General features: G+C 50.6%; 35 protein-coding genes (1 of these 35 cut by a window edge). 15 read left to right on the top strand and 20 right to left on the bottom strand.

Annotated elements, in window-relative coordinates:
* The first annotated feature begins 246 nt into the window (after positions 1-246).
* Together D9T21_RS12760 and D9T21_RS12755 are read left to right on the top strand one after the other, a co-directional pair.
* Positions 247-1,323 (top strand): CDP-glycerol glycerophosphotransferase family protein, encoded by a 1,077-nt coding sequence (locus D9T21_RS12760; protein ID WP_241155707.1) that lies wholly within the window; start codon positions 247-249, stop codon positions 1,321-1,323.
* A gap of 22 nt (positions 1,324-1,345) precedes the next feature.
* On the top strand, positions 1,346-1,627 hold the full coding sequence (locus D9T21_RS12755) for a hypothetical protein (protein ID WP_105934558.1): 282 nt from the start codon (positions 1,346-1,348) through the stop codon (positions 1,625-1,627).
* On the opposite strand, the gene D9T21_RS12750 is transcribed toward D9T21_RS12755, so the two are convergent.
* Positions 1,624-2,355, bottom strand: coding sequence for a Rossmann-fold NAD(P)-binding domain-containing protein (locus tag D9T21_RS12750; protein WP_123325366.1), 732 nt, complete (start codon positions 2,353-2,355; stop codon positions 1,624-1,626). The two genes, D9T21_RS12755 and D9T21_RS12750, sit on opposite strands and share 4 nt — an antisense overlap.
* A gap of 212 nt (positions 2,356-2,567) precedes the next feature.
* On the opposite strand from D9T21_RS12750, the gene D9T21_RS12745 reads away from it, so the two are divergent.
* Positions 2,568-3,068 (top strand): tetratricopeptide repeat protein, encoded by a 501-nt coding sequence (locus D9T21_RS12745; RefSeq protein WP_123325365.1) that lies wholly within the window; start codon positions 2,568-2,570, stop codon positions 3,066-3,068.
* Here D9T21_RS12745 and D9T21_RS12740 read toward each other — a convergent pair.
* The 4 genes from D9T21_RS12740 to D9T21_RS12725 form a co-directional block, all read right to left on the bottom strand.
* Positions 3,065-3,556 carry a hypothetical protein gene (locus D9T21_RS12740; RefSeq protein WP_123325364.1) on the bottom strand — a complete coding sequence of 164 codons (492 nt, stop codon included), beginning with the start codon at positions 3,554-3,556 and terminating at the stop codon, positions 3,065-3,067. The two genes, D9T21_RS12745 and D9T21_RS12740, sit on opposite strands and share 4 nt — an antisense overlap.
* 119 nt (positions 3,557-3,675) lie before the next feature.
* The gene (locus tag D9T21_RS12735; RefSeq protein WP_123325363.1) at positions 3,676-4,032 is read right to left on the bottom strand and encodes an outer membrane protein assembly factor BamB family protein; all 357 of its coding nucleotides are present in this window, start codon (positions 4,030-4,032) and stop codon (positions 3,676-3,678) included.
* Between the two features lie 92 nt (positions 4,033-4,124).
* Positions 4,125-4,946, bottom strand: a complete 822-nt coding sequence (locus tag D9T21_RS12730; protein WP_123325362.1) for a tetratricopeptide repeat protein — start codon at positions 4,944-4,946, stop codon at positions 4,125-4,127.
* Between the two features lie 219 nt (positions 4,947-5,165).
* On the bottom strand, positions 5,166-6,041 hold the full coding sequence (locus D9T21_RS12725; protein ID WP_123325361.1) for a LysR family transcriptional regulator: 876 nt from the start codon (positions 6,039-6,041) through the stop codon (positions 5,166-5,168).
* A 127-nt stretch (positions 6,042-6,168) separates the two neighbouring features.
* On the opposite strand from D9T21_RS12725, the gene D9T21_RS12720 reads away from it, so the two are divergent.
* From D9T21_RS12720 to D9T21_RS22745, 4 genes are all read left to right on the top strand, one after another.
* A complete protein-coding gene (locus tag D9T21_RS12720; RefSeq protein ID WP_105934551.1) occupies positions 6,169-7,296 on the top strand; it encodes an S-(hydroxymethyl)glutathione dehydrogenase/class III alcohol dehydrogenase in 1,128 nt (375 codons plus the stop codon).
* Between the two features lie 77 nt (positions 7,297-7,373).
* On the top strand, positions 7,374-8,207 hold the full coding sequence (fghA, locus tag D9T21_RS12715) for an S-formylglutathione hydrolase (protein ID WP_105934550.1): 834 nt from the start codon (positions 7,374-7,376) through the stop codon (positions 8,205-8,207).
* A 253-nt stretch (positions 8,208-8,460) separates the two neighbouring features.
* Positions 8,461-10,368, top strand: a complete 1,908-nt coding sequence (locus D9T21_RS12710) for a methyl-accepting chemotaxis protein (RefSeq protein WP_105934549.1) — start codon at positions 8,461-8,463, stop codon at positions 10,366-10,368.
* A 138-nt stretch (positions 10,369-10,506) separates the two neighbouring features.
* Entirely contained in the window at positions 10,507-10,668 is a 162-nt protein-coding gene (locus tag D9T21_RS22745) for a hypothetical protein (protein ID WP_164464674.1), read from the top strand.
* Between the two features lie 6 nt (positions 10,669-10,674).
* Here the strand turns inward: D9T21_RS22745 and D9T21_RS12705 are convergent, their stop codons facing one another.
* Positions 10,675-11,199: an acyloxyacyl hydrolase gene (locus D9T21_RS12705; RefSeq protein WP_123325360.1), complete on the bottom strand. Its 525-nt coding sequence runs from the start codon at positions 11,197-11,199 to the stop codon at positions 10,675-10,677.
* 276 nt (positions 11,200-11,475) lie between these two features.
* Here D9T21_RS12705 and D9T21_RS12700 point away from each other — a divergent pair, with 276 nt between their 5' ends.
* Positions 11,476-12,045, top strand: a complete 570-nt coding sequence (locus tag D9T21_RS12700) for an exopolysaccharide biosynthesis protein (RefSeq protein ID WP_105933639.1) — start codon at positions 11,476-11,478, stop codon at positions 12,043-12,045.
* On the opposite strand, the gene D9T21_RS12695 is transcribed toward D9T21_RS12700, so the two are convergent.
* Both D9T21_RS12695 and D9T21_RS12690 read right to left on the bottom strand, forming a co-directional pair.
* Positions 12,042-13,928: a methyl-accepting chemotaxis protein gene (locus tag D9T21_RS12695; RefSeq protein ID WP_105933640.1), complete on the bottom strand. Its 1,887-nt coding sequence runs from the start codon at positions 13,926-13,928 to the stop codon at positions 12,042-12,044. The genes D9T21_RS12700 and D9T21_RS12695 overlap by 4 nt on opposite strands.
* A 32-nt stretch (positions 13,929-13,960) precedes the next feature.
* The gene (locus D9T21_RS12690; protein WP_105933641.1) at positions 13,961-14,923 is read right to left on the bottom strand and encodes a ketopantoate reductase family protein; all 963 of its coding nucleotides are present in this window, start codon (positions 14,921-14,923) and stop codon (positions 13,961-13,963) included.
* A gap of 244 nt (positions 14,924-15,167) precedes the next feature.
* On the opposite strand from D9T21_RS12690, the gene D9T21_RS12685 reads away from it, so the two are divergent.
* The 4 genes from D9T21_RS12685 to D9T21_RS12670 all read left to right on the top strand — a co-directional run bounded on the left by D9T21_RS12685 (position 15,168) and on the right by D9T21_RS12670 (position 21,481).
* Positions 15,168-17,195 carry a TonB-dependent receptor gene (locus D9T21_RS12685; RefSeq protein ID WP_123325359.1) on the top strand — a complete coding sequence of 676 codons (2,028 nt, stop codon included), beginning with the start codon at positions 15,168-15,170 and terminating at the stop codon, positions 17,193-17,195.
* A gap of 572 nt (positions 17,196-17,767) precedes the next feature.
* A complete protein-coding gene (locus tag D9T21_RS12680) occupies positions 17,768-19,912 on the top strand; it encodes a TonB-dependent receptor (RefSeq protein ID WP_123325358.1) in 2,145 nt (714 codons plus the stop codon).
* A 141-nt stretch (positions 19,913-20,053) separates the two neighbouring features.
* On the top strand, positions 20,054-20,545 hold the full coding sequence (locus D9T21_RS12675) for an Lrp/AsnC family transcriptional regulator (RefSeq protein ID WP_123325357.1): 492 nt from the start codon (positions 20,054-20,056) through the stop codon (positions 20,543-20,545).
* Between the two features lie 3 nt (positions 20,546-20,548).
* Positions 20,549-21,481 carry a 2-hydroxyacid dehydrogenase gene (locus D9T21_RS12670; RefSeq protein ID WP_105933645.1) on the top strand — a complete coding sequence of 311 codons (933 nt, stop codon included), beginning with the start codon at positions 20,549-20,551 and terminating at the stop codon, positions 21,479-21,481.
* A 51-nt stretch (positions 21,482-21,532) separates the two neighbouring features.
* On the opposite strand, the gene D9T21_RS12665 is transcribed toward D9T21_RS12670, so the two are convergent.
* The 7 genes from D9T21_RS12665 to D9T21_RS12635 form a co-directional block, all read right to left on the bottom strand.
* Positions 21,533-21,889: a cupin domain-containing protein gene (locus D9T21_RS12665; protein WP_105933646.1), complete on the bottom strand. Its 357-nt coding sequence runs from the start codon at positions 21,887-21,889 to the stop codon at positions 21,533-21,535.
* A gap of 168 nt (positions 21,890-22,057) precedes the next feature.
* Positions 22,058-25,186 carry an efflux RND transporter permease subunit gene (locus D9T21_RS12660; protein WP_123325356.1) on the bottom strand — a complete coding sequence of 1,043 codons (3,129 nt, stop codon included), beginning with the start codon at positions 25,184-25,186 and terminating at the stop codon, positions 22,058-22,060.
* 12 nt (positions 25,187-25,198) lie between these two features.
* Complete coding sequence (locus D9T21_RS12655; protein WP_123325355.1) at positions 25,199-26,386, bottom strand: efflux RND transporter periplasmic adaptor subunit; 1,188 nt, start codon at positions 26,384-26,386, stop codon at positions 25,199-25,201.
* A gap of 1 nt (position 26,387) precedes the next feature.
* Positions 26,388-27,608, bottom strand: coding sequence for a TolC family protein (locus D9T21_RS12650; protein ID WP_123325354.1), 1,221 nt, complete (start codon positions 27,606-27,608; stop codon positions 26,388-26,390).
* Between the two features lie 66 nt (positions 27,609-27,674).
* Positions 27,675-28,025 (bottom strand): hypothetical protein, encoded by a 351-nt coding sequence (locus D9T21_RS12645; protein WP_123325353.1) that lies wholly within the window; start codon positions 28,023-28,025, stop codon positions 27,675-27,677.
* A gap of 13 nt (positions 28,026-28,038) precedes the next feature.
* Positions 28,039-28,890, bottom strand: coding sequence for a GNAT family N-acetyltransferase (locus tag D9T21_RS12640; RefSeq protein WP_164464673.1), 852 nt, complete (start codon positions 28,888-28,890; stop codon positions 28,039-28,041).
* Between the two features lie 108 nt (positions 28,891-28,998).
* Positions 28,999-30,171 (bottom strand): M20 aminoacylase family protein, encoded by a 1,173-nt coding sequence (locus tag D9T21_RS12635; protein WP_123325351.1) that lies wholly within the window; start codon positions 30,169-30,171, stop codon positions 28,999-29,001.
* A gap of 262 nt (positions 30,172-30,433) precedes the next feature.
* Between D9T21_RS12635 and D9T21_RS12630 the strand changes: the two genes are divergently transcribed.
* The gene (locus tag D9T21_RS12630) at positions 30,434-31,900 is read left to right on the top strand and encodes an aldehyde dehydrogenase family protein (RefSeq protein WP_123325350.1); all 1,467 of its coding nucleotides are present in this window, start codon (positions 30,434-30,436) and stop codon (positions 31,898-31,900) included.
* A 24-nt stretch (positions 31,901-31,924) separates the two neighbouring features.
* Entirely contained in the window at positions 31,925-33,247 is a 1,323-nt protein-coding gene (locus tag D9T21_RS12625) for an NAD(P)/FAD-dependent oxidoreductase (protein ID WP_123325349.1), read from the top strand.
* Positions 33,248-33,320: 73 nt separating this feature from the next.
* Here the strand turns inward: D9T21_RS12625 and D9T21_RS12620 are convergent, their stop codons facing one another.
* Positions 33,321-34,832, bottom strand: coding sequence for a S10 family peptidase (locus D9T21_RS12620; RefSeq protein WP_206427265.1), 1,512 nt, complete (start codon positions 34,830-34,832; stop codon positions 33,321-33,323).
* Positions 34,833-35,092: 260 nt separating this feature from the next.
* Entirely contained in the window at positions 35,093-35,368 is a 276-nt protein-coding gene (locus D9T21_RS12615; RefSeq protein WP_123325371.1) for a metal/formaldehyde-sensitive transcriptional repressor, read from the bottom strand.
* A 76-nt stretch (positions 35,369-35,444) separates the two neighbouring features.
* Between D9T21_RS12615 and dmeF the strand changes: the two genes are divergently transcribed.
* Entirely contained in the window at positions 35,445-36,428 is a 984-nt protein-coding gene (gene dmeF / locus D9T21_RS12610) for a CDF family Co(II)/Ni(II) efflux transporter DmeF (RefSeq protein WP_123325348.1), read from the top strand.
* A gap of 48 nt (positions 36,429-36,476) precedes the next feature.
* On the opposite strand, the gene D9T21_RS12605 is transcribed toward dmeF, so the two are convergent.
* The 3 genes from D9T21_RS12605 to D9T21_RS12590 all read right to left on the bottom strand — a co-directional run.
* A complete protein-coding gene (locus D9T21_RS12605; RefSeq protein WP_123325347.1) occupies positions 36,477-39,728 on the bottom strand; it encodes a S41 family peptidase in 3,252 nt (1,083 codons plus the stop codon).
* 455 nt (positions 39,729-40,183) lie between these two features.
* Positions 40,184-41,803: an ABC transporter ATP-binding protein gene (locus tag D9T21_RS12595; RefSeq protein WP_123325345.1), complete on the bottom strand. Its 1,620-nt coding sequence runs from the start codon at positions 41,801-41,803 to the stop codon at positions 40,184-40,186.
* 1 nt (position 41,804) lies between these two features.
* Positions 41,805-42,558, bottom strand: partial view of an ABC transporter permease gene (locus tag D9T21_RS12590; RefSeq protein WP_123325344.1) — the 3' portion only. Its footprint extends 71 nt past the window's final position; 754 of the gene's 825 nt are visible here — the last part of the coding sequence; the start codon falls outside the window, past its right edge; its stop codon occupies positions 41,805-41,807.

Below are 42,558 nucleotides of genomic sequence, written 5' to 3'. Positions count from 1 at the left end.
CGAAACTTCCGGGATGACAGGTTCAAATTCCCGTCGTCCCGGAAAGTCCGAAGGGCTTATCCGGGACCTCAAAACAGTCTTACTACTCATCCACCGTCTCAATACACAGCAAAAGTGGCATTTCCTTAGCAAAGTAGCCATTACAGCGAATTGTCGTTATGATGAATGAATAATGACAAATATCTTAAATTTTCACTCATTTGTCGCAATAATTATAAATAAGTCATGCTTCTGGGGAGTCATTCGTTGGTTCGCGTTTATTTCGATACACAACATCTGTATTACCTGCCTCAATACCTGCCGGTAGCCGAAAAATTAACTAACGCGGGTGTCGAATGTATCTTCGTTCTGTATCCCGAAGAAGGTTTTGACGAGCTCAAGAGAAGCGAGCTCGACAAAGCGGGAATGGCTTATCATTTCCTGGACTCGCCCAAAAACGCTCACCTTTTTTACCAGCAAAATAAAGCCGACTGGATTTTCTTCGGTAATCCTCCGCAATTTTGCAAGAGCGAGAAAGCGAAGATTCAGGCGCGCCTGGCGCTGGTTTTACATGGCATTGGCCCTAAAGCCATTTACTACACGGCATCCGAATTCCCGTTTGATGTGCGCTTTGTGGAAGGTCAGCAACGATTACAGCGGTTGCAGGAGAAGTTTCCGGAATCCGGCTTTGTGGACACCGGCTACGCTAAGCTCGATCCTTTATTCGATGGCACCCCAGCTTCTATTTGCTTGCGTGAATTAGGCCTGTCGCCAGATAAACCCACGGTGCTTTACGCTCCCACTTTTTATCCATCAAGTATCGAAAAATTCGATGAGTCGCTGCCGCAACTGCTGGCCGACTATAATGTACTTATCAAGCCACATTATTTCAGCCTGACCAAAGAACGCTACGAAGGGCAACGCGCGCTATTTAAAAAATGGGCAACCCATGAAAATGTGCATATTGCGGGTGTGGAAGACTATAACCTGATACCGTTTATGCAAATATCCGATGTAATGTTATCAGATGCCTCCTCGGCCATTTTTGAGTATGCCGCTCTGAATAAGCCGGTTGTATGGTGTGATTTCTATCAGACCCGCTGGAGCTATCGGGGCATTTTAAAGTTTCGCTTAGAGAAACGTCTTGACCCCGACCTACAGATGTTCCACGATCTTTGCACGCGTGCCACGTTGCCTAAGCAGGTACCCGCAGCCATTGAAAGCGCGTTGAATAATCCGGAAAAGCTTGAACCCCAGCGTTTGCAAATTACCCAGGACATGGTGGGTGCCACCGACGGGCAGTGTAGCGAACGTATCAAAGACTACATTCTGGCCAACAGTTAACTAACCTAAAAGATCGTCATCAGTGCGCTACTTATTTTATATTTCGCAGAATTACTCGTTCGAAATCCTTCGCCCGTTACAGCAAGAAGCGCATCAGCGTGGTGACCAGTGCGCCTGGTTTATTGAAGGTAACGAGGTGAATATCAGTTTGTTCAAGGAAGGGGAAAACCGCCTTAAGAGCATTGCTGAGGTGGTTGACTATAAGCCTGATGCGGTGTTTGTGCCCGGCAATATTGTACCGGCATTTGTACCCGGTCTACAATGCGCAAACGCCTGGGATACTGGCAGTTTTAGTCAGCGCTAAAATCTTAGCCAGAGTAAACCTTCATTTAGCTTTTTGCCATGCATACTTGTGATAGCTGCCCCCATGTGTTCACTTGCGTAGTCAGCAAAATCACTAAATGCTTTGTCTGATTTGGCATCTATATAAACCGAACACCTTTTCTCCATGCATCCCATGTTAACAATGGTAATATCGTCAGGCTCGTATTCACTCACGAGGCGCCTTAATTCTCTCTCTTTATCCATTGAGCGCTGGCCAAATTCTGTTGAGGACACTAACCTCTCAATATCTGTATGTTTAGCGGAGTACTCAAAATTTTGCTGATCCGTTTCAGTGTACTCGGGACTAACGTGAATCAGGTAGCCAGTATTCCCATTGCTTTCTATTTCGCTAAAAGCCAGCTGATAGTTATTCTCGGTCATTTCCGGCGATGCCTGATCCCACAATCCCATCAGATAGTCGTACAGCTCACCTTCATATAAGATGCCCCCTGCGTATTCACCATCAAGGAATAACTCAAGGTCGGATAACGAATCTACTGTAACTTCTGGCTGGGATTCAGCAGCAGGCAGAGGAGCGGGCTCACCCTCTGCGCGTGGCGCAGCGGATACCGGCTCAACGACGGTTGAAGTTTGCGCTGTTTCGATTGGTGTATTTTTAGTTGACGCCAGGTCAGGTGACTCAGACTGACTTAAAAGAAAATAGGCGCAGATGGCCAGCAAAGTAATGCTTATAAGACTAATTTTCACAACAATCCCTGTATACAGCACTAAAATCAAGTACTGGGTTTATACCACTGCGCCCCTTAAAATTAAACAAAATACCTATAACAATCATAATTTTAAATTAATAACGGACAATAAACCTTAGCCATTCACAACAGATTAAGCCCTCCTAAAGCACCATTTTCATCCCTCCACCAGTCATTTAAAGTAAAGCTAACTAAGCGCCGGGAGTCACCATGAAAAACATTTCTTTAGTCATTGCAGCAATTAGTCTGTTATTCGCTATTCGCCCGGTTTTTTCACAGCACGCAGAAGGCAGCGAGAGCACCAGTGAGTTAAGTTATGAATCCTTTGTAGCCAGCACTAAACCGATTAAATGTTTGTATGGTTATGCCGCAGAAAAGGTGGGCGATCACGATGCGGCCATTGCGATTTTTGAGGATTGCATTGAACGCTTTAACAGTGTGTATTCCATGATCTGGCTGGCGCAAATATATGATACCGGTGTTGGCGTTCCCAGAGATGAGAAAAAGGCCACGGCCCTGCTTAAGCGCGGTGCCATGACTAATGATGAAGCGGGCTATTCCTCATTGGCTCAATATCATTATGGAGTTGCACTAATAGAAGGTAAGGGTACCCCTGCCGACCGTGCAGCAGGCGAAGCCTGGCTTACCAAAGCCAGCCAAGCCGGAGTCCAGGAGGCAACCGATTACCTCAACCGTCTTCCGTCCTCCTAAAAGTGATATACAACCTGTAAATTGCCATCCATGCGTTTTGCATCGGTACCGGATGCCTTGCCATACCCGGCTTCCAGCCTTAACGCCCAGCCTTCTTTGACACCAAAGAAACGGTACTCATAAGACAAGCCTAGCCCCTGGGTAGTTTTTCTGTCGGTGATGACAATATTAAAAGCAGGGCAATTGGCGGGATCTGAACCGCAGGGTAAATCGGTTTTACGTGCACCCACAGCACCAACAAAACCGCCCCACACATGATGCCCTTCGGCCCACTGCACGCCAGCTGTAAAACCGTCGTCCAGACCAAGCTTATAATTAGCGTAATACTCTATATTATTGCCCTGTTTGAGGGTAATTGTAGGCGCCAGAATGAATGGCCAGCCACCGCCGGCACTAAAAGTGTCTGCGGTGACATTGGCGCCAGGTAATGCCAGCACCAGGCCAGCAATCAGAGAGGATGTAAGCCGGTTTACTTTGCTTTTGAGCATGCGATTCCTTAACGTGTTCCTGGTTATTAAGGTCGCAGACTCTACCTATCCTATGGTCAAGAAAGGGTAAAATTAATCACCATTGCGGTACTTTTTCAGCGGGGCTTTTTCGGAACAGGCTAATCCGATCCATTGGCTGACGCCGAACCCGCTGTAGCCGCAATTACTCCGGCTGTGGCCGCAGAGGACTGCTGAGCCTGAAGCTGATCGGCAATTAACGAGGCATTCTGGTTTTCGCTGGCAATAATGCACGGGCCGTAGCCCAGACCATCCAGCTTATTTTCCCACAACACCTTGCCATCTTTGGCGGCAACGCAGAATAAATGCCCACCTGAATAGGCAAACACTTTGTCATCTTCAAATAACAGGTTAGTGACACCAGAGGTGGATTTCAGTTTGGTGGCCCAAAGCTTGTTGCCCGAAGCCTTATCGAGGCAAACCAACTGACCTTTGATACCGAGAAAGAGCTTTTCCATCGTTAATACCATACTCGCTACAGATGCTAACCAGCCTACCACTAAATAACGCAGTCAGGATCAGTCAGACATACTTACTAACAAATATTGAGTTAGCTGTCTTCTTCTGAAGTTGCTGCCAATTGCTCTACTGCCGGTTTGTAGTTTTGCGCGGCGGACTTTTGCAACCACTGCAAACTTAACTCCGCATCCACCGGCTTGCCTGCACCGGTTGAATACATCACCGAAAGTGCATACTGAGCCCGGGCATTGCCTGCTTCAGCAGCTACCGAGAAAAGCTCGGCAGCTTTATTGAGATCACGCGGCACGGCGAGGCCAGTTTCATACAGCCAGGCGAGTTCGGTCATGGCAGCATAATTGGCGGGCGATTGTTCACTGAGCTTTATCAGTTGCGTAATGGCCTGCTCGCTGTCACCGCGCATAAGTAAGCGCTTAACGCTGAGCATGGGATCATTACTGTCCGGCTCATCACTAGTGAGCGTTTTTAGCAGCCGGCCGGCATCCTCATCACCATCTAAAGCAGCAACCATTAACCAGTGTCTGGCGGTCTCTGCCGCTACCATTTGCGGGTGTTCCAGCGCCATCAAACCTACCTGATAAGCGCCGGCGCGGCTGCCTGCTTCGGCGGCCTGCAAATAATAATCGCGGGCAGCAACCAGGCTTTGTTCAACGCCTTTGCCCTGCTCATACAGGATCCCTAAATTAAACAGTGCTTCGGCCTTACCTGCGCCATCTATTTTCTGCCACATGGCATGTGCCAGTGGATAATTGGCCATCTTGTATTCAGCATAGGCCATGTAGAGCTGTACCCTGGGTTGTGCATTGAGGAAATCGTCTGACAATTCCACGTTAGCCCTGGCCTGATTTAAGCTAATCAGCCATAGTAACCCAATCACCAAAATAACTGCTCGCATAGTTCACCTGCTCAACAACACTCATGAACTAAGCCTAAGTCAATTTTAGCCGGGATGATCTCCTACTTTAGGCCTTTTTTCGCAGACAAAAAAAAAGCAGGCCAGTGGATGAGGGCCTGCTAAAAGGATTCTAATAGAGTTAAGAGACACACTATTAAAACTACGTACGCAGTTAATGTAACCTCTCCACCAACCAATTGCAAATAATAATTATTATCATTACAGTTTTTGTATACCGGCCACCAGACTATCAATTACCATGCGAATTTTAGGTGATAAATGGCGGGTAGGCGGATAAACCGCCCATATTCCCTCATGGGCAATTTGCTGGTTTGGCAGTAACTCGATGAGCTCTCCGGAGGCCAGGTATGGCCGGATATAGTAATCGGGTAACTGAATAATACCGAGATCTTTAAGCGCCGCATCAATTAGCGCTACACCGCTGTTACATCGCAAACGCGGCTTTACCCTGACATTTTCCTGCTTGCCATTGCGGCTGAACTTCCAGTTATCTGAGGTACCCAGAATACACTGATGATTGGGCAATTCAGACAACGAGTGTGGTGTACCACGCTTTTCCAGGTAAGCCGGAGAAGCCGCCAGGTGCCAGGCACGACTGGAGAGTCGCCGGGCGATATAGGAAGAGTCTTCCAGCTCACCCAGGCGAATGGCCAGATCGTATCCATCATGGATTAAATCCACCAGTTGGTTGGTGAGGTTTAACTGGATCTCTAAGTCCGGGTGTGCCGCTGAGATGTCATTCACAATGGGAGCAATAATTCGCTCGCCGTAGGTCACCGGCGCGGTCATTTTTAACTTACCGGTAGGTTTTGCCTGCAGATCGGTAACCACTTTCTCGGCCGCGGTGAGCTCTTCCAGAATAGGTTTGCAATGGCGATAAAAGGTCTCGCCGGAGTCTGTGACGGCCACCACACGGGTGGTACGGTTAAGCAACTTGGTACTTAAGCGGTTCTCCAGTTTTGCCACCTGACGCGAAACCTGCGCGGTAGAGAGCCCCAGCCGCTTTGCCGCCAGGGTAAAATTTTGCGCCTCAACCACGGCGACAAATTCGTTAATACCTTCCCAGTTCGCCATAACACTCCGATTATTACCATATAGTAAAGGTTATTTACATAAATCAGCTATTGTTACTAATTCTATCAGGTCTACAATAAATGTATTGAAATAAATCAACTTAAGAAAACCAAGAGGATCTTGAAATATGGCAGATGTCATTACCTGTAAAGCAGCGGTCGCCTGGGAAGCCGGCAAACCATTAAGCATTGAAGAAGTGCAAGTTGCGCCACCTAAAGCGGGTGAAGTGCGCATAAAAATTGTTGCCACAGGTGTTTGTCATACTGATGCGTTTACCCTGTCAGGTGACGATCCTGAAGGCGTATTCCCGGCAATTCTGGGCCACGAAGGTGGTGGTATTGTTGAATCAGTAGGTGAAGGCGTTACTTCTTTAAAAGTGGGCGATCACGTTATTCCACTGTACACCGCAGAATGCGGCAAGTGTAAGTTCTGCCTGTCTGGTAAAACTAACCTGTGTAGTGCGGTTCGCGAAACCCAGGGTAAAGGTCTGATGCCTGATGGCACCACCCGCTTTACCTGTAACGGTAAAGAAATTTTCCATTACATGGGTTGTTCTACTTTTTCGGAGTACACCGTACTGCCAGAAATTTCACTGGCTAAAGTAAACCCTACGGCGCCACTGGAAGAAGTGTGCTTACTGGGCTGTGGTGTTACAACCGGTATGGGCGCAGTCACTAAAACTGCAAAAGTTCAGGAAGGCGATACGGTAGCGATTTTCGGTCTGGGCGGTATCGGCCTGTCAGCCATCATTGGTGCCACAATGGCCAAAGCCGGTCACATTATTGGTATCGATCTGAATGAGTCTAAGTTTGAGTTGGCTAAAAAGCTGGGCGCAACTGACTGCATCAACCCGAAAGACTACGACAAGCCAATTCAGGAAGTGATCGTAGAAATGACCGACGGTGGCGTGGATTACTCGTTTGAGTGTATCGGTAACGTTAACGTTATGCGTTCAGCGCTTGAGTGCTGCCATAAAGGCTGGGGTGAGTCAGTCATCATCGGGGTAGCTGGTGCTGGTCAGGAAATCTCTACCCGTCCATTCCAGTTAGTTACCGGTCGTGTATGGCGCGGTACTGCCTTTGGTGGCGTAAAAGGCCGCTCAGAACTGCCGGGCATTGTTGAGGACTACCTGGCAGGCAAGTTTGCCCTGAATGATTTCATTACCCATACCATGGGCCTGGAAGACATTAACGAAGCTTTTGACTTAATGCACGAAGGCAAGAGTATCCGTAGCGTAATTCATTACAACGCTTAATCACTACTCCCGCCACCAGTAACATGACCCACATTAGGGTGGCGGGGTAGTTTTTTCATTGCACATCGGAAGATATCATGACAATAGAAAATATCAGTTGTAATAAAAGCTTCGGTGGCTGGCACAAGCAGTATACCCACCGCTCTGAAGTGAATCGCTGCACCATGCGTTTTGCTATTTATTTGCCACCGCAGTGCAGCAACGGTACCAAGGTACCAGTGGTTTACTGGTTATCGGGCCTCACCTGTAGCGACGAAAACTTTATGCAAAAAGCTGGCGCGCAACGCGTGGCAGCTGAGCTGGGCGTAGCCATTGTGGCACCAGACACCTCGCCACGAGGTGACGACGTTGCCGACGATGACAACTACGATCTGGGTAAAGGGGCAGGCTTTTATGTCAACGCCACCCAATCGCCCTGGACAACCCACTATCACATGTACGATTATGTGGTAAAAGAGCTGCCTGCGATCATCGAAGAGAACTTCCCGGTTTCAGATAAACGTGCCATTGCCGGTCATTCCATGGGCGGTCACGGTGCACTGAGTATCGCGCTGAAAAACCCGGGTATGTTTGCTTCGGCGTCGGCCTTCAGCCCAATTACTAATCCGGTTAACTGCCCCTGGGGCCAGAAAGCATTTACCGCTTATCTGGGCGACGATAAATCAGCCTGGGAAGCCCACGATACCGTGTGTCTGATCAATGCCAGCAAAGCGCATACGCCAATGCTGGTCGATCAGGGCCTGGACGATAACTTCCTGGCTGAGCAGCTAAAACCCGAGGCGCTGCAACATGCCGCTGAAGCCAATCAGTATCCGCTGACCCTGCGTCAGCATGAAGGCTACGACCACAGCTACTACTTTATAGCCTCGTTTATTGACGATCATCTGCGTTTTCACGCCGGTCACTTCTAAATTAGTCTGCATGAACAGTAAAAGGCTACAATCACGTGGCCTTTTTTGTCCCCGCTCGACAGTGCCAACTGTAAACATAAAGATAACAAAACCCGGTAATTTTGTTAGCGCTCCAATTCCAACTTGTACGACAACCCACAACCTAATACATTTATTACTACGCCAAAGGCCCCGCGCAGTATGAGGTGTGCCCTTTAAGGCCGCCAGGCGCGTTCACGCTCAATAACAATTATATGGTTTCCAGGTACTTACTATGCGCTTTAGCTCACTTAGTATTAAACAAAAGCTCATCTCTATTCTCATCATTGCGGTACTCGCCTCTACCCTGCTGGTAGGTACGGTTCAACAGTTTATTGCCCGCGATATGATGGAAACCAATATGGAAACGGCGCAGTTACCCAATATGGTAAAACAGGTAGCCAACCGGGTAGATAAAGAAGTGACTCTGATGAAATCAGTCGCTTTCAGCATTGCCAATAATCCGGATATTATTGCCTGGTCTGCGGCCGGTGCCGATAAGCAGGGCGAAAACCGGCTGGTAAATTATCTTGGTGAGATTGCCCGCTTTAACGATCTCACGGTAACCTCATTTGTCGACCGCAACACCCACAAATACTGGAATCAGGAAGGCTTTTTACGAGAACTTAAAAACGATCAGTACGATGGCTGGTTCTTCGCTTATAAAGACAGTGGTCAGGAAACCTCGTTAAGCTTGTACAACGAACCCGGCCAGGGCTATCGTTTATTTGCTAACTACCAGCAAACTAATGGCCGTGGCATGTCGGGAGTAGCCAAATCGGTTGATGAACTGGTTGACGTACTAAACAGCGTAAAAATCGCCGAGAGCGGCTTTATTTACATGACCGACGGTGAAGGCACAATCATCGCCCATTCCAATACCGACCTGTTAGGTAAGTCGCACTTACGCGATGTCACGTCCGGGCAAACTGCTAACCAACTACTACAACAGCAGACTTTTAACCTCGCCCGAGGGGAAGAAATGCTGTATGCCAGCACTTATGTGAAAAGTGCCGGCTGGTACGTTATCGCTCAGGTGCCCGAAAATGAGCTGTATTCGCAAATGGACAATGCCAGCCTGAGTATGATTTTCTGGTCGTTGGTGATTGCCGGTGGTTTTGCACTGCTAGGCGTATGGCTGGCCGGAACCATCAGTAAGCCAATTGAAAATCTCGCCGCCGTGTTTAAACAGCTGGGTGACGGCCACGGTGATCTGACCAAGCGAATTCCCCTGCCAGAACAGCGTGAAACCCGCCAGCTGGTTGATGGTTTTAACCGCTTCATCGCCAGTTTGCATGACATTATCTCACGGGTAACCGATACCAGTGCCAATCTGCGCCAGTCTGCTTTTGAGGTGGCCAGCCAGTCCAAAACCACACAGACCAATAGCGAAGAGCAGCGCGACCGCACTATTCAGGTAGCTACGGCGCTAACCCAGATGAGCCATACGGTTAATGATATTGCTTCGTCAGCACAAGCTGCTGCAGCCGATGCACAGGAGTGTTCCTCAACTTCAACTAACGGGCTGGATACCACTGCCCGGGCAGTCGCCAATATTAATCAGTTAGCCAGGCAGGTATCTGAAGTGACCGCCGTTATAGAGTCTCTGGATTCCCATACTGCCGATATTATTGGCATTCTCGATACAATCCGGGGCATCTCAGAACAAACCAATTTACTGGCACTGAACGCCGCCATCGAAGCGGCCAGAGCCGGCGATCATGGCCGCGGCTTCTCGGTGGTAGCCGATGAAGTACGCAGCCTGGCATCACGCGCGGCACAGTCTACCGATGAAATCCAAAGCAAAATTGATAAATTTAAACACGACTCCGACCAGGCGCTGGTGAAAATGCGTGACAGCCGCGAACAAACCGAAGAAGTAGTGAGTGCAGCACAAAATCTGGAAAGTCTGCTTACCTCCATTGCTTCCGGAATCCAGCATATTAATGATGTAAATATGCAGGTTGCCACGGCCACTGAAGAGCAGACTCAGGTGATTGAAGATATCAACCAGAACATTCAGCAAATCAGTACCAATAGCGATGATAATCTGCATGCGGCCAGACAAATGGTTGCCGTGAGTGATCAACTGGATTCGCTGGCCGCTGAGCTTAATGAACAGGTTAACCGCTTTACGCTGTAATAGAAAAACCGGGCATGAGTGCAGTTGCCCGGGTTTATACCCAATGATAAATCTGCACACCCTGACGGGCTTTACACAGTGAGCGAATGTGGCTATAAATTAGCCAACACACATTGTTAAAATAAGGATATTTTCACTATGAGTAACGCCCGCAGCCTGCGTATTTTCGCCCTTATCGGTTTAGTTTCTTTAACGGTATTTCTGGCTTACTCCACCTACCGCAACCAACAAAGCATTGAGCAGATTGAGTCTAAGGTTGTCAGCCAGAGTGAAGCTAAGGCGCGTCTGATTAGCCACTAGCCTAAGCTAAAATTCCCGCTGATAAGACAGCGCAATAAAGTCCAGGCCCGGATTAGGTTTCTTAAAGCCGGCATTAGAGTAATGGAAGTAACGCACGGCTACGTGATGCTCGTTGTTGTTTCCAAACTGCATCATCAGGCCCAGGCGATCTTCAAACTGATAGTGAGTGCTAACGTCTTTACCTGCGAAGGTGGTGTCTTCAATAAGCGAGAGACCAATCCCGGCTTCCAGAAACAGAGGAGCTTGTTTGATTGTGCCAATTTGCTTTACCAGCACCGGCGAGACCGCCAGCACAAAATCGGTATCGTGGTTATCTTCAGCCCCGTATTCCCAGAAATTAACACTCGCTTCCCAGTACAGCAGGATGTCATCGCTGATATATGACAACGGTCCGGCGTTGTAACGTGCGGCTAGCTTAATCCCTTCGACATCGCCCTCACCGCGGATATAGTCTACAGAGTAGCCAGGATTACCTGCCACACTCAGGGTTGGCAGTAATAGCAGGCAGAGGCTTAAAATTAGTCTGTTCATAAATAGAATTCTCAATCATCATAAGGCGATAACTGTATTTTAAATCCTAATTAAATGGATGATTGTTGCTTAATAAGATTAAATTCATTTCATAAAAAAGAATGATCTTTACAGACAGATCACAATCTCCAGGCACAATAAGATTTAGACAAGGGCCCTGTCTGTAATCCCCCGAAAAACCAGCAATGAGTTTTAATAATGGCAGTCTGGTCATGCCGCTATCATAAAGTTCGGATAGTGTATGATAGGTGTATTCACAGACACGGATAATCAGGCATGAGTAAAAACAAAGTCAGTGACATCATGGACGATCTGCTGGACAAAACCACTGGCGAGGTGTCGGTGGGCGATGTGGTCAACAAGTTTGAAAGCCGCGGGTTCGGGCCACTTTTGCTTCTGCCTGCTCTTATAGCCTTGCTGCCTACCGGCGCTATCCCCGGTGTACCGTCTATTTGTGGCGTAACACTGTGTATAATCTGCTTACAGATGGCAGTTGGCGACGAACATCCCTGGTTACCCGCCGTTCTGAAGAATCGCTCTCTGAGCCACGCAAAGCTGGAAAGTGCAGTAGAAAAGTCCAGACCCTACGTGGTAAAAGCCGAGAAAATACTCACTCCGCGCTTAACCGGGTTAACTCAAAGCCCGGCGTCGCGTTTTGTTGCTGTTTATTGCGCGCTGTTTGCCCTGAGCATGATCCCACTGGAAGTGGTGCCCTTTGCTGCAGCAGTGCCTGCCTTCTCCATAACCCTCACCGCGGTGGGAATGATGAGCAAAGACGGCGCGGTGTTACTGGCAGGCATACTGTGCCAGGCGGCAACAGGCATGTTACTGCTGCAGGTGCTCTAGCCGGTTTTAAAGTTGGCTACCAACAGGCGTAACTGCTCCGCCTGCTGCGACATACTGGCGGTGGAACCTGCCGCATTCTGTGTTCGCTGCTGAGCATTGGCCGATAAATCCCTGATGGCCACTACAGCACTGTTTACACCGCGTATTACCACAGCCTGCTCTTCCACACTCAGCGCTATCTGGTGATTATTGTCGGCAATCGCAGCAATAATATCCGTGACCTGAGCAAGCGAAGCGGCGGCCTCCTGAGTATGCTTAACCATTTCATCGCTGACAGAATGGGTACTTTGCATTGCCTTAACTGCAATTTCGGTAGCGCCCTGAAGCCCGTCTATAGACACCTGGATCTGGCCCAGCGATTGCTGGGTTTTAGTGGCCAGATTACGAACCTCGTCGGCTACTACCGAGAAGCCACGGCCATGTTCACCGGCACGGGCCGCCTCAATAGCCGCATTCAGCGCCAGCAGGTTGGTTTGCTCGGCAATGGAATTTATCACCTCAGCCACGCCGCCAATTTCTTCGGCCAGCCCGGCCAGTTTTTCCATCTGACCGGTAGCGTTGGCCACATCACTGGACATGGTCTGGCTGTTAGCCAGAGTTGAATTAAGCAGTGCCTGGCTATTACGGGTTTCTGCCAGTGCATTGCTGGCCTCCTTGGCCGCCCCGGCCGCGTGCTGGGTAACCTGTTCAATGGAAGCCAGCATTTCTTCGGCGGAGGTCGCCAGGCCATCAGCCTGTTCCAGCTGTGCCTCCAGATCCCGGGCAATCGACTGGTTGCCGGTATTCACAGAGCTGGCCATGGAGGAAGTTGTAGCAGACAACTCTTTCACTTCGCCCACAATCCCCCGGATATGCTCAATAAAGCGATTAAACTGTTGAGCCAGTTGCGCGATTTCACGATCGCCACTCTCATCCAGCCTCTTTGATAAATCTCCGCCGGCGTCGGCCAGCTTGCCCGCGCGATTACTGATTAAGTCCAGACTTTGGGTAATACTGCGCCCGGCCGCCAGGTTAATAAAGACCACCAGCACAATGCCAATAATAGTCAGCGTTGAAAGCATAATGATAGCGCCCCGCACGTCGGCAAAGCTCTCATCAATCCGGCTGGTCTGAACGTTGCCCAGAAGGGTTATAAACTCTGAAAAATCACTTAGCAGTGCTTTTCTTAGCTCACTCAGCCGCGCCGCATTGTCAATGTATTGTTCGCTGACTTCCTGGGCCTGAATATTGAGCTCCAAACCACGCCGAGCGGCGTTTTCAACCGGCGTGCCGGTGAGCGCAATAAGGTCTTTGCGGGTATTTTCGATGGCGGTACTGATATATTCGCGCAACTCAGGAACCAGACTACTATCGTTTATCATGCGCAGAAACAGGCGTTGGATACGATAGTTAGTGTCGGTGTTATTGGTGGCGCCAATGATGGTGCGCACTTCCCCTTCAGGCAACGACACCGGATCTTTCAGCAGCTTCTTCGCAACGTATTTTAAAAACGAATTTGACTCATTAATGGAACTGTCGGTGGCCGCCAGTAACTGCTCTTCCAGTTGCAGCATTTGCTGACGGTGGTCGTCAGCCCGGGCTATCCGATTAGCTATACCGGAAAACTCATTGGCCTCCACGTGTGTGGTCAGCGAGTCCGGGATATTTTTAAGTTCATTTACCGCGTCAGTTAGCACAGCTACGCTAACCTCACCATCAAAATAATTCACCAGCATAAACTGCGTTTGCCGGGCTTTTGCCGCGTAGCGCTCGATGGCTTCCACCGAGGATTGGGCATTGCCCAATACAGAAATCACAAAGAATGAGGTAATCAGGGCAATGATGGCCACAATGGCCAGTATAGCCACCGGCACGTAGAGCTTTCTTTTTAATGACGACAACACGGTAAGGCTCCTTACTTCGACAAACGGTGTTTTTATTCCCGGTTAAACAAGCCATCCAGGCTGTCTGGCAAGGGTTTTGAAGTCAGCTCTGTCCATAGAGATTCGGTAATTTGTGCTGGTTTACCCAGCAAGCGGCAACGGGCAATCACGCTGCCTAAAATAGCGTCGAGCTCCAACTCTCTGCCTTTCTCAAGATCAATTAACATGGAGGTTTTAATGGAGTTAAAAGACTTGATAAGGTTGAACATGTCATCTACTTCATCAGGGGTGATTTCTACCCCATCGTAAGCGGCTGCCCTGCCGGTCTCCTGCATGGCGCCATAAACCTTTTGGGCGAGCTCCGGCTGATGGGTTAACTCATAGGTTTTTTGTCGCGTGACCGTCGACAGCGGGTTCACCCCACAATTCACAATCAGTTTTTTCCACAGCTCTTTGCGAATATCATTACTTACCTCAAGGGGGACATGCTGGCTTTGCCACAGACTGGCCAAGGCCGTTAAATTAGAAGGGATGGTATTAGACGCGGGCCAGGGGCCAATAATGACTTTATAAATGCCAGTGGTTGTGGCCACCCCGGGCTGTGATATTTCGCCACCACTGCGCACCGACAAGCCGCCCCATACACGCGCCTGCCCAATTACAGAAGCCAGCAAAGGCTCGTTATCTACGCCGTTTTGCACCGACAGCACTGGTGTTTTGCCAGCGACTAACCAGCTTCCCAATTCGTTGAGCAACGCTTTGGTTTGCGTAGCTTTCAGCGCAATGACTATGACATCGAAATCATCAACTTTGCTGGTAGATTGTAATTCAGGATGAGAACAGGCAATGACGTCCTGATGGCGGGTTTCGCCATCGTGGATCACTGTAAGGCCATTACGCTTTAGCGCATCCAGATGTGCACCGCGAGCTGTGACAGTGACAGTTGCCCGGGCATTCGCCAGACGTTCGGCATAAAAGCTGCCAATCGCCCCACATCCAATTACCAGTATGTTCATCGGTTAACTTATTAACAAAATGTTATAAGCAACACATTAATAAGAGTTTTTATGATGTTCAACTGACAATATTGTTAGTGTTCAGTCTTACAATTTTGTCATACACATAAGCATTCCTTTCCTCTCTGCCAATAAGTGAAAGCATTTCATGTCGAGTGATTTGCCCTTTTTATCGGATCCTGCATCCAATCCGCTGGCTAAAACGTTAAGATCAGTAAGTTCCTTTTTTATTAGAGTTTGAGTTTTGAAATATCTGATTTTTTCTACCTCGCTGTTGGCCTCTGCCACAGCATTCGCAGATGGCCCGCATATTGAGCGCGTGGTGGTATTTGGTAAACAAAGCGACCTGATAGGTGAGTCGATTTCTGCCTCAGAAGGCGTAATCGGTACCGGCGACATTGCCCAGCGCCCGTTGCTGCGCCCTGGCGAGATACTGGAATTCGTGCCGGGCATGGTGGTTACCCAACACAGCGGTTCAGGTAAAGCGAATCAGTACTTTCTGCGGGGTTTTAACCTCGATCACGGCACCGACTTTAGTATTTCACTGGATGGCATGCCGGTGAACATGCGCACTCACGGGCACGGTCAGGGTTATACCGACCTTAACTTTATCACCCCTGAATTTATTCAGCGCATCGATTATCAGAAAGGGCCCTACCGCGCGATGCAGGGGGATTTTTCTGTGGCTGGCTCAGCCAATTTTTCGCTGATGTCATCTTTTGATCAACCCTTCGGCAAGCTTGAGATTGGCGAAAATGGTTTCCTGCGCACTGTGGCAGCCACTAACTTAGCAGTGGGCGAAAGTAATCTTGCAGTGGGTGGAGAATGGCAGCAATACGACGGCCCCTGGACCGATATAGATGAAGACATTGCGAAAACCAGTGCCTTCGCCCGTTTTCGACAGGTGACTGACGACAGCATCCTGCACATTACTTTTTTAGGTTACGACAACAGTTGGAATTCTGCCGATCAGATCCCACTGCGCGCGGTACAAAGCGGCCTGATAGATGAACTGGGCTCTTTGGATCCAACGCTCGGCGGTGAGTCCAATCGCTACAGCTTATCGGTTAACTGGCAATCGGCCGACTGGATGGTAAACGCCTATGCCATTTCCAGCGAGTTGAACCTGTTCTCTAACTTTACTTATTTTCTGGATAACCCTGAGGCAGGCGATCAGTTTGAACAGGTCGACGACCGCGCAATATATGGCGGTACACTTACCCGTTTCCATTCGACAACTGTAGGTGATTCTCACGTACATTTTACTGGCGGCCTGGAATGGCGTTATGACGACATCAGCGAAGTAGGCCTGTATCGCACCAACCAGCGCGTTCGTCAGTCGCCGGTTCGACGCGACAGTGTGGATGAGTATTCGGTGGCTGCGTTTCTGCAGGTTGATGTTGATATTACCGACAACTTAATTGGCCATGTGGATATCCGCCACGATTACCTGGCTGTGGACGTTAACAGTGATTTAAGCGCAAACAGTGGTGACGACAGCGATAACATCACCAGTCTCAAAGGCGGCCTGAGCTATATTTTAAATGATGCCTGGCAGGCCTATGTAAATGTGGGTCAGTCTTTTCACTCCAACGATGCCCGCGGCGCGGTTATCAGTATCGACCCAGCCACTGGCGAGGCGGCTGAACCGGTTGATTTGCTGGTCAGAGGCGAAGGTGCAGAAATTGGCTTAAGGGTGGCACGCTATCGCTACTACAATGCCTCACTTTCGTTATGGTATCTGGAGAACGACTCTGAACTGGTTTTCGTTGGCGATGCCGGTAACACAGAAGCCAGCCGTGCATCCCGCCGCTGGGGTGTGGAATTCTCCGCCTATTACTGGTTTACATCTAACCTGACCACTGATCTGGAATTTGCCTGGACTGATTCGAAATACCGCGAGGATGAACCCGGCGAAGGTAAGTATATTGAAGGTTCATTACCGGTAGTTGCCAGTGTTGGCCTTAACTGGCAAATGAACGATTACTGGCGCAGCGATTTGCGCGTACGGTACTTTGGTAAACGTACGCTGGATAGCTTTAAAGAACGCCAGTCCGACACCTTTACTGTAGTCAACGCCAGCCTGGTGTATGAAGTTGACCAGTGGCAGGGCAGCCTGTCGGTACTTAACCTGCTGGACAGCAACGACCATGATATCGATTACTGGTATGCCAGCCGCCTGCCTGGTGAGCCTGAAGAGGGTGTTGAAGACCTCCACTACCATCCTATTGAACCACGCACACTGCGCGCCAGCATTAGTTACCGCTTTTAATATATCGTAATCCATCTGGCTTAATTTCGGCAATTGACGAAATTAAGCCTTGCTCCTATGCTGGCCATCACGGCAGGACCCATCAGCGCCATTCTGGTGTGGATACTGCCCGCAGATTTTGCCGGCATTTTAGTGATAGGCCTGCTTCTGCCAAGCATTTTACTGCCTGCAGTGCTTCCCTGGTGGTTTTGGCGGACCGAAACACGCACTAGTTAAAATGTCGTTCACCTCAATATACTGCAGATTAGCGTCGTTTTCTGGCGCTAATCGTGAGCCTACCACCTGAAAGCTCTTTTTCGTATACGATTTTCTGTTTTAAAGGTCGCCAATCTTCGCCATTTCCAGCTTTTTTTATCCAATTAGCATTTTCTGCTGCATCAACCTAAGGCTTGATATTTTTCACTGCGCAGAGGGGATTTTTCAACGCAATTTGAGCGCGGCGTTACACTTATACTGATTGTGGAAGGATTATCCACTTAAAAAAAGAATTTCAGATAGCACAATAACAACCACAGGCTGTCGGATACCTCCTTTTGCCGTTGACCAGAGAACTCATTGGAGAACAACACAAGATGAACACCAACAGAATTATCGTGAAGTCAGTGCTTGCAGCTGCTGTATCAGTCGCACTGTCATCCACTGTCAACGCCCAGACTAACGCCGATGCCGATGACATCGAGCAAATTGAAGTTGTTCAGCAGCGTCAACCGTATCGTGGTGATATTCCTCTTAAATCAATGCCACAAAATATTGATGTCGTCAGTGCCGAACTGCTGGACGATCTGGGGGTTAATGACTTCCAGAGTGCTATAGACTTTGCCAGCGGTATTGCCCGCCAGAACAGTTTTGGTGGTATGTGGGACAGCTTCGCCATCCGCGGTTTCGCAGGCGATGAAAACCTGCCAGGCGGCTACCTGGTAAATGGTTTTAGCGCCGGCCGCGGCTATAGTGGTCGCCGTGAAACGTCAAACATCCAGGCTATCGAAGTCATTAAAGGCCCGGGCTCAGCATTATTCGGCCGCAGTGAACCGGGTGGTACCATTAATATCATCACTAAAAAGCCGCAGTTTTATGAAGAAGGATATATTCAGGCCACAGCAGGCAGCTACGACCTGTACCGCCTTGAAGGTGATTACACCAATGCCATCACCGACGATCTCGCCTTCCGTGTAAACGGCGCCTACGAAGATGCAGGCAGCTTCCGCGACGAAGTGTATTCCGAGAAACTGTCTATCAGCCCATCTTTCCACTACAACATCTCAAGCGATACCAGTCTGGTATATGAACTTGAATACCTCGATCAGGAATTGATTTTCGACCGCGGTGTACTAGTCACTAACTATGACTATTTTGATGTACCGCTTGATGTATTTTATGGCGAACCAAACGATGGTCCGGTGCAAATCGAAGCCACCGGCCATCAGTTAACCCTGCAGCATCAGTTAAACAGCGACTGGAGCTTACTGGCCGGTTTAAGTTATCGTGAATCTTCATTCGAAGGCTATGCTTCTGAAGTGGAACTCGGCGGACGCCAGTTAGTCACCGAGGAAGGCTTTGAAGAAACCGTTAATCGTCGCCGTTTGTATCGTAATTATGACGCCGAAGATTTAGCTGGCCGCATTGAATTAAGTGGGACTGTGGAACTGGCGGGCATGGACCACCATATTTTGATTGGTGCGGATGCCTACGACTACACCCTCGACATCTTGCAGAATCGCTGGCGCGTTGCCTGGGGCGTAAATGATACCACTTATGCGGTAAACAAATATAACCCAGAATATGGTCAGCCACTGCCAGACTTATCGCCAAATCGTTTCGATTCTGAGAACCAAACGTCAGTAGGGGTTTACTTCCAGGATCAGATTGATGTCACCGAAAAGTTCAAAATGCAGGTGGGCATCCGGGTGGATAACTATGATCAGGAATTTGAGAATTACCGCACTGATCCGGTGACCGTCTCATCGCAGTCTCAAACCACCACCAGCCCAAGATTTGGCCTGGTGTATGAGGCGTCATCGCTCTATACCCTTTATGCCAGCTATTCAGAAGGCTTCCGTCCTAACTCAGGGTCAAACGCGGCGGGCGAAACCTTTGAGCCGGAAGAAAGTAAATCTTACGAAGCCGGGGTTAAGTTTAATAATGAAGACGAGAGTCTGACCGGTACAGTAGCTTTGTTCCGTGCCGAGAAATCTAACGTTCTGGCCGCCGATCCAATTCCTGCTAATGCCGGTTTCTCAGACACTATTGGTGAAGCGGAGAGTCAGGGTATCGAAGTGGATCTAACTGCCATGCTCGGTGAGGACACTATGGTCACTGTTGCCTACGCGTTTGTTGATGCCACCACTTCCAACGACATTATCAATGCTGACTGGCTGGTGAATATTCCGGCGGGTACACAGTTACTGAATATTCCGGAACACAAGTTAAACGTAACGGGCATTCATTACATGGATATTGCCGGTAAAGAGTCTAAAGTGGGCGCGAGCGTAACTTATGTAGACGAACGCCCGGGGGAACTGATCGATCCGAATTACATCTTACCAAGCTACACCACGGTGAGACTGTTTGGTTCAGTAAACCTAACGGATTCACTTAGCATAAACGCCGATATCGAAAACCTGTTCGATAAAGAGTACTACGCCAGTTCTTACTCGGCTATGTGGACCATGCCAGGCGCACCTCGTCAGGCGAAAGTCAGCGTTAAGTACGCCTTTTAACACTGCTTAATCGGGCTGGCTGGACATTCCAGCTGGTCCGGACACTTCGAGAATTACCCTGTGCTACATGTAAATCAGGTGACTGTTTTCCATGATGACGGTAATGTGACGAAGACCGAGAAGTACTAAGAGGATAATACTGTGGCTGGCACTAAATTAGACCGCATTGACATTAATATACTGGCAGAACTGCAAAAAAACGGGCGGATTACCAATACCGACCTGGCGGATGCAGTCGCTCTGTCGCCAAGCCCATGCCTGGCGCGAGTTAAACGGTTGGAAAAAGCCGGCTATATCACTAGCTATAACGCAAAAATTGCGCTGGATAAATTAGGTGAAACGGCAACAGTCTTTACTGAAGTCACGTTAACCGATCACCACATGGAAGACTTCGCGAAGTTTGAGCGCAATATCCGCACCATTGATGAAGTGATTGAATGTCACCTGATCAGTGGCGGTTATGATTACCTGCTCAAATTTGTTACCCGTGGGATTACCCATTATCAAACACTGATGGAAGAGATACTGGAACAGGATTTTGGCATTGCAAAATACTTCAGCTATATCGTACTGAAGTCGCCAATCGAAAAACTCCACTATCCGCTAACCACTTTGTTTAAACCGGAAAAGTAGTAAGTGGCGCTAACCCTATTGTATAAAGGCCCCGCTGAGCGGGGCGAGTGCTGGCAGCAAGCCGTAAATGCTGCATTACCCGAAGTGCGCTGGTTTACCTGGCCTGAAGTGCCAGAGCCAGAAGCCGTAGATGCCATTATCACCTGGACAGTGCCTGACAATTATCAGCAGCAGTTTCCTAACCTTAAAGCCATTTTCTCCGTAGGCGCCGGTGTTGATCAATTCGCGCCGGCGTCACTCCCGTCTCATTTAAAACTGGTGAGAATGATAGACCCCTCGATTGCCACCCAGATGCAAACCTGGGTGCTAACGGCGGTCATGATGCTCCATCGCGACATATTTCGCTATCAGCGCCAGCAACACCAGAACCTATGGCAGCCCCACAGCGTTAAGCTCCCCCATGAATGCACTATCAGCATTCTGGGCCTGGGCGAACTGGGTAGCCAGGTGGCGTATACGTTAAGCGGGCTGGGCTTCGCCGTGCAGGGCTATAGCCGCAGCACCAAGCAACTCCCTGGTGTGCTAACTTTTTCAGGTGACACGCCGTCTGCTGAAATGCTGGGCAACACTGACATTCTGATTAGTTTATTGCCCTTAACGGCCAACACCAAAGGCATTCTTGACGCAGAATTACTGGCCAAATTGCCCAAGGGCGCCGCACTGATAAACGCCGGCCGTGGTGAACAGCTTGTAGCCGACGATTTGCTGTTTCATCTGGATGCCGGACACATCAGCGAAGCCATTATGGATGTGTTTGATCCTGAGCCATTACCCAAAAGCCATCCTTTCTGGGATCACCCGAATATTCATATTACGCCACACATTGCATCGGTGACACGCAATGACACGGCGGCATTACGACTGGTAGAAAACCTGCAACTCTGGCTGGCCGGTAAAACCATGACCGGTGAAGTGGATAAACTCAGAGGTTATTAAGGTAATTAAAAAGGCAGCACTGAGGCTGCCTTTTTTAGTGTCAGGTAACGCTTAATCGTAAACGCACACATAAACTTTTTTGTATTTTTCGATAGTCCGCCAGGTACCGGCAAAACCTTCCTGCATTAAAAAGGTATCACCAGCTTTATAAGTAACTGGCTCACCACCATCTTCTGTCAGCTCAATCAGCCCTTCAATGATATAGCAAAACTCAAAGAAGCCTTTTTTCACCGAGCGGTTAACACTGGGTTCGCAGGTCATTACACCCACTTTAATCTTGTCGTTGCCCGACGCCACGTGCGCCCACTTTTCCAGTAACGGATTACCTTCTAATAAAATTTTAGGATCGGCGTGGCTGGTAGCAGGTGCTTCTGAAGGATGCTGAACAACGGTTTGCAATAAGCTCATTTAAACTCCGGTTAATGGCAATGTGAATAAAATAGGAAGATAACCCCGTCCCTGGGAACACATGAAAGCATGAGGGTTTAGTATACGATTGATGCCCCGGCAGCTTACTCTGAAAGCGTTTTGCTGCGGGGCATAATTGTTGGGTTGTGTAGCAAAATCAGCGGATAATTACGCCGCTGATTTTTGCTTGATAAAGCTGCTGTAGAGTGACGGAATAACCACCAGTGTGAGCAAGGTAGAACTGATAAGCCCACCAACTATCACCGCCGCCAATGGCTTTTGGATTTCTGCACCCAGTCCGTCAGACAACAACATTGGAATGAGCCCCAACGCCGATGTCAGCGCAGTCATTAATACCGGCCGAAGTCGTGAACAGGCACCATCGAAGATGGCAGCACTCAGATCTGTGCTTTGTTCTCGCCGCTGATTGATGCTTTCCACCATCACCACACCATTCAATACAGCCACACCAAACAAAGTGATAAAACCTACTGAACTTGGCACAGATAAATAGTGACCACTCACATACAAAGAAAACACTCCGCCAATGGCGGCTAACGGAATATTCACCATAATTAGCGCAACCAGGCGAATATCGGTAAACGCAAAATATAACAGCAAAGCAATCAGCAACAGAGATATTGGAACTACCAGCATTAAGCGCTGCATGGCGCGTTGCTGATTCTCAAACTGCCCGCCAATCTGCACGGCATAACCGCCAGGCAGGGCAACCTCAGCTTCTATGGCGGCCTGAATATCGGCAACCACGCTGCCCATATCACGACCATCAACATTAGCCTGAATCACTACCCGGCGCTGCACATCATCCCGGCGGATTTGAGGCGGCCCAGACTCAATCGCCACAGACGCGACATCCTGCAAGCGGATCCAGGCCCCCTGAGCGGTCAGCAGTCGTAGTTCTTTGATGGCAGCGATATCATCCCGAAAGGCCTCGGCGTAACGCACCACGATATCGTACCGCTCATTACCGTTAATAATTTGCCCGGCTGAAGCGCCGCCAAGCCCATGCTGGACCAGATTCATCACATCCGCGACGTCCAGGCCATAACGACTAAGCTGCTTACGCACCGGCCGCACGACTAGCTGAGCTTCGCCGCTTATTTGCTCCATCGCTACGTCCTGAGCGCCCGCAATGCCGCCGACTACTTCAGCAATCTGCTGGCCATACTCAGCCAGTACATCAAGTTCGGGCCCGAATAGTTTGATTGCCAGCTCCGCTTTAACTCCGGAGAGCAGTTCGTCTATGCGGGTAGCAATAGGCTGCGAGAAGTTAAACAGTAATCCCGGATGCGCCTCCAGTTTATGGGCCATGGCTTCCTGCAGTGCCACTCGGTTGGTCGCGGTTTGCCACTCACTGACCGGGCGCAGGCCCAAATAGATTTCTATATTGTTTACCGGTTCCGGGTCGCCGCCAATCTCGGCGCGGCCAATTTTACTCACCGCATAGGTCACTTCAGGAAATTCCAGCAACATGCTTTCCAGTTTCGGAGCCACGCTTAGCGCCGTTTCCAGACTGGCTGAAGGTGCCAGTGTCACCCGCAGGTTAATGGTTCCCTCTTCCAGCTCCGGCGCAAACTCAGTGCCCAGCCGCGGGAGCAGCACGCCGGCAATCAATATCAACACCAATGAACTGCCAGAAACCCATTTTCGCTGTCCCATAGTAACCTTGAGCAGTCTCGCATAACTGCGCTCCAGTACACTAAGAAGAGGGTTATTGCGCTGCTTAACCGGCCGTGCGCTCAGTAAAAAGGTGGCCAGTACCGGCACAAATATCAACGCCACCAGCACGGCGCAAATGAGGGCCAGCATAATGGCGATGGCCATTGGCTGAAACAGCTTGGCTTCGACCCCCTCAAAACTGAACAGCGGGGTAAATACCACCAGAATAATCAGCGTCGCAAAAAAGACAGGTTTTGCCACTTCCTGGGCCGCAATCACCACTAAAGTGGGTATTTTATGGGTTTCAGTACTGTTTTTTGGTAATTTTTGGTAAATATTCTCCACTACTACCACCGAACCATCCACCAGCATGCCAATGGCTACTGCCATTCCGCCCAGAGACATCAGATTGGCAGATATCCCCAACATGCTGAGCATGGCCAGCGCCAATCCGATGGAAACCGGGATAGACAGCAACACCAGGACCGTTGCCCTCACGCTTAACAGAAACAGTGCCAGCACAATGACAATGAACATAAAGGCCAGCAACAGGGCTTTTACTACGGTATCTACTGCTTGGTTAATCAGATCCGCCTGATCGTAATAGGGTTCAAAGTGAACGCCCTCAGGAAGTGCTTTAGCAATTAAATCCAGCCGGGCATTAATGCCTTCGATAGTGGCATTGGTGTTAGCCCCCATGCGTTTTAACACCACACCGGACACCACCTCGCCGCGGTTGCTGATACTGCCATCGGCGTGCTTAACTGACATAGTCACGGCCCCCTGGCGTATTTCGCTGCCAAATCTGACTTCAGCCACGTCCCCCACTGTTACAATGGCTGCGCCTGACGTTTTCAGTGGAATTTGCTTAAGCTCCTCCAGTGCTTGCTGACCTGATGACAGCCAGCCAGTACCGCGGATCACCAGTTGTTCGGGTCCGCGCTGCATATACCAGCCGCCAGCATTGTTATTATTGCGGGATAAAGCATCCACCACGTCCTGCTGGGTCAGGTTATAAGACAAAAGCCGGTTGGGATAAAGATTTACCTGATACTGACGTACATAGCCGCCAAACGACAGCACATCGGTAATGCCATCAACCGGCATTAACATAAGCTTGATGAGGTAATCATTGAGACTGCGTAATGCCATGCTGTCGAAACCTGAGTCCGGTTCGGCAATCAACAGATATTGATACACCTGGCCAAGACCCGAGGTGTTGGGGCCAATGGCAGGCACTCCAACCCCCTCCGGGATCATCTCAGCGGCTACCTGCAACCGTTCAAATACCAGTTGCCGGGCAAAATAAATGTCCGTACCTTCCTTAAACACAACGGTAATGCCGGATAACCCGGTTTTGGAGATTGAACGTACCTCCTCAACATCGGGCAGCGCATACATTACCGCTTCGATGGGATAGGTAATCAGTTGCTCTACCTCTTCGGCTGCCAGCCCCGGCGCTTCGGTATTAATCGCTACCTGAATATTGGTGACATCCGGAAAGGCATCGAGATTAAGGCGCGGGATCATCAGTGCAGCCATCACACACAGCCCCACAAGCACCAGTAACAATACAAAGCGCAGCTTCACCGCGCGGCTTATTAACCATGCAAACATCATAAGCCCCTGTTAATGGTTATGTGGATCAAAACCGCCCTTGGCGATTTCCGATGCAACAAAAAAGGCCCCGCGACTCACATAGGTCTGGCCGGGCTTAACACCACTTATAGCCTGCCAGTCACCGTATTGCGGCCCGAGTGTCACCACTTGTGGGATCAAGTCACCGTCGTCATCAGCGATAAAGATTTGCCATTCGCCGTCAGCGTTGCGCATCAGCGCCGACTGAGGCACCGCCAGGATGGCGTCGGTTTGTGGTCCGTTAAAATAAATATCGACAAACATACCGGAGTGAAAACGATGGTCCTGGTTATCCAGTTCAAGGCGCACTGTACGCGTCCGACTCACCGGATCGATAGTGTGCGACTCCTGGATAACCGTACCAATTGCTGAAATATCGCCTACTACAACACTGGCCTGATCGCCCGGCTGTAAATGCAGGTCATCCTGGGCCGACAAGCGGGCTTCGACCCATAGATGCGCCTCATCAGACAGCAACATCAATGGCTGGCCGGGCTCAATGCGTTGCCCCTGATTGAACTCATCGGTCATGATAAGACCCGGCGTTTGTGCCGTAAGCGTATATTCTCCCAGCGGGTAATTAGTGTTTTGCTCTATGCGGGCAATGGTAGCGGCAGATAAGCCCAGCGCCTGTAAACGCCGATTGGCGGCATTGTATTCGGTTCGGGCACTGACAAAGCGCTTTTCACCCACCGCACTCTGCCCGAGTTTACTGACCCGCTGCCACTCCACATACGCCTGCTGGAGCTGACTCTGCGCGGTGATCATCTCTTCACTGAACAACGTGACCAGTGGCTGACCTGCCATCACTTTTTCACCCAGTGTGGCATGGCGGGCAGTCACCACAGAACTGACCCGAGGCGACACAATATAGCTGCGATAGCCATTTACCTTGATTTCGCCCGGCGCATAAACCTGTTCACTTAGGGTCATGGGTTGCAGCGTTTCAAGGTGAATATCGGCCGTCTGCCGCTGCCCATCACTGAGGCTCACCGTAGTGGTTTCACCTTGCTCGTCGTGGCCGTGTTCTTCGTCGTGACCATGGGCCTGCTCTTCAGTGTGTGCTGCGGTTTCTTGCTCTGGCTCATGAGCATGATCATGCTCCTGGGCTGGCGCAACAGAAGAGTAAAACAGGGCAGTGATACTCAGCACCGCCAGATATTTGTGTAAGTGTGACATGTTACTGCTCCGGGGAAATTAAAGAAGAAACCACATCCGCCAACCCGGCGGTGATATGCAGATAAGCAACGTAAGTTTGCTGGTAGTTTTGTTGCAGCGTCAGGCCAGCCTGCATGCCATCCCTGAGTTGCTGCACCTGCCATTGATAGTCAGCAAGACTAAGATCGCCCTGCGCATAGCGTTGCTGAAGTACTTCAACCTGCTCGGTCATTTCGTTATCGTGCAGTGCCTGCCATTGCTCAAAACGCAAACGGGTTTGCTGAAGTTGTTCGGCCAGGTTACGCACTGCTTCACGGGTATCGCGCATTTGCGCGTGCAGGCGCTCTTCGCTGGCCAGAGCCAGTTCTCGGGTAGCAAGGGCGACCTCGCTGAAGTCATTGCGAAACTGAACAGGCACAGACACGCTGACAGAAAACAGCGATTCCCCGGCCTGACGACCAACGCCAAATCCCACATTAGGTACCGGCTTATTTGCCATTTGTTGTTGCTCTGCGCTGGCAGTAGCGGCCAGCCACTCGAGTCGTGCCTGTTTTACTCCAGGCAAGGCGAGTAATTGTTGCGGCGCGGGTACCTGTGGTTGCGCCTGAAAGAACTCCTTGTTAACCGGGACATCCGCAGCCTTCTCACCAGCCAGTGTGCGTAGCGTTTTTTGTGCGCTTAACCATGCACTGAGGCGCTCGTTTTCCGCGACCATGCCCTGCGCCACTACTGACTTTGCCATGGCCAGTTCGGTGCGGTTAACCTCACCCGCAGCCAATTGTTGTTCGGTTAATCTGAGTAGCCGTAGATCCTGCTCTACCTGTAAGCGAGCAAGCTCATATCCCTGTTGTCCCAGCTGAACATCAATCTGAGCATTGAGGATTTGCGCCAGCAGATCATTAGTGGCTATCTGCACCGTTAGTGCACGCTGCTCAGCCTGCAGTCTGCCAACCTCCGACTGAGCCTCTCTTACATTCCACCAGTCAATATCCGATGACATTCCGATTTGAAAATTAGTCTCACTGCCCTCTCTTTCCACAGAGGTATCCAGGGATGGGTTATAAATTGGTTTATTCAGGGCTTGTGCCTGGTATTTTGCGGCACTGGTTTCGTATTGATAGGCCTGCATGATGGGGTGGCGCTCCACCGTGCTCATCAGCCAGTTGGCCCAGGGTTGCTCGCCGGCGAGAACCGGAAAGCTCAGTGCGGTCATTAACGCCGCACCGCATAATTGCAGTTTCATAGGTTAATCTCTTAACAAAGTTAATCATCCGGTTACTAACAACCGGGGCGCTGTAAACTTTCTTTGTTAAGCGATGGGCGGGCGCAGCAAATTACGCCAGAAGCCGGTGGCTGGGGGTTGGTTAAGGTTGTATCGCACCGCATAGTGGCCATCGACCGGCGGTGTTTTAATCAATAAAGGGAGAAAAATGTGTTGTGCGCCATGGCAATGACAACAGTGCTGACAGTCCAGTCCGCTGCTATCGGCGGTATTTTCTGGCGGCTGAGCCTGCTCAGAGTGAGTTTCATTATGGCGTGCCTCTGACAGATGAGAAGCCGTTTCCTGATGGGCAGCATGAGAGTCAAATACCACGCTCAATGCCTGCGTGCTCACCGAGAGCAGCAGTACCAGAACGAGAGAATTAACCCAGTTACCCATCAATCCTTGCCTTTTATCCAAATGCCTGTGAAACCAGACTGTAAATATGCGAGCCGCTGGCTCTGGCTGGTAAAAACTCACCTTTCACCATCAGACTGACCTCATCAACCTGCGCCAGTCCAAGCGACTCCAGCCACGGCTGAATACCTTTGGCCCGCTCAGTTAAGTCGAACCGAATAAAGCCGGTCTCACTGGCCAGCACCTGGCTGATTAAAGCTTTCGCGGTGTCGTCATCATCAGCCAGTACCGGCCCCAGGGTCTGACCATGACCGCTGGTACGCAACATCGCATAACCAACAGCTTTGCCGTCCCGATAAGCTACCAGGCCTTTGCCTTGCTGTGCCACGGCAGTAAGTAACGACGCCCGGCTGCATCCATAAGCAGCGGCATCTATTGTTATTATATCTGCCAGGTTGTTAGTATCAAGCGGTTTGATACCGGCATCTGACGACAGCGGCTCGACCGCTCCCGCCAATTGCCCCTGCACCTGATAGATTAAAGCGGCTTCGGTAAAGCCACATTGCTGATAAAGGCGTTTTCCGGCCACCGTAGCGACCAGTTGCAAGCTACGCTCACCGGTCTGGCTCATCACGGTATCCATCAGTTTGCGCCCCAGGCCATTACCCTGCATGTGAGCAGGCACCACCACTAATCCTACTGTGGCGTATTCATCTCCATAGTCCCACCATAAAATACAGCCAACGATATCACCCTGAGCATTTTCGATAATGCTGCCATTACCCTGCGAAAAATGCAGTTGCCAGTCCCCCATCCGATGCGGCCACTTTACTTGCTGAGTAAATTCAAGGCAGGTTGTCAGGTCGACTTCACGCATCTCACGAACGGTAAAAGCAGTGTTAGTCATTAGCGGTTCAGGCCTGTATTGCAGTTTGTGTTCAATGGCATTGATTTTACCGGCTGTGGGCAACAGATTTTGCTGTTTACTCTTCTCTGGCAGGTCAAATCTGTTATTTCAATCACCCTGTTGCGGCAGAAAATCCTCCACCAGCGCAGCGTGGAGTTTAACGCCGGTGGCGATGATCTCATCATTAAAATCAAATTCCGGATGATGCAGAGGAATATGTTTGCCCCCTTTGCCCTGCCCAAGCCAGATATACGCGCCTTCGCAGGCCTGTAACATAAAGGCGAAGTCTTCCGAGGTAAAAGCGGGCTGTGGCGCCTCAACCGCATTACCTACTGTTGCCGCCACAGCCAGTGCATGCTGTGCAGCCGCATCGGCGTTGATAGTTGCCGGATAGTAACGATTGTAATCAATACTGATTTGGGTGCCGGTAGCAATGCCTACCCCCTCAATAACCTGGCGGATAGCCACTTCAATCTGATCCTGAACCTGCGGATCAAACGTTCTCACCGTACCGGTAAGTTCCACACTCCCAGGCAATACATTGTGTGAGCTGCCGCCGCTTATTTGAGTAACCGACAATACCGCAGTAGACGTCGGTGCGATCCGCCGGGATACAATGGTATTGAGCTGTGTTACCAGTTCGCTGGCCGCCAGAATAGCATCCGGAGTTTGATGGGGCACGGCAGCATGGCCGCCTTTGCCCTTCACCTGAATAGAGAATTTATCTGCTGCCGCCATGATAGGGCCGGGGCGGGTAGCAATAGTGCCAGCCGGTAAGTCCGGCCAGTTATGGAATGCATACACTCGGTCGCAAGGGAATCGTTCAAACAGACCATCTTCAATCATGGCTTTGGCGCCAGCTTCACCCTCTTCAGCGGGCTGAAAAATAAAGTGTACCGTGCCGTCGAAATTTTTGCTGCGCGCAAGGTGGCGGGCAGCCCCAAGCAACATGGTTGTATGGCCGTCATGCCCACACCCATGAAACACACCGTGATTGCAGCTGGCATAGGGCAGGCCGGTTTGCTCAACAATTGGCAGGGCATCCATATCGGCACGCAGGCCGATAGTGCGGGAAGAATTACCAGCTTTCAGGGTACCAACCACACCAGTTTTACCAATGCCGGTGGTTACCTCAAGGCCGATGTCTCGCAGACTCTGGGCAACTTTATTAGCTGTATCGACCTCTTTAAAGGCGAGCTCAGGATGGGCATGGATATCACGCCTGAAGGCAATTAATTCTTCCAGTAAGTCATCAATATCATGATCATGTGAATTTGCCATAGTCCTTCTCCCGCAGCGTACTGCCTGTGTTAATTAGCCGTAGGATGTCAGTTTAGCGCGCCCGGCACACGCTTTTCGATCTGTTTAGCCCTGACTTTTTAATATAATTTGCTGTTGAGGGTGCCAAAGCGGCAACCAATGCTGCACCATCCCCCCTATACTGGATTCTCATTTATTCTCATACTTTGCAGCAGAATCTGCCGTGAACAAATCATTCGTTCAGGGACTGTTTGCAGCAATCAGTTTTAACAGGAAATATCTCATGACAATACAACCCGTCGAACAGTTGCTTGATACCCGCCGGCTTGCTCAGGCGTATATCAATGGCGAGTGGGTTGCCTTATCACAGGATAAGCCGTTCGATGTTATTAACCCGGCAACCGAAGAGCCTGCCGCGACCATCGGATTAGGCGGCAAGCAGGATCTGAATGCTGCCGTGGCAGCGGCCAAAAAGGCTTTCCCGTTATGGGCTGCCACACCGGTCGAAGAACGTCTTGCAGTGCTGGATAAAGTACTGGAACTAATCGATGAGCGCGCCGACAAGCTGGCCAACCTGATGTCACTGGAAATGGGCGCAACGTTAGGCTACGCCCTGTCTACGCAAGTGCCACTGGCAGCCGCGCACATCCGTGTTGCCCGGGAAAACCTGGCCAGCTATGAATTCACCAAAATGCGTGGCACCACGGCTATTACCCGCGAACCTATTGGCGTTGCAGGTCTGATAACGCCCTGGAACTGGCCACTCTATCAGGTTACCGCTAAAGTCGGCCCGGCCCTGGCTGTTGGCTGCTCAGTAGTGTTAAAGCCCAGCGAATTATCACCGTTAAGTGCCCTGGCCTTTGCTGAAATTCTCCATGATGCCGGCATTCCGGCGGGCGTTTTCAACCTCGTCAATGGTAAGGGAATGGATGTGGGTGAGCCTCTTGCCAGCCATCCGGATGTCGACATGGTCTCTTTCACCGGTTCAACCCGGGCGGGGATCCTGGTTGCACAGGCGGCTGCGCCAACCGTTAAACGGGTGGGTCAGGAGTTGGGCGGTAAATCACCCAATATTCTGCTGCCGGATGCCGACTTTGCCAATGCCGTTGGCCCCGGAGTCCAGGCTGGTATGCGTAACAACGGGCAGTCATGCAGTGCACCTACCCGCATGCTGGTGCCTCGCGAGCGTCTGGCCGAAGTGGAACAACTGGCTGCTACAGCCGCTGAGTCCATTGTAATTGGCTTTGCGGATAACGAACTGGCTACTCACGGGCCACTGGCCAATCGCCCGCAGTTTGAGCGGGTACAAACCATGATCCAGCGTGGCATCGACGAAGGCGCCCGCTGTGTTACCGGTGGCCCCGGTCGCCCCAATGGCTTTGAACGAGGTTTTTATACCCGCCCTACCGTGTTCAGTGATGTCACCCCGGATATGGCAATTGCCCAGGAAGAAATTTTCGGGCCGGTACTATGCCTTATTCCTTATGACAGTGTTGAACACGCCATTGAAATAGCCAACGACACGGTGTACGGGCTGGCTGCCCATGTACAGTCTGCCGACTTGGCAGCAGCCAGAGCAGTAGCCCGCCAAATCCGCAGCGGACAGGTACTGATAAACTATCCGGCCTGGGATCCTCAGGCGCCTTTTGGTGGCTACAAGCAATCAGGAAGCGGTCGGGAATATGGCATCGAAGGGCTGGAAGAGTACCTCGAAACCAAAGCCATTGTTGGCTACGACGTTGAAGCATAAAATTTCCGAGTAGGTAGTAAACACATGTCACCACAACTGAAACAAATTCCCAGCAATGAAAAAATTCCTGCAGAAGCCGATGTCGTCGTTATTGGCGGCGGTATTATCGGCGCGGCAGCCACCTACTTTTTATCCAAACAGGGCTACAAAGTTGCGCTGGTAGAAAAAGGCCAGGTTGGCTGTGAGCAATCCAGTCGAAACTGGGGCTGGTGTCGCCAGCAGAACCGCGATGAACGTGAGTTACCTACCTCCGGGCTATCGATGCGCCTGTGGGATGAGATGTCTAAGGATATCGGCTTCGATCTGGGCTTCAGACGCTGCGGTTTACGCTACGCCACCGACGACCCCAAGCAATTAGCACAATGGGATTCATGGCGTGATCTGGCTAAACAGTATGGCGTTAAAACCGTTATGCTCAATGCCAAAGAAGCCAACGAAATGATCCCAGCCCGTGGTCGCACCTGGATTGGCGGCGTCCACTCTATTGACGATGGCAAGGGCGAACCCGCTATTGCCGCGCCGATGATTGCCGAAGGTGCCCGTGCGCTGGGTGCAACCATTCATCAAAACTGCGCAGCCCGAGGACTGGATATTACCAACGGTAAGGTTGAGGGCGTGATCACTGAACACGGTACCATCAAAACCAACCGGGTACTGTGTGCTGCGGGCGCCTGGGCTTCAGCTTTCTGCCGTCATCATGGTATTAGTTTTCCGCAGGCCAGCGTGCGTCAAACCGCGTTTCGGACCAAGCCAATCAAGAGTATTGGTGATGCGGTCTATACCAACGGGGTTGCCCTTACACGTCGCTTGGATGGCACCTACACGGTTGCCATCAGCGGTACCGCCCGACTCGAATTTACGCCGCAGGGCATTCGTTACGCTAAGCAGTTCATGCCGATGTTTATGCAGCGTATTAAAGCCGTACAGTTTGGCGTTAGCAGTTCTTTCTTTAAAGGCCCGGAAGCCCTGAATAGCTGGACCAATGATGGTATTTCGCCGTTTGAACAGATCCGCATTCTCGATCCGGCACCGGTAAAAAGTAACCTTAGAAAAACCCTGGCAACGGTTAAGGCATTGTTTCCTGCACTGGAAGCAATGGAAATCGGAGAAAGCTGGGGCAGCTTTGTAGACTGCACGCCTGATGCCATTCCGGTTATTTCAGAAATTGATTCTGTGGAAGGCTTCTTCCTGGCAGCAGGCAGCTCTGCTCATGGTTTTGGTCTTGGGCCAGGCCTTGCACATATTGCAGCCGACCTGGTGACGGGCCGACAATCACAAATTGACACCCACCCCTACCGCCTGTCCCGACTGCTGGATGGCTCTAAAGTAAAAGTAGGCGCTATTTAACCGCGCCCTGAACCGCGTTCCTCCGTATGTGGTCGGCTGCGTTATCGCGCCGGCCACGTTTTTTATCCGCGCTTCAGTTGGGTAAGCTGGCATCGATAAAGGTTGCCAGGTCCGCTTTAAACTGGGCCATTGAAGGCTCATGCACATACATCATATGTCCCGCCTCATAGTAGGCTGTAGAGATATTACTACGCAATGCTGCCGGTATTTTAAGATGGTCGATCATGTACTGGGTAGTGAAGTGCGGCGTAGCCAAATCATAATAGCCCTGCTGAAACAACACCTTCATTTTAGGGTTCTGAATCATCGCATAGGATAAATCAATCAGAGTGTCGGGAAAGGGCATTTTGAAGCCAACATTTGGTTGTACATGACCCCAGTCCCAACTGCTGAACACATCACCAAATACCTTGTAATCCACCTCCTGCTCAGATTTGAGTTCGGTACGGTAATAATCCATAAAAGCAGCCAGTAATGGCGGGCCTATGGCGGTGGTCATAGGATCATAACTCATCGCTTCTGAATGCACCGACAAAGTGTTTCCTTTAAAGCGAGAATCAATGCGCCCAACCGTTTGTGCGCTTTCGCTTAGCACTTCCTTGGTAAACACCTGATGGTTTACCCGTAAATCTGCATCCAGCCAGTATTGCGCCTCAAGGCCTGTCAGGGCGGCAAGTTTTTCGGCCAGCGCCTTTTTCTTATCTGCCGATAATCGTACGCCTTTCAGTAGGGCCGGGGCATACTCGTCTATGGCGAAGGCTTCTGCCGCCTTAAGATGCTCCGCTAGAGTTGCTGGTTTGTTGTCAATTGCATCGTGATACCAGCCGGTGGCGGCAAAGGTGGGTAAAAACAGTACATGAGGCAGGTCGGTCTGACCAAAATCAAATCCATTCACAAACTGCAAAAACGGCGACACCAACATAATGCCATTCAGACTAATCATTTCGTTAGTAAGCGCCTGGGCCACACCCGCAGTGCGCATCCCGCCATAGCTTTCTCCCAGAATGAATTTGGGTGACTGCCAGCGGTTATTCTCAGTAATATACTGCTTGATAAACGCGGACACCGAGCGAATATCCTGGTCGGTGCCCCAAAAATCCTCACCTTTGCCCTCTCCTACCGGGCGCGAGAAGCCGGTACCAACCGGATCAATCATCACGATATCGGCCTTATCCAGAATGGTGAATTCATTAACCACATAGCCATACGGGCCATTATTGGCAAACTCAACGTCTTTAACCACTGCTCGTTTAGGACCGAGGATCCCCATGTGTAACCACAGCGACGCTGAGCCCGGCCCACCGTTATAAGCAAACAGAATTGGCCGCTTGCGCAGGCTGGTATCTTCTTTTACGTAAGAAGTGTAACCAAACAGTGCTATCGGCTCCTGCTTGGCGTTTTTCATCAGCATGGTACCCGCGGTAGCGGTATAACTGAGTTTTTTACCATTGATTATGATGCTGTGACTGGTGACGGAAGTTTTCGCTTCGGGTACAGGTGGTTTTTCTTCTGGTTCATCCTGAGCAAAGCCAGAATAACTTACCAGACACATACAAAGTAACGCTCGGTGGATAATAAAACGCATGGTCGGATCCCTGAATTATTGTAAAGGAACAAACAGGGTTTCTGATATTACAGGCAGTAAAACCGATAACGGCATAGACCACAGGAGGGACTCTGTTCGTTTTTGCACTTAAACGACAGCGCTGTACAAATACTAGACAAACCTACAGGCTAGCGCAATGACTAATGAGTGACTTTGATTGCACAGTCAGTTCTTCCCGGTGCAGCGAATCGGCGGGTCTAGCCGCAATACCAATATGCTAACACTAAAACCTGGTAATGCTACTTGAGGTAGGACTTAAGAATTTTATTAAGCGCCTCTACTTCCTCTGCTCGCTCTGCGTCACTGAGTCCCGGCTTACCCACATGTTCGCGGATGTGATCTTCCAGAATCGTGGTCATCAGTCCGTTTACGGCGCCTTTGATCGCAGTAACCTGCTGCAGGATGGCCAGACACTCGTTGCCATCGTTCATGGATTTTTCTACAGCATTTAACTGGCCGCGGATTTTCTTTACCCGCGTAAGTAATGCCTGCTGATTTTTATGGATATGCGCCATAGTCTGCTCTGCCAATTATCATGCTTAATGGTATACTGGGGTATAGTATATCAATAAACCGAACAGATGGCCTGTTATGACTAAAAATATTGCTGAAAAGTGGTCTCATTCGCACAACTTTTATGTGGATAGCAGCGAATCAGAGCGCAAGGTAAACCTGGTGTTCTTACTCACAACCATCACCATGGTGGTGGAAATTGTAGCGGGGAGCTGGTTTGGCTCGATGGCTCTACTCGCTGATGGCTGGCATATGTTTACCCATTCCGCGGCCTTTGCGGTTTCCATGTTTGTTTACTGGTATTCCCGTAAGCATCGTCACAGCAGCGACTATTCTTTTGGTACCGGCAAGGTCAATGCACTGGGAGGCTTTGCCAGCGCGGTGGCCCTGGCAACCGTTTCGTTATTCATGCTGATTGAGTCAACAGAGCGGCTATTTCTGCCCCAGGCTATCAGTTTTAATGAAGCCATTGTGGTGGCTATCATTGGCTTCGTGGTGAATGTCGCCTCGGTATTCTTACTGCACGATGATCATCACCACCATCATCATGGCCACGGGCACCACGACCACGACCACGACCACGACCACGACCACGACCACGACCACGACCATCATGAGCATAATCATGCGCATCACGATCACAACCTAAAAGCCGCGTATTTTCATGTGCTCGCCGATACCCTGACCTCCTTGCTGGCCATCGTTGCACTGATACTGGGTAAGTTTTATGGATGGCTGTGGGCCGATGCGGTTATGGGCATTGTGGGCGCAGCGGTTATTGGAAAGTGGGCCTGGGGCCTGATGACTCACAGCAGCGGTATGTTGTTAGATAAAGCCGCGAAACCGCAACACGCAGCAAAAGTCGCCCGCCTGATTGAGGAAGATGGCGCATCGGTGGTAACCGATTTTCACTACTGGCAGCTATCCGGCAAGCATCATGCGGCGATTGTCAGCGTGGCCACCAGCGCTTCGCTAACGCCTGATGACATCAAGCATAAGGTACGTCATCACCTGCCATGCGACCATATTACGGTAGAGATTAATCCATTGCCGAAACCATAGAAAAGCCCGCATTTAGCGGGCTTCCAATTGGCAGTTCCGACTCAGAGACTAATCTGGCACTGGCACCCGAACCGGTGCTTTGGGCATTGGTTTGATGGGTGACTGATAGCCTTTCAAACCGGCCAGCCCAACTTCAATGGCTTTATCCAGTTGTGGATCCTCGCCCTTTGCCGTTTTGCTGGTCCATTGCTCCACATTGATATCCGGTGCCACACCGTAGTTCTCAACCTGCCACTCACCATTCACGTCGTAAAAGCCCGACCGAGGCGCCGTCATGCTGCCACCGTCAATAAAGGCCGGTACGCCCCAGATGCCCACCAGGCCACCCCAGGTGCGTTTGCCCACCAGCTTACCAAGGCCATAGTAGTTAAACATGTAAGGCAACATATCTCCGCCGGAGCCCGACACTTCGTTAATCAGCATCACCTTGCTGCCCCAGGTACCTGCTGCCGGGCTGGTCAAAGGTTCAGCCGGCGCGTAGGGATTATTGAAAAAGCCATTAAGCTCCCGGCGCAACACATTAATGATGTAATCAGCGATAAAGCCACCATGATTAAAGCGTTCATCAATGATCACGCCCGGCTTGTTGGCCTGGGGGTAATAATAACGGTTAAAGCTGTGATAGCCTCCTTCTGCGGTTTCTGGCACCCACACGTAAGCGAGCTTTCCGTTGGACTTTTCTTCCACATACCGGCGGTTCTGTTCTACCCAATGCTGCTTACGTAGTTCATTTTCGTTACCAATGGTTTTAACCAGAAAGTCCTGTTGGTTGTTTTTTTTGCCTGGCTCACCGATGGTTACCGTTACCGTTTGGCCAAGGGTACCTTCGAACTGCGCATAAACGTTCTCTTCACTGGTTAGTGGTTTACCGTTAACAGCCAGCAGGTAACTGCCCTTTTCGATAAGGTGCGCATAAGGTCCCAACGGCGCCATAAGGTTTGCACCGGCAACAAATCTCTCACCGGTGTACACCCGGGTAAGCTTTATCCCGCGGTTATCAAGTTCATAATCCACACCCAGCAGGCCGACGTGGGATTTACCTGTTTCAGGTTTATCCCCGGCGCCGGTATAGGAATGCCCTATCGACACTTCGCCGCCCAGGGTATCGAGTAAATAGGTGAGATCCAGCGGATGACTGACCGAGGCAACCAACGGCTGATACACTTCATATATTTCATCCCAGTCGGCGCCGTGGAAGTTATCTACATACAGATAATCGCGCTGATAACGCCAGGCCTCGCGGAAAATCTGCTGCCACTCTTCGGCATAATCCACCCGTTTGGATAGCGCCAGCTTAATGGCTTTATCATCTTTACCGGAGCCCTGTGCGGCACTGATCAGGCGATAGGAAGAGCCACTTTTAACCAACAGGGATTTACCGTCAGCGGTGAGTTTAAAATCGCTGATCTTATCGGCCAGCTTTTTCATTTCACGCTCAGAGGCATTAAAGGTCATCAGGCTGGTTTGTTTGTCACCGGTATCGTCTGCATACTGACTGAGAAAATACAGGTTGCCCTCTTTGCCACCGGTTAAATGACTAAATTGTCCCGACTTAGCACTCACCGGCAAGATACGTTCAGCGAAAGCGGCCACCTGCACTTTGGTTTGTGATTCACCAGTCGGTTTGTCATTACCTGCTTCGTCATCACCGGCTTCATCCTCTTCACTTTCAGGCGCCGGCTCTTCATCGGAACGCTCCGGGAACAGCGGCATGTCTTCTGCGTTAAGTAGCGCATAGTACAACTGGTAGCTGGGCGTAAAGCTGATAGATGACATATCAAGCCAGGGCGCTTTAGGACCGTAATCCACGCTGCCAAGGAAGTACAACACTTCACTGTCATCACTAAAGGTAGGCCAGGTCACTTCAACCATGCCGTCGGTCAGCTGAAAGGTTTTACGCTCCATCACCGAATACAGGTGCAGTTCGCGGAAGAAATTAACGCCCTGTTTGGTGTAAGCGATATACCGACTGTCGGGAGACCAACTGGCCATCATCTGCCATTCAGGATGGACCCGTTTGTTGGTATCGATAACTCTGGTGGTCTGGTTTTCCCGGTTAGCAACCCATAACTGCTGCGAAGAGTCGGTAAATAACAGTCGTTTGCTGTCGGGCGACCAGCGCAGCTCATCGTAAAAGCCGCGCCCCGCCAGCGTGATTACCGTTTGCTCTTTGCCGTACTGATCGGCAATGATGAGTTCATACTCGCCGGAGCGATCGCTAAACCACGCGATGTACTGGCCGTCCGGCGACCAGGCTGCCCCATGCTCGCGTGCGCCGGAAGTGTCGGTAAGCGGCCTTGGCGACCCGTATTCTACCGGCACCGAATAGACATCGCCACGAGCCGTGAACAGCGCGCGCTGACCGGTAGGCGATACATCAAAGCCAGTGACCTGTTTATGCGCGTCAACGTAACCGGTACGGGCCCAGTAGAAGTCGGCGGCCACCTCTATATTTATCTTGCTGGCTGCAGCATTGCCATTTTTCAGATACAGATCGCCAAGGTGCTCATACACAACCCGGTTACCGTCCACTGCAAAACCCATAACATCATACTTATCCTGACGAGTAACCTGACTCACCGCCTTCGACTGCGGCGAATATTTAAATACATTCGTCACCCTAGAACGATTGGATAAAAAGTAGATATCGCCGTTTGACGACCACTCTGGATCCACATCGAAGTCGTTATCGAAAGGCAGGTCATATTCTTTCAGGCTGTCGATATTAATCACCCTCAGCGCCTGATTCTGGCCACCACGGTAATTACGCCAGCCTCTGTCCCAAAAGCCAGCTCTTCGAAACACCAGATTTTCCCCGCTGTTATCAAATGCACCATCAAACGCTCGCTGCATGGGTAATTGGCTCGGGTTCCCCCCTTTTATAGAAACAGTGAATAACTGTTGCCAGTTACGCGGCGCCGAAAACCGCGCCGAACTGAAGAGCACCTGCTGGCTGTCTGGTGACCAGCCTACGGCAGCGTCGGCGCCCGGATGATAGGTAAGACGCTGAGGCTCGCCACCGTTAACGCTAACCACAAACACATCACGGTTGCCTTCGTATTCACCGGTAAACGCTATGTAATTACCATCGGGCGAAATGACCGGCTGTGATTCACTGCCCTGAAAACTGGTTAGCCGCTGGGCTGTACCGCCGTTGATGCTGGTTTTCCAGATATCATTAGCATAAGTAAATACCAGGGTATCACCGTGAAGTGCAGGCTGCCGAAGCAGTTGTGTGGCGTTAGAGACAGCTGGCAGGGTGGCCAGCATGAGTGTGAGTAAAAGTCCTTTTAAGGTCATAAGCTGTACCTTTTTGTTTGTTATTATACTGCCGTAGTCATTCAGCTTAGCCTAATTAGTAAACAATGTAAGTATTAGCGCTTACAATCTGCCGTAGGACAATCGTAAGAACTGGCTAATTGGAGAGTAGTTGTCTTCAGAACGATAGCCTAAATTGGCTTTTGAGTTGTCCGTCACGTTATTCATTGCAAGGAGGCAAGCTTTGTTCCAGCGGATGAAACTGAATAAACACCGATTTTTCTTTACGCTATTCCTTTTATTGCAGATTGCTTATGCAGTGCGAAGCTATCCCTATAGTCAGGCAGAACTGGTCTGGCTCGGAGCCGGTGTGGTATTTACGGTGCTTTACTATTGGTTTGGCAGCGTGAGGGCAAGCCGGCATTGCCGGAGCGGGAGCAAAAACGGCTGGCGCTAATGGCGCACCAGCCGGAATATTGAGCAGTCGGTATTATCCCTTATGCCCGCGACTGGCGTGAGTCCAACCAGGTAGGATCCAGCGTTGGCACACTGTTTAGTAGCAACTCGGTATAAGGTTCATAAGGCCCAATGGCAAACTGTTTACCCGACGTGTACTGCACGGTTTTGCCTTTGTAGAGCACCATGATCTCGTCGCACAGGCTTTTTACCGTAGAAATGTCGTGGCTGATAAACACAATGGCAATATTGAGTTTCGCCTGCAACTCGCCCAGTAACTCAAGAATGGCCGCAGCCACAACAGTATCGAGTGCCGAGGTGACCTCATCACATAAAATAACGCTTGGTTCCGCCGCTAACGCCCGGGCCAGATTGATGCGTTGTTTCTGTCCGCCCGACAGAGCACCGCATTTGCGGTCTGCCAGGTCAGCAGGCAATTTAACCAGTTCCAGCAGTTCTGCTACGCGCTGCTTGCGCGCAGCACCTTTAAGGCCATGAAAAAAGGTCAGCGGCCGGCCCAGGATATCACCCACTTTATGAGCGGGATTCAGCGCCGTATCCGCATTCTGAAACACCATCTGAATTTGCTGACACTCGGTCTTGCTGCGGTCCACTATGGCAGGAGTTAACTCTTTGTTGTTGAGTAACATCGTACCGTTGGCAGCTGGCAATAAGCCGGCTATCACCCGGGCAAAGGTCGACTTGCCTGAGCCTGACTCACCAATAATACCTACTGTTTGCCCGCGCCGGACACGCATGGAAATGTCTGACAGAATTGGGATCTCAGGTTTACCATCCCTGCTTATCTTACCGTAGCCGGCATCGATATTCGCGATATCAATCACCACCTCTCCCGGCTCGTTATCCTTATAACTATCACTGTCCTGCACCGCGCTGAGCAGTTGCCGGGTATAGGCATGTTCGGCGTGGTTAAGAATAGTGGGGGTCGGGTTCTTTTCCATCATCCTGCCGTTTTGCAGCACCAGGATCTGATCGGCAATCTGGGCAACAACGGCCAAATCGTGAGATACATAAACCGCCGTAGTGTTGTACGCTTTCACTACGTCTTTAAATGCTTTTAGTACATCTACCTGAGTGGTGACATCGAGCGCAGTAGTGGGCTCATCAAAAATAATCAGTTCCGGCTCGCAAATCAGGGCCATGGCCGCCATCAGTCGCTGCAGCTGGCCACCCGATACCTCATGAGGATAGCGGCGGCCGATGGTCTGCGGCGACGGCAACGACAGTTGCTTAAACAGATCAATGGCTTTGGCCTCGGCCTGACTGCGCGACATCACGCCATGCATCAGGGCACTTTCTATCACCTGCTCCATAATGCGGCGGGACGGATTAAACGCCGCTGCGGCACTTTGCGCCACATAAGCGACTTTGCGTCCTCGCACGCCAGCCAGCTGGGCAGCATTCATAGCTGCCATATTATCCTCGCCCACGTGCACTGCACCGCCACTGATACGACATCCCGGACGAGCATATCCCAGCAGCGAAAGCGCTATCGTGGTTTTGCCTGAGCCAGACTCGCCGATGAGTGCAAGCACCTCACCACGCTTAAGGGTAAAGCTGACATCATGGACAATCGTTTTGGCCTGACCTTGTGGCCCGGCTTCAACGCGTAATTTCTCAACACTCACATGTGCAGTCATCTTACTTACCTCGCGCCGCATAAGTTGCGCCGCCGCGCAGACTGTCAATTAACAGGTTTACCGCAATGGTAATAGTCGCGATGGCAATGGCCGGAATAATAACCGCCGGTGCGCCTTCTGCCAGGCCGGAAATGTTCTCGCGAACCAGAGAGCCGAGGTCCGCCTCCGGGGGCTGAACGCCGAGCCCTAAAAAGCTCAGGCTACTTAGCAGCAGCACAACAAACACGAACCGCAACCCAAAATCGGCCAGCATGGGATGCAGAATATTGGGCAAAATTTCCTTTATCGCCAGATACAAGCGGCTTTCTCCACGGGTTCTGGCCACCGTAACAAAATCCATGTTTGCTACGTTGACTGCCAGCGCGCGGGCAATCCGAAACGATCCTGGCATATAACTGATAGCGGTAATGGTTAACAGTAATGGCACCGATGAGCCAAATGCGGCAATCATTACCAGCGAGAAAATTTTGCTCGGGATAGAAATCAGTGCATCCATAAAACGGGAAATCACTTCATCTGTACGAGGGCCACTAACGGCTGAAAACAGCGCTATTAAGGTACCAGCAGAGCAGGCTAGCGCCGCCGCTAGTAGCGGAATAAAAATGGTAAAACGGGTGCCATCGAGAATACGACTAAACACATCGCGGCCAATGTAATCGGTGCCTAGTACGTAATCGCCGCCGATGGGCTCAAACACATCATAAGCCACGATTTCGCTGCCCGAATGAGGCGCCAGCCAGGGGCCAAAGACGGCA

The organism is Marisediminitalea oceani, from assembly GCF_003731635.1.
GTDB classification, from domain to species: domain Bacteria; phylum Pseudomonadota; class Gammaproteobacteria; order Enterobacterales; family Alteromonadaceae; genus Alteromonas; species Alteromonas oceani.
This window is presented reverse-complemented; position numbering and strand designations above follow the sequence as displayed.

Excerpts from the sequence above, each read along its gene's own strand:
- D9T21_RS12620 (WP_206427265.1), bottom strand. The coding sequence starts at position 34,832 with ATGCGTTTTATTATCCACCGAGCGTTACTTTGTATGTGTCTGGTAAGT.
- D9T21_RS12635 (WP_123325351.1), bottom strand. The coding sequence starts at position 30,171 with ATGGCAAATTCACATGATCATGATATTGATGACTTACTGGAAGAATTA.
- D9T21_RS12630 (WP_123325350.1), top strand. The coding sequence starts at position 30,434 with ATGACAATACAACCCGTCGAACAGTTGCTTGATACCCGCCGGCTTGCT.
- D9T21_RS12625 (WP_123325349.1), top strand. The coding sequence starts at position 31,925 with ATGTCACCACAACTGAAACAAATTCCCAGCAATGAAAAAATTCCTGCA.
- D9T21_RS22745 (WP_164464674.1), top strand. The coding sequence starts at position 10,507 with ATGAGTAACGCCCGCAGCCTGCGTATTTTCGCCCTTATCGGTTTAGTT.
- D9T21_RS12595 (WP_123325345.1), bottom strand. The coding sequence starts at position 41,803 with ATGACTGCACATGTGAGTGTTGAGAAATTACGCGTTGAAGCCGGGCCA.
- D9T21_RS12705 (WP_123325360.1), bottom strand. The coding sequence starts at position 11,199 with ATGAACAGACTAATTTTAAGCCTCTGCCTGCTATTACTGCCAACCCTG.
- D9T21_RS12605 (WP_123325347.1), bottom strand. The coding sequence starts at position 39,728 with ATGACCTTAAAAGGACTTTTACTCACACTCATGCTGGCCACCCTGCCA.
- D9T21_RS12735 (WP_123325363.1), bottom strand. The coding sequence starts at position 4,032 with ATGGAAAAGCTCTTTCTCGGTATCAAAGGTCAGTTGGTTTGCCTCGAT.
- D9T21_RS12660 (WP_123325356.1), bottom strand. The coding sequence starts at position 25,186 with ATGTTTGCATGGTTAATAAGCCGCGCGGTGAAGCTGCGCTTTGTATTG.
- D9T21_RS12690 (WP_105933641.1), bottom strand. The coding sequence starts at position 14,923 with ATGAACATACTGGTAATTGGATGTGGGGCGATTGGCAGCTTTTATGCC.
- D9T21_RS12720 (WP_105934551.1), top strand. The coding sequence starts at position 6,169 with ATGGCAGATGTCATTACCTGTAAAGCAGCGGTCGCCTGGGAAGCCGGC.
- D9T21_RS12745 (WP_123325365.1), top strand. The coding sequence starts at position 2,568 with ATGAAAAACATTTCTTTAGTCATTGCAGCAATTAGTCTGTTATTCGCT.
- D9T21_RS12680 (WP_123325358.1), top strand. The coding sequence starts at position 17,768 with ATGAACACCAACAGAATTATCGTGAAGTCAGTGCTTGCAGCTGCTGTA.
- D9T21_RS12655 (WP_123325355.1), bottom strand. The coding sequence starts at position 26,386 with ATGTCACACTTACACAAATATCTGGCGGTGCTGAGTATCACTGCCCTG.
- D9T21_RS12615 (WP_123325371.1), bottom strand. The coding sequence starts at position 35,368 with ATGGCGCATATCCATAAAAATCAGCAGGCATTACTTACGCGGGTAAAG.
- D9T21_RS12665 (WP_105933646.1), bottom strand. The coding sequence starts at position 21,889 with ATGAGCTTATTGCAAACCGTTGTTCAGCATCCTTCAGAAGCACCTGCT.
- D9T21_RS12725 (WP_123325361.1), bottom strand. The coding sequence starts at position 6,041 with ATGGCGAACTGGGAAGGTATTAACGAATTTGTCGCCGTGGTTGAGGCG.
- D9T21_RS12700 (WP_105933639.1), top strand. The coding sequence starts at position 11,476 with ATGAGTAAAAACAAAGTCAGTGACATCATGGACGATCTGCTGGACAAA.
- D9T21_RS12710 (WP_105934549.1), top strand. The coding sequence starts at position 8,461 with ATGCGCTTTAGCTCACTTAGTATTAAACAAAAGCTCATCTCTATTCTC.
- fghA (WP_105934550.1), top strand. The coding sequence starts at position 7,374 with ATGACAATAGAAAATATCAGTTGTAATAAAAGCTTCGGTGGCTGGCAC.
- dmeF (WP_123325348.1), top strand. The coding sequence starts at position 35,445 with ATGACTAAAAATATTGCTGAAAAGTGGTCTCATTCGCACAACTTTTAT.
- D9T21_RS12645 (WP_123325353.1), bottom strand. The coding sequence starts at position 28,025 with ATGGGTAACTGGGTTAATTCTCTCGTTCTGGTACTGCTGCTCTCGGTG.
- D9T21_RS12650 (WP_123325354.1), bottom strand. The coding sequence starts at position 27,608 with ATGAAACTGCAATTATGCGGTGCGGCGTTAATGACCGCACTGAGCTTT.
- D9T21_RS12640 (WP_164464673.1), bottom strand. The coding sequence starts at position 28,890 with ATGACTAACACTGCTTTTACCGTTCGTGAGATGCGTGAAGTCGACCTG.
- D9T21_RS12740 (WP_123325364.1), bottom strand. The coding sequence starts at position 3,556 with ATGCTCAAAAGCAAAGTAAACCGGCTTACATCCTCTCTGATTGCTGGC.
- D9T21_RS12730 (WP_123325362.1), bottom strand. The coding sequence starts at position 4,946 with ATGCGAGCAGTTATTTTGGTGATTGGGTTACTATGGCTGATTAGCTTA.